The sequence below is a fragment of the Microcoleus sp. AT3-A2 genome (assembly GCF_036705685.1).
GTDB lineage: Bacteria > Cyanobacteriota > Cyanobacteriia > Cyanobacteriales > Microcoleaceae > Microcoleus.
The window spans coordinates 77,570-135,240 of sequence record NZ_JAUBVF010000003.1 but is presented as its reverse complement, the minus strand read 5'-3'; the positions used below and the strand labels follow the sequence as shown (position 1 = coordinate 135,240).

Annotated in this window: 48 protein-coding genes (1 of these 48 cut by a window edge); 29 read left to right on the top strand and 19 right to left on the bottom strand. The window is 44.5% G+C overall.

What is annotated here, in order from left to right; translation table 11 throughout:
* Together QUB37_RS03480 and proS are read right to left on the bottom strand one after the other, a co-directional pair.
* Positions 1-2,085, bottom strand: the 5' portion of a protein-coding gene (locus tag QUB37_RS03480; RefSeq protein ID WP_333159129.1) for an adenylate/guanylate cyclase domain-containing protein. The gene continues 888 nt to the left of window position 1, outside the view; 2,085 of the gene's 2,973 nt are visible here — the first part of the coding sequence; it begins with the start codon at positions 2,083-2,085; its stop codon lies beyond the left edge, outside the window.
* 212 nt (positions 2,086-2,297) lie between these two features.
* Positions 2,298-4,103, bottom strand: a complete 1,806-nt coding sequence (gene proS / locus QUB37_RS03475) for a proline--tRNA ligase (protein WP_333159127.1) — start codon at positions 4,101-4,103, stop codon at positions 2,298-2,300.
* Between proS and QUB37_RS03470 the strand changes: the two genes are divergently transcribed.
* The 3 genes from QUB37_RS03470 (at position 4,102) to QUB37_RS03455 (ending at position 9,143) form a co-directional block, all read left to right on the top strand.
* Entirely contained in the window at positions 4,102-4,494 is a 393-nt protein-coding gene (locus QUB37_RS03470; protein WP_333159126.1) for a hypothetical protein, read from the top strand. The genes proS and QUB37_RS03470 overlap by 2 nt on opposite strands.
* Before the next feature lie 514 nt (positions 4,495-5,008).
* Complete coding sequence (locus QUB37_RS03465; protein WP_333159123.1) at positions 5,009-8,140, top strand: MFS transporter; 3,132 nt, start codon at positions 5,009-5,011, stop codon at positions 8,138-8,140.
* Between the two features lie 523 nt (positions 8,141-8,663).
* Complete coding sequence (locus QUB37_RS03455; protein WP_333159120.1) at positions 8,664-9,143, top strand: orange carotenoid protein N-terminal domain-containing protein; 480 nt, start codon at positions 8,664-8,666, stop codon at positions 9,141-9,143.
* A gap of 225 nt (positions 9,144-9,368) precedes the next feature.
* On the opposite strand, the gene QUB37_RS03450 is transcribed toward QUB37_RS03455, so the two are convergent.
* The 3 genes from QUB37_RS03450 to QUB37_RS03440 all read right to left on the bottom strand — a co-directional run bounded on the left by QUB37_RS03450 (position 9,369) and on the right by QUB37_RS03440 (position 12,667).
* Entirely contained in the window at positions 9,369-10,043 is a 675-nt protein-coding gene (locus QUB37_RS03450) for an acetoacetate decarboxylase family protein (protein ID WP_333159118.1), read from the bottom strand.
* Positions 10,044-10,322: 279 nt separating this feature from the next.
* Complete coding sequence (locus QUB37_RS03445) at positions 10,323-11,804, bottom strand: S-layer homology domain-containing protein (RefSeq protein WP_333159116.1); 1,482 nt, start codon at positions 11,802-11,804, stop codon at positions 10,323-10,325.
* A 188-nt stretch (positions 11,805-11,992) separates the two neighbouring features.
* Positions 11,993-12,667: a polysaccharide deacetylase family protein gene (locus tag QUB37_RS03440; protein WP_333159114.1), complete on the bottom strand. Its 675-nt coding sequence runs from the start codon at positions 12,665-12,667 to the stop codon at positions 11,993-11,995.
* Positions 12,668-12,746: 79 nt separating this feature from the next.
* Between QUB37_RS03440 and QUB37_RS03435 the strand changes: the two genes are divergently transcribed.
* From QUB37_RS03435 to QUB37_RS03405, 7 genes are all read left to right on the top strand, one after another.
* Entirely contained in the window at positions 12,747-13,040 is a 294-nt protein-coding gene (locus QUB37_RS03435; protein WP_333133391.1) for a DUF433 domain-containing protein, read from the top strand.
* The gene (locus tag QUB37_RS03430) at positions 13,037-13,408 is read left to right on the top strand and encodes a DUF5615 family PIN-like protein (RefSeq protein ID WP_333159111.1); all 372 of its coding nucleotides are present in this window, start codon (positions 13,037-13,039) and stop codon (positions 13,406-13,408) included. The genes QUB37_RS03435 and QUB37_RS03430 overlap by 4 nt, the downstream gene beginning before the upstream one ends.
* A gap of 173 nt (positions 13,409-13,581) precedes the next feature.
* Positions 13,582-14,349, top strand: a complete 768-nt coding sequence (locus QUB37_RS03425; RefSeq protein ID WP_333159109.1) for a ChaB family protein — start codon at positions 13,582-13,584, stop codon at positions 14,347-14,349.
* A 345-nt stretch (positions 14,350-14,694) separates the two neighbouring features.
* A complete protein-coding gene (rd, locus tag QUB37_RS03420) occupies positions 14,695-14,853 on the top strand; it encodes a rubredoxin (RefSeq protein ID WP_333106888.1) in 159 nt (52 codons plus the stop codon).
* A gap of 24 nt (positions 14,854-14,877) precedes the next feature.
* Entirely contained in the window at positions 14,878-16,125 is a 1,248-nt protein-coding gene (locus tag QUB37_RS03415) for an NAD(P)/FAD-dependent oxidoreductase (protein ID WP_333159107.1), read from the top strand.
* 184 nt (positions 16,126-16,309) lie between these two features.
* Positions 16,310-16,987, top strand: a complete 678-nt coding sequence (locus tag QUB37_RS03410) for a hypothetical protein (RefSeq protein ID WP_333159106.1) — start codon at positions 16,310-16,312, stop codon at positions 16,985-16,987.
* 95 nt (positions 16,988-17,082) lie between these two features.
* Positions 17,083-17,856 carry a class II aldolase/adducin family protein gene (locus QUB37_RS03405; protein ID WP_333159317.1) on the top strand — a complete coding sequence of 258 codons (774 nt, stop codon included), beginning with the start codon at positions 17,083-17,085 and terminating at the stop codon, positions 17,854-17,856.
* A 112-nt stretch (positions 17,857-17,968) separates the two neighbouring features.
* On the opposite strand, the gene QUB37_RS03400 is transcribed toward QUB37_RS03405, so the two are convergent.
* The 4 genes from QUB37_RS03400 to QUB37_RS03385 form a co-directional block, all read right to left on the bottom strand.
* A complete protein-coding gene (locus QUB37_RS03400; RefSeq protein ID WP_333159104.1) occupies positions 17,969-18,871 on the bottom strand; it encodes an Rpn family recombination-promoting nuclease/putative transposase in 903 nt (300 codons plus the stop codon).
* A gap of 37 nt (positions 18,872-18,908) precedes the next feature.
* A complete protein-coding gene (locus tag QUB37_RS03395) occupies positions 18,909-19,655 on the bottom strand; it encodes a HEAT repeat domain-containing protein (RefSeq protein WP_333159102.1) in 747 nt (248 codons plus the stop codon).
* Positions 19,656-20,078: 423 nt separating this feature from the next.
* Positions 20,079-20,615: a GNAT family N-acetyltransferase gene (locus QUB37_RS03390; protein ID WP_333159100.1), complete on the bottom strand. Its 537-nt coding sequence runs from the start codon at positions 20,613-20,615 to the stop codon at positions 20,079-20,081.
* Positions 20,616-20,619: 4 nt separating this feature from the next.
* Positions 20,620-20,823 (bottom strand): hypothetical protein, encoded by a 204-nt coding sequence (locus QUB37_RS03385; RefSeq protein WP_333159098.1) that lies wholly within the window; start codon positions 20,821-20,823, stop codon positions 20,620-20,622.
* Positions 20,824-20,956: 133 nt separating this feature from the next.
* Here QUB37_RS03385 and QUB37_RS03380 point away from each other — a divergent pair, with 133 nt between their 5' ends.
* Both QUB37_RS03380 and QUB37_RS03375 read left to right on the top strand, forming a co-directional pair.
* On the top strand, positions 20,957-22,318 hold the full coding sequence (locus QUB37_RS03380; protein WP_333159096.1) for a calcium-binding protein: 1,362 nt from the start codon (positions 20,957-20,959) through the stop codon (positions 22,316-22,318).
* Between the two features lie 216 nt (positions 22,319-22,534).
* Positions 22,535-23,893: a lipase family protein gene (locus tag QUB37_RS03375; protein ID WP_333159094.1), complete on the top strand. Its 1,359-nt coding sequence runs from the start codon at positions 22,535-22,537 to the stop codon at positions 23,891-23,893.
* A 216-nt stretch (positions 23,894-24,109) separates the two neighbouring features.
* Here the strand turns inward: QUB37_RS03375 and QUB37_RS03370 are convergent, their stop codons facing one another.
* On the bottom strand, positions 24,110-25,474 hold the full coding sequence (locus QUB37_RS03370) for an MFS transporter (RefSeq protein WP_333159092.1): 1,365 nt from the start codon (positions 25,472-25,474) through the stop codon (positions 24,110-24,112).
* A gap of 134 nt (positions 25,475-25,608) precedes the next feature.
* The gene (locus QUB37_RS03365) at positions 25,609-27,672 is read right to left on the bottom strand and encodes an Eco57I restriction-modification methylase domain-containing protein (protein ID WP_333159090.1); all 2,064 of its coding nucleotides are present in this window, start codon (positions 27,670-27,672) and stop codon (positions 25,609-25,611) included.
* A gap of 222 nt (positions 27,673-27,894) precedes the next feature.
* On the opposite strand from QUB37_RS03365, the gene QUB37_RS03360 reads away from it, so the two are divergent.
* The 5 genes from QUB37_RS03360 to QUB37_RS03340 all read left to right on the top strand — a co-directional run bounded on the left by QUB37_RS03360 (position 27,895) and on the right by QUB37_RS03340 (position 32,660).
* Positions 27,895-29,262, top strand: coding sequence for an AAA family ATPase (locus QUB37_RS03360; RefSeq protein WP_333159088.1), 1,368 nt, complete (start codon positions 27,895-27,897; stop codon positions 29,260-29,262).
* Positions 29,255-30,037: a hypothetical protein gene (locus QUB37_RS03355; RefSeq protein ID WP_333159085.1), complete on the top strand. Its 783-nt coding sequence runs from the start codon at positions 29,255-29,257 to the stop codon at positions 30,035-30,037. The genes QUB37_RS03360 and QUB37_RS03355 overlap by 8 nt, the downstream gene beginning before the upstream one ends.
* A 4-nt stretch (positions 30,038-30,041) precedes the next feature.
* Positions 30,042-30,191 carry an alpha-E domain-containing protein gene (locus QUB37_RS03350; RefSeq protein ID WP_445299999.1) on the top strand — a complete coding sequence of 50 codons (150 nt, stop codon included), beginning with the start codon at positions 30,042-30,044 and terminating at the stop codon, positions 30,189-30,191.
* 200 nt (positions 30,192-30,391) lie between these two features.
* A complete protein-coding gene (locus tag QUB37_RS03345) occupies positions 30,392-31,891 on the top strand; it encodes a family 10 glycosylhydrolase (protein WP_333159083.1) in 1,500 nt (499 codons plus the stop codon).
* Positions 31,892-32,075: 184 nt separating this feature from the next.
* A complete protein-coding gene (locus tag QUB37_RS03340) occupies positions 32,076-32,660 on the top strand; it encodes a Uma2 family endonuclease (RefSeq protein ID WP_333159081.1) in 585 nt (194 codons plus the stop codon).
* 155 nt (positions 32,661-32,815) lie between these two features.
* Here the strand turns inward: QUB37_RS03340 and argF are convergent, their stop codons facing one another.
* Both argF and dusB read right to left on the bottom strand, forming a co-directional pair.
* Positions 32,816-33,736 (bottom strand): ornithine carbamoyltransferase, encoded by a 921-nt coding sequence (gene argF / locus QUB37_RS03335; protein ID WP_333159079.1) that lies wholly within the window; start codon positions 33,734-33,736, stop codon positions 32,816-32,818.
* 99 nt (positions 33,737-33,835) lie between these two features.
* The gene (dusB, locus tag QUB37_RS03330) at positions 33,836-34,846 is read right to left on the bottom strand and encodes a tRNA dihydrouridine synthase DusB (protein WP_333159077.1); all 1,011 of its coding nucleotides are present in this window, start codon (positions 34,844-34,846) and stop codon (positions 33,836-33,838) included.
* Between the two features lie 463 nt (positions 34,847-35,309).
* Between dusB and QUB37_RS03325 the strand changes: the two genes are divergently transcribed.
* The 3 genes from QUB37_RS03325 (at position 35,310) to QUB37_RS03315 (ending at position 39,163) form a co-directional block, all read left to right on the top strand.
* Positions 35,310-36,902 carry a glucose-6-phosphate isomerase gene (locus QUB37_RS03325; RefSeq protein ID WP_333159075.1) on the top strand — a complete coding sequence of 531 codons (1,593 nt, stop codon included), beginning with the start codon at positions 35,310-35,312 and terminating at the stop codon, positions 36,900-36,902.
* A 63-nt stretch (positions 36,903-36,965) separates the two neighbouring features.
* Positions 36,966-37,700, top strand: a complete 735-nt coding sequence (locus QUB37_RS03320) for a response regulator transcription factor (protein WP_333159073.1) — start codon at positions 36,966-36,968, stop codon at positions 37,698-37,700.
* Between the two features lie 62 nt (positions 37,701-37,762).
* Positions 37,763-39,163 carry a hypothetical protein gene (locus QUB37_RS03315; protein WP_333159071.1) on the top strand — a complete coding sequence of 467 codons (1,401 nt, stop codon included), beginning with the start codon at positions 37,763-37,765 and terminating at the stop codon, positions 39,161-39,163.
* 1 nt (position 39,164) lies between these two features.
* Here the strand turns inward: QUB37_RS03315 and QUB37_RS03310 are convergent, their stop codons facing one another.
* The 5 genes from QUB37_RS03310 to QUB37_RS03290 form a co-directional block, all read right to left on the bottom strand.
* Positions 39,165-39,665, bottom strand: coding sequence for a low molecular weight protein-tyrosine-phosphatase (locus QUB37_RS03310; protein ID WP_333159069.1), 501 nt, complete (start codon positions 39,663-39,665; stop codon positions 39,165-39,167).
* Between the two features lie 196 nt (positions 39,666-39,861).
* Complete coding sequence (locus QUB37_RS03305; protein ID WP_006634273.1) at positions 39,862-40,212, bottom strand: YbaB/EbfC family nucleoid-associated protein; 351 nt, start codon at positions 40,210-40,212, stop codon at positions 39,862-39,864.
* A gap of 62 nt (positions 40,213-40,274) precedes the next feature.
* Positions 40,275-41,231: a UDP-N-acetylmuramate dehydrogenase gene (gene murB / locus QUB37_RS03300; protein WP_333057143.1), complete on the bottom strand. Its 957-nt coding sequence runs from the start codon at positions 41,229-41,231 to the stop codon at positions 40,275-40,277.
* Between the two features lie 150 nt (positions 41,232-41,381).
* Entirely contained in the window at positions 41,382-42,938 is a 1,557-nt protein-coding gene (gene murC, locus QUB37_RS03295) for a UDP-N-acetylmuramate--L-alanine ligase (protein ID WP_333159067.1), read from the bottom strand.
* A 541-nt stretch (positions 42,939-43,479) separates the two neighbouring features.
* Positions 43,480-43,650 carry a hypothetical protein gene (locus tag QUB37_RS03290; RefSeq protein ID WP_333159065.1) on the bottom strand — a complete coding sequence of 57 codons (171 nt, stop codon included), beginning with the start codon at positions 43,648-43,650 and terminating at the stop codon, positions 43,480-43,482.
* 250 nt (positions 43,651-43,900) lie between these two features.
* On the opposite strand from QUB37_RS03290, the gene nadD reads away from it, so the two are divergent.
* From nadD to QUB37_RS03265, 5 genes are all read left to right on the top strand, one after another.
* Positions 43,901-44,617 (top strand): nicotinate (nicotinamide) nucleotide adenylyltransferase, encoded by a 717-nt coding sequence (gene nadD / locus QUB37_RS03285; RefSeq protein WP_333159062.1) that lies wholly within the window; start codon positions 43,901-43,903, stop codon positions 44,615-44,617.
* A gap of 191 nt (positions 44,618-44,808) precedes the next feature.
* Positions 44,809-45,828, top strand: a complete 1,020-nt coding sequence (locus QUB37_RS03280) for a type I glyceraldehyde-3-phosphate dehydrogenase (RefSeq protein ID WP_333159060.1) — start codon at positions 44,809-44,811, stop codon at positions 45,826-45,828.
* A 420-nt stretch (positions 45,829-46,248) separates the two neighbouring features.
* A complete protein-coding gene (locus QUB37_RS03275) occupies positions 46,249-47,202 on the top strand; it encodes a GDP-mannose 4,6-dehydratase (RefSeq protein WP_333159058.1) in 954 nt (317 codons plus the stop codon).
* A 464-nt stretch (positions 47,203-47,666) separates the two neighbouring features.
* Positions 47,667-48,662, top strand: a complete 996-nt coding sequence (locus QUB37_RS03270) for an STELLO glycosyltransferase family protein (protein ID WP_333159056.1) — start codon at positions 47,667-47,669, stop codon at positions 48,660-48,662.
* 84 nt (positions 48,663-48,746) lie between these two features.
* Positions 48,747-51,974, top strand: a complete 3,228-nt coding sequence (locus tag QUB37_RS03265; RefSeq protein WP_333159054.1) for a tetratricopeptide repeat protein — start codon at positions 48,747-48,749, stop codon at positions 51,972-51,974.
* 180 nt (positions 51,975-52,154) lie between these two features.
* Here QUB37_RS03265 and QUB37_RS03260 read toward each other — a convergent pair whose 3' ends face one another.
* On the bottom strand, positions 52,155-52,841 hold the full coding sequence (locus QUB37_RS03260; RefSeq protein ID WP_333159052.1) for a methyltransferase domain-containing protein: 687 nt from the start codon (positions 52,839-52,841) through the stop codon (positions 52,155-52,157).
* 333 nt (positions 52,842-53,174) lie between these two features.
* Between QUB37_RS03260 and QUB37_RS03255 the strand changes: the two genes are divergently transcribed.
* The 4 genes from QUB37_RS03255 to QUB37_RS03240 all read left to right on the top strand — a co-directional run.
* Positions 53,175-53,876 carry a methyltransferase domain-containing protein gene (locus QUB37_RS03255; RefSeq protein WP_333159050.1) on the top strand — a complete coding sequence of 234 codons (702 nt, stop codon included), beginning with the start codon at positions 53,175-53,177 and terminating at the stop codon, positions 53,874-53,876.
* 9 nt (positions 53,877-53,885) lie between these two features.
* Positions 53,886-54,599 carry a formyltransferase family protein gene (locus tag QUB37_RS03250; protein ID WP_333159048.1) on the top strand — a complete coding sequence of 238 codons (714 nt, stop codon included), beginning with the start codon at positions 53,886-53,888 and terminating at the stop codon, positions 54,597-54,599.
* On the top strand, positions 54,599-55,783 hold the full coding sequence (locus QUB37_RS03245) for a DegT/DnrJ/EryC1/StrS family aminotransferase (RefSeq protein ID WP_333159045.1): 1,185 nt from the start codon (positions 54,599-54,601) through the stop codon (positions 55,781-55,783). Before QUB37_RS03250 ends, QUB37_RS03245 begins: the two co-directional genes overlap by 1 nt.
* Before the next feature lie 157 nt (positions 55,784-55,940).
* Positions 55,941-57,671: glycosyltransferase (locus QUB37_RS03240; protein WP_333159044.1), on the top strand; the 1,731-nt coding region annotated here is incomplete at its 3' end.

Below are 57,671 nucleotides of genomic sequence, written 5' to 3'. Positions count from 1 at the left end.
CAATTCCTCGCGTGAACTGTAACCGTAAATGCGAAGCAAAGCAGGATTGGCGCTGAGATATTGCCCATCTGGGGTAGTTTGAAAAATGCCGACGATCGCATTTTCAAAAATGCTGCGGTATTTTTCTTCAGCTTGCCGCAGCGCTTCTTCAGCCCGCTGCCGTTCTCGCGCTTCCATTGCGAAAGTTACAGAGTCGGCTAGAGAAACAGCAAAACTTTGTTCTTCAATCGTCCAAAAGCGGGGCATTCCTACGTGTTCTAAACAGAAAACTCCTGCTGTTTCTCCGCCTATTTGAATCGGCGTATCTAGCATAGAAGTGATGCCCAAGGGAATTAGGTAAGATTCCGCAAATTCTTTAGTTCTAAAATCGTTTTGCGCGTCAAAGGCAGCAATTGCGCGTTCTTCTCGCAGTGCTTGAAAATAGACAGGATAGTCTGCTGCTGCTAATTCCAAACCGTGTGAGTGCTGGTTGAGAGTGCGATCGAACAAATCTCGGCACTCCATCTTGGATTTAGTGCGATCGTACAGCCAGACGCTCGATCGGGCAACTTCCAGAGTACGGCTAGCAGTTTCAGTTATTTCTTGAAGCGCCTTTGTTAAGTCGCCTTGATTCAGCGCTTTATTTTTGGCTAAATCAATTAATGCCGATTTCTGTTTCTGTAGCTGAATTTCGCTTTGTTTCAGGGCATTTGTCCGCTCTTCTACTCGGATTTCCAGCTTTTCATTCAGCTTTTGCAGCGCTATTTCAGCTTTTCGGCGATCGGTGATATCTGTCCCGATGCAGAGGATGCCCAAAAGTTTTCCCGCTGTATCAACCAACGGTTTATTTGCCCAAGATACCCAAACGCGATCGCCACTGCGCCGCATATTTTCATTTTCATAGCTGATAAAGCGATCGGGATTGTGTAAAATTTGACTATAAACCAACTCTAAGTTATTTCCTTCACAGTCCGTCGGTGGAATAATGGTTCCCAAGGCATTTTTTCCCAAAATTTCTTCTTCCTTGTAACCAAAGAATTTTTCGGCAAATTCGTTAAAAAAAGTAATATTGCCATCAGCGTCCAGTTTCAGAATAATACTGTTAGCATTTTCCACCAATTCTCGATATTTAATTTCGCTCTCCCGCAGAGAATGCTCTGCTGATGTGCGTTCAGCTACTGTCGCTGCCAATAGCAGCGAGGTAATCGTAATTACACCCATAAAAGCTTGCAAAAATAAGATAGCCTGATTAATATTGTCGGCTTTGGCTGTGAAGGGTCCCCCTTCATGAGAACTGCCCAAAATTGCGATGATTGAGACAATAAATGATGCTAGGACAGCGGCTCGCTGACCGAATTGAAGCGCAGCCCACATGATCAAAGGAAACGGCAAATATTCGAGGGGATAACGAGAAATAGAATCTTCATATTTCGACTCAAAAACTAGCCAGCTCACTCCGATTAATAATATTAACCATAATCCTCGCTCAATTAAATAATTTTTCTCTGTTTCTGTTTCTATTTTTAAATGATATGTGGTTCCTTGAGGACGAAGAAATATTAGAAGTAAGGGAGTGAAAATTAAAACTCCCATTGTGTCTCCTAACCACCAATTCCATCTAGCCGACCAATATTCACTCCACTCTATTTTGCCAGCTAAATATAGAGAAAACGCGCCAATAGTGCAACTGATTTGAGTAGAAATTAGACCGCCAAACAAGATTAAATTAATTACATCTTTCAAGCGCTCGATAGAGGGACGAAACCGGAACCAGCCCAGGACAGTTACGGCAAAAACCGCTTGCAGAATCGCCCCGGCGTTTCCTCCCCACCAAAGTGCAAATATCTGTTCACTTGGGTTAACCAAATTGAGCAAAAATGTACCCAAAACTATGGCAGGCCAGACTTTACTCCCAAACAATAAAAGTCCGGCTTGGGCAATTCCTGCGGGCGGCCACACCGAGGCAGCAAAGGGATTGACACCTTGAATTGAAATTGCTAGCCTCGCCCCCACGGCGTAAGCGACAGCAACAATAGTTACTTGAACTAAGTACCGCCCAATTCGGGATTGAGGGAATCGAAGAAACTGATTTAGGTTCAGATTCATATCGAGTGTTAAGTTTTAGGGAATTTCACATCAGAAGAAAGAGGGAAGTTCGGCAACGAGCAATGTACGGGATGTAACGGATGTAACAGATGTCAGGAAGAGGGAAGAGGGAAGAAGGAAGAGAAAGAGGGGAGCTAATGTAGGGTTTACACCGCGTACATTGCGAGCCTAAATGTAGGTGCGCGGTCGCGCACCTTACCAATTATAAAGGCTTAGTTGATGGCGGCTTCAATCCACTGTTTTAAAGTAGAATTTACTTCCTCAATGAGAATTTCCTGTGATTTGTGAGTTGCTCTTTCCACAACTTCAACTTTGCCTGATTTCAGCGAACGACCCGGAACAATCCGATAGGGAATGCCGATCAAATCAGCATCTTTGAATTTAACTCCGGCTCGTTCGTCGCGGTCATCTAGTAACGTTTCAATGCCAGATTGGTTGAGTTCTGCATATAGTTTTTCGGCGACTTCTACTTGTTGGGAGTCGGAAATATTGGGGATGCTAATGATGGCGTGATACGGGGCGATCGCCACTGGCCAAATTATCCCGTCTTTGTCGTAGGATTGTTCTACGGCCGATTGAGCTAGCCGCGACACGCCGACGCCGTAGCAGCCCATCACAAAGGGCATTTCTTCGCCTTGTTCGCTGGTGTAGGTGGCGCCCATTGCTTGGGAGTATTTGGTTCCTAATTGGAAGATGTGGCCGACTTCGATGCCTCTGGCACTTTGCAAGGTTTGTTCGGGGTTGTGCACTGCCCGATCGCCCTTTTTGGCTGTTCTGACACCCACAACCGTTGCTGGTAGGGGAAATTCTTTATCCCAATTAGCTCCGACAACGTGGTATCCTGATTCGTTTGAACCGGTGACAAAGTTTGTCAGGTCAACTGCAGTGCGATCGACCAAACGCAAAAACTTAGAGTTTACCTCCTTGCTGCCAGCGATATAATCATCAGCAAGATCGGGAGCCATATAACCGAGAGGTAAAGATTTAGCCGCCCATTTCCGCTGAGCTTCCGCATCGGGAACAGTCAAAAATAAAACAGTTTTAGCTTGATAATTGCCCGCTAACTTCGTCAACTCATTCAGCAACTTTACCTGATTCACATCTTGGTCGCCGCGAATGCTTACCAATACCAAGACTGTGATGCCATTGTCGTAAACAGCTTGGTAAAGCACATTTTTGACAACTTGCGTCGGAGAACATTTCAAAAATTTGCAAAGTTTATCAATTGTTTCAGTTCCCGGCGTTTCCCGCTTTTCAAAAGTTGCAAATGGCGACGGTTCCACATCAGCAGGCATCGATACAGCCTTTTCCACATTAGCTGCATACTGACCATCTTCAGTATAAAGAACTTCATCTTCTCCCGCTTCAGCCAGCACCATAAACTCTTGAGAACCAGAACCGCCAATGGCTCCAGAATCAGCATCTACTGCTCGGAATTGCAAGCCCGATCGGCGCAGCATATTGCTATAAGCTTGAGCCATATCCTGATAAGTTTTTTTCAAACTTTCTTCGTTTGTGTGGAAAGAATAGCCATCTTTCATAATGAATTCGCGACCCCGCATCAACCCAAAACGCGGGCGAATTTCATCGCGGAACTTAGTTTGGATTTGATAAAGATGTAAAGGCAATTGCCGATAGGAACGAATCATATCTTTAGCAATTGTAGTAATTACTTCTTCGTGAGTTGGGCCCAGTCCCAATTCTCGCTGCTGCCTGTCTGTCATGGCAAACATAATACCTTCAGCTTGAGTATAGGTATCCCAGCGGCCGGATTCCCGCCACAAATCCGCCGGTTGCAATTGCGGGAGGAGGCATTCTTGAGCGCCGGTAGCGTCCATTTCTTCGCGCACAATTTGAGATACTTTTTTGAGAACTCGCCACATTAAAGGTAGATAAGCGTAAATGCCGCTACCGATGCGCCGGATGTATCCGGCACGGAGTAATAGTTTGTGGCTAGGAATTTCTGCTTCTGCCGGGTCTTCGCGCAGGGTAACAAAAAGCATTTGAGAGAGTCGCATGGCTGATTTCCTTAAAATACCGGATGATTGTAATCTCAGATTAACTTCTGATATTATCAGAACTAAGCCTGATTTGATTAAATATATGAATAAAGTTTGGCAAAACTACGAAAAAGGTATGGCAGTATTTGATAATTGTCACTCTCCTACTGTGCAATCTCAGTGGCTTGCCTTAAAAGATGAAATAGGAGAATTTGTTCAAGAACCTAATTTAAGCGAAATTTGGGATATTGTTCATGCTGCTGGTCGATTGTTGTACAAACTAATCGGAATTCCATTCAATTTACTGGCCTATCCTACTGTTCGCAAACACAGTCAACGTTTCGAGGAGTACGGATGTATTCGCAGCATTCGCAACTGTGAGGGTAAATGCTGCGGCAAAAATCCGTAGGGTACGCTAGGGCGCACCCGATATCATGTTTGTTGAATTGCCTGCAATTAGATTTAGAAAACATCGATCGCACGCAAACGATAGTGCAGATCGAATGATCGCAATTACTAGCGCATTTTGAACCTAAAAATCAAACGGAATCCTCAACTAGGTAGCGCACTCTACGATATGTAGAGTGCAGCACATCACACTTTACTACTATTGAGAATTGGTGGGGAGCGCCCCCACATCCAACTTAAAACTTTTGGCGGACTCGGCTGCTATCAGTCTCAGAAAGACTGATTTCTGACTTTAGACGGATTTATTTTTTAGCTTCCACAAGCATAATAAGTAGTAAGGATGAGATCACTAGAGAACTGATTTACTACTCATCCCAATTTCACTAATAAGGCCTTCCGTAAGATAAAGCCCAACCAAAACAAACCATCATCTAAAGATTACAAAATCCCCTATAAAAAAGTTGGGGACAATTTTCGCTATGCCGAGTTAGGCATAAAAAGTTAGGAGGTAAATTATGTTTGAAAGCGAATTATTAATGTCGCTGTACAGTCCCAAATTCAATATTGCCCAAATGCCAGTAGAAATAGATGTGCCATTTGACCACCCCGATATCGGAGGGCTGATGTTTTTAAGCCCGCAGTTTTTCGTTGCATTAATCGCCGGAGTCATTATGGCTTTCGGGTTCCAATTCCTGTTAACAAATTTCTCGATCGCTGCCAAAATCTCAAATTGGGACGAGGCTTTACCCGACGATGACGATGATGAATCTGAAAGTTTGGGGACTAAAGTTCGTAAGACTGAAGGTCTAGTCGGGGGTTGGATTTTAGTCACAGTTAACTTGGCTTTATTTTTGGCTTGTTTTCTAGCAGTCAAACTAACTTCAATTGCCAGCGTAGACGGAGCGGCAATTATTGGTGTGGTCATTTGGTCGGCGTACTTTTTAACGCTGGTGTGGCTCGGTTCTAGCGCCGTCGGTTCTATGATCGGTTCCTTGATAAAAACTGCTTTTTCAGGCGTTCAAGGCGTCATGGGTACTGCTGGTGCAGCGATCGGTGGCAAGATGGCCAGCGACCAAATGGTCAACACTGTAGAGGCATCTGTTGCCGCTGTCCGCCGCGAGTTGAGTTCGGCTGTAGACCCGGAGAGCATTCGCGAAACACTGCAAGATTATGTGGGTTCTTTGCAGTTACCGAAACTAGATGTTAAGGAAATTCGCGGTCAATTTGAAAAGTTGCTGGGCGATGCAGATATCAAATCTTTTGCGGGAAGCGACGTGCTGAAGAATGTTAACCGCCAGACTTTTGTCGATTTAGTTAAGAGTCGCACCGACTTTTCTCAAGAGGAAATAAATCAAATTGCTGACCAACTCGAAGGCGTTTGGAAGCAAACTTTCGGCAAGCAGCAAGAGCATAAAGACCCGAATTTAGAGTTGGTTGATTTTCTCAAGTTTGCGGCTCCCGATTTGTTGAAGTCTGAGGAACTCAACGCCAAGCTGTCTCAAATTCTGGAAAGTAGGGAAAACAAATCAAAATCCGGCTCAGGCGGCATGAACCGAGCGATGCAGTTGGGTGTCGAAGCTCTTGTCGGCACTGTTTTGTCGCGGACTGATTTGTCGGATTTGGATGTTGAAAAAATCTCTGGCCAGTTACAACAACTGACAGCACAAGGGACTCAAAAAGCTAAATCTTTTGCTTCTCAGGTGGGCGATAAAGTGCCTGCGCTCCCTTTCAATACAGCTAAGGCTGATGTGGAAAACTACTTGATGAATGCCCAACCGTGGCATCTCAACCGGGAGACAATCAAGCAGGAATTTAGGGATGTGATTTACGACCCGGAAGCTTCTCCTGGGGCTGTCTTGCGCCAGTTAGAGCTATTTAATCCCGATTATTTTGTAGGGATTCTGGGCCGCCGCGAGGGGTTTGCTCCTGAACAGGTGACGGAAATTGCCGAACAGCTTGAAGGTGTCCGACAAGAAGTGTTGGAAATTGTGCAAGCTGCTGCTGGTGAAGAACAGTCTCAAGATTTGCGGAGCCGGATTGAGAATTATTTGCGATCGACCGGCAAGGAGGAATTGAATCCTGAAGGTATCGAGCGGGATTTCCAAGCGCTTTTGGAAGATCGGGATGCTGGTTTTGAGGCTTTGCGCGATCGCCTTTCGCAGTTTAACCGCGATACTTTGGTGCAGTTGCTGGGTCAGCGGGAAGATTTCAGTCCAGAGGAAGCCGATCAGTTAATCGGGCGGCTCGAAAGTTCGCGCGATCGGGTGATTTCTAAAGCTCAAGAATTGCAAGAGCAAGCGCAGTCGAAAGCGCAAGAATTACGGCAAAAGGTAGAAGAATATCTCCGCAATACTAATAAGGAAGAACTCAATCCTGAAGCGATCGAGCGCGAGTTTCAAACGCTGTTAAACGACCCGGAAGCCGGATTCCAAGCGCTGAGAGAACGCTTATCTCAATTCGACCGCGATACGCTGGTGCAGTTGCTGTCACAGCGCCAAGACCTTAGCGAAGAACAGATCAATCAGGCGATCGACCGGATTGAATCTGTGCGCGACAACATTATCCACGCGCCGCAAATAGTTGCAGATAGAGCGAAGCAACAGTACGAGGAAGTTACTGCAAAAATTGGCGAGTACCTACGGAATACAAACCTCGAAGAGCTCGATCCTGAAGGTATCAGTCGGGATTTGAGTAAATTGTTTGAAAATCCGAAAGAGGGTACTTTGGCACTTCGGGAAAGACTTTCTCAGGTCGATCGCGAAACTTTAGTCAAGTTGCTGTCGCAGCGGGAAGATTTGAGCGAAGAACAGATCAATCGGACGATCGATCGCGTGCAAGATTCGATTCGCAGCATCGTGAAATCGCCCCGTCGCTTGGCTTCTCGCGCTCAAAAAACAGTCCGGGATTTCCAAGGAAGTTTGGAAAATTACTTGCGGAATACGGACAAGGAAGAACTCAATCCTGAAAGCATCAAACGGGATTTGCAGTTGCTGTTTAGCGAGCCGGGAATGGGGATGCAAAGTTTGGGCGATCGCCTGAAGCACTTCGATCGATCGACTCTGGTAGCATTGCTGTCGCAGCGGGAAGACATCTCGTTCGATGAAGCTAACAGAATTGCCGACCAAATTGAATCTGTCCGCAACCAAATTGTCGAACAAGTTCAAATGGTTCAGGACAAGTTCCAGTCAACAATTGACGGTATTTTCGGGAAAATTCGGGATTACCTCAATTCGCTGGAGCGACCAGAGCTCAACTATGAGGGAATCAAGCGGGACTTACGCAAAGTGTTTGATGACCCGCAGGCAGGATTTGACGCGATTAAAGAGCGTTTAGGTGAGTTCGATCGCGATACTTTAGTTGCTCTGCTGAGTTCTCGTTCCGATATTTCCGAGACTGACGCTCACCGAATTGTTGACCAAATGGAAGGAGCACGGGACAGCGTTTTATTGCGCTCGGAACGCCTGCAATCTGAAGCCAAAAAACGCATCAAAGAACTCAAGAAAAAGACCAAGCAGCAAGCAGAAGATGCACGTGAAGCGGCAGCAGCCGCAGCTTGGTGGCTGTTCGGTACGGCTCTGACTTCTGTGGTTGTTTCCGCTTTGGCTGGAGCAATAGCAGTCAACGGGATTTCGGGTTTGTTTAGCTAGATTTTCAACGAGTTTGAAATAAAGTTCTCCTGATTCTAGGCTGGCCGTTTGCCAGCCTATTTCCTTTGGAATGATATCAAAGTTTTTTATAATTCAAAGTGAGCGGTACCTTTAGCAGCCCGGTTGACAAGTTCACCCTTGATTAGCTCAACTCGATCGTCCTCACCAAAGAACCCCTGTTCTGTCAAGCGATGATATTCCGGTATGGTGAAGCATTTTGCAGTTGCGATGACTTAACAGCCACCTCAATACAGGTATGTTGCGATTATAGGCGATCGTCGATCGGCTAAACAATGTTAATCATGAGCTCCGCTAACAGCAATATTGTCAAATTTTCCTCATCCTTTGGTTGGAAATTCTCCCACTTTTGGTGAATTTACTCCCCGAACTTATGTCCGAGATCATCTCTGTCTTAAGCAAGATTCTAGCATCACTATTTATTAGGTACTTTAACTTAAGTAGCAAACAAAAGTTTTCTCACAAATAAGAAAGCTGAGCAATACATATTATTTTGGAGGCTTGAATGACCTTTACTACTACCAGTGCTTACGACCAAGGAAAAGCAGATATTAAGAAGTTGAGTGTAGACGACCAATTAGGTTTGCTGTGGTTTGTTTACACCCAAATGGGCAAGTCAATAACGCCAGCGGCTCCCGGTGCTTCCGGTTCCGACATCGCTCAGGGTTTGTTCGAGCAAGTCAAGCCTCTGCCCCACCAAGAACAACTACAAGTAATGCGGGACATTGCCTCAAAAGCCAATACTGAAATCAGCCGGATGTACGGCTCGATGAGTCCTGAAACCAAGCTGGCTTTTTGGTATTTCCTAGCGGTAGGAATGGACGAAGGAACTATTATTCCTGTTCCTCCAGACTATCAACTTCCCGACGCAGGAAAAGCTTTATTAGGAAAGATTGAGGGCATGGATTTCCAGCAGCAAATTGATTTCCTTCGCGGTACAATTTTAGAAATGGGTGCTGAAGCCGCTCCGGGCGCTGGCATTTAAAAATAGGACTTACGAAAAAAAAACCGGTTTCTAGGAGAATATTGGGTGCAGCAACGAGGCATCTAAGAAGAAACCGGGTTTTTAGCCGTTTGATGCGTAAGTCCTCAAAAAGATTAGTAAGCAACTCAAACTAATACGCCGTGCCAGAAACCAAGCTTTTTCAAGAAACCCGGTTTCTGGCTGTTCTGTTTTTTTAGGTTTACGGCGAATACCCGCGCTTTACAGCTAATAACTGAATTCAAGGGATCTGTTTCCCACAACTTGCGGCGCAGCGACTGTTAAACGCATATCTTCGGAGCCAAAAGTTAGCAAGGGCTGGCCTAAGTTTAAACTGGCAAAAGGACTTTCTTCTGCCACTTCTAATTCGCCTTTAATCAAACCGATGCGAGACTGTAATACTCCTTTAAACAACAGCAAATTGCTGCTTTCAGTGCTAAAAACATTTCCGCTAAAAGGCAGCGGTAAAGCTAAAGTTTGCTTGCTGTAATTGAGACTGCACAGTTGACGGTTTCCTTGGCTAACTGTGACGCGGTAGCCTAGCGGTGCTGCCTTTACCGAATCGCTGCCTTCCCAACTAAATGTAGCTAATTCTTTAGGAAGTCCCCAAATTTCCCGCCCGCCGGCTACCGAGTTAGGATTGTCTACGTAAATATGGGAAATCCAAGCGCCCCATTTTCCTGTATAATTGGCGCTCGCGCTAACTACAATTAACTCATTGTACTCCATCACCGAACCCAACCCGTAGGAGGATATATAAATGCCACCTAGGGTTTTCCCCGGCAATAAAGAGACAATTTCTAACTCAGAGGGAACCAAGGGGCGCACTCGTGCCACATCTACCAATTGTAAAGTCTCAACAGCATAACCTTGCAGATTCCAAGGTGCAGATGGATATACCATTTTCAGTGATTGAATTTATGAGATTTTATATTTATTTTAGCTTGACCCTTCAAAAAGCCACAACTTTTGGTATTTCTTCACAAGTTGTTAGTAATTTACTTTATTTAAACAAATTAATATGTGAGGATAAATTTGATGAATAGTTGACGTGGGTTATCTGTTGTATCGGGGCGGGTTTAGTAATATTGTTAGTAGGAATTAGATATTATTCGTAAAACCCGCCCCTACAGATATTATCAGCGTTAATCCGCGTTCATCTGCGGTTAAAAACCTCCAAGTCTACTTACTAGCATAACCCGTACTTACCAAAAACTCCCGCAACTTCCCAAAGAATTGAGTGCGATCGCGCCCTTGATAAACCCTTTCCAACAACTGCCAACCTTCCGCCTCCTGACCCATGACATACTTGTTCGCCATGAAGGCCGCCAACACCCCTTTCACCTCCCCATCTTCACTCAGACGCTTGTTAGATTCCAGCCAAAGCTCAGCAGAATTCGTGTATACTTCCACCGGATACTGTTTGCTAACATCTTGCATTTTACCTTGGCGGTACTCCCAAATTTGCAGCGGGAAGCGAGAATCAGCGTAATTGGTAAAAGCCTCGGAAAATCTGCCGTCCTGACTTTTGAACTCTGGGATATCATTTTTGCCCAAATCGACAATTTCGTAACTCACATTGCCCCAGAAATGCTTGATATGAGTGTATTTGTTAGCTGCCGAGTCGTAGCGGTAAATAAACGAATAATTGCAGCAGCGGACGCCGCTTTTGATTGAGACTAAATCTGCCAGCACTTCCGGTTCCTTGTCGCCGTCTAAATCACGGATTCGCAGCGATAAAAAACGTCCTTCTGATATGTCTTCGCTGGTTTTCTTGTCGGGATTATCTACTAGAGAACGAGTCGGAATTAGCACTGGTTCTTCTAATAAACTTTTACCGTCGCGGATAATTCTGATGCGGAGATTTTTAGCATTTTCTGCTTCTTTTACGAAAGAAACTTCCGCCCGAACTTTCCCCGCTTCCGAGGTTTCTGTTGTTCTCGGCGGGCCGATATTCGCCGGAACTTGTGCAATATATTGCCCAGGAATTAAGGCAGTTTGACCGGGTTTGGCGATCGCCTGACAGAAAAAACTTGCGACTTCGGCGCGAGTAGCATTCCGAGTAGGTTCTAGCTGTTTAACAGCCGGATAATTCACCACAAGTTGTTTTTCTGTGGCAGCGGCGATCGCACTTCTGGCCAGTTCGGGAATGTCCGGCGCATCTTCAAAAGTCGCATCCAAAATCTCAGCCGCCGAGCCCGTAGGTGTATATTTCAAGCCGCTGGTTAAAGCTACCAAAACCTGCCAGCGGGTAACATTCAAAGTCGGGTTAAAAATACTGCCGCTGTAACCGGACATAAAACCCGTCTGATAAGCTTCTCGAATTGCTTTAAAACCCCAGTAATTTGTAGGAATATCTGCAAATTCGATCGGAGCTCGAACGGTTTTGGCATCGGGAAAAGCCATGCGAACCATCGCCGCAAACTCAGCACGGCTGACGGGGCGATTCGGGCGAAAAGTGCCGTCTTCGTAGTAGCCACTAATGATTTTTTTCTGTGCTAACTCCTCTATGCAAGCTTGCGCCCAATGGTCGTTAACATCCTTAAATTTGGCTTGAGCAAATGCCGGGGGTACATTCATACCCGGAAACACTAAATTTCCGATGATTATCCCCAGGGCTACCAGTAAACCGATGATAGCTTGCCATCTGTGCGATCGAATCATAGAACAGACTCCTCTACTTACAAATTGGCGATCGAAACCGAAGCAAATTTTATGGAATACCAGGTATTTTAACCTGTTTCTCTTAACATACTCATGACTTGCGCCTTCACAGCCGCGCAGTGATTCCGAGGATTGCAAAGCAATTTCAAACCTTGGCGATTACTGCGCTTGGGATTGCAGTGACACAATCAGGCAGAAACTTGTTCCCACAGTCGATCGACTGTCACGAATTTGTAACCTTTATACAAAAGCAATGGAATTATTTTATCCGCAGAAGCTGCCACATCTTCACCGCCGCAATAGCCGTCGTGCAGTACAATAATTGATCCGTTTTCTGTTTGCTGCACGATGCGACTAATAACTTTCCTCACCCCCGGCCGCACCCAATCTTCCGGGACAACACTCCACATAACAGGGCGGTATTCCCACTGTTGCAATAACTCTAATGTTCGTGGCGTAAAAATACCGTTGGGCGGGCGCACGTCCAGGATTAATTTTGGGTCTAAATCGCAAGCTTTGGCAATTGCTTTCTGCGTGTCTTCTAAACTTTGTTTGAGTTCGTGGGTTTTGAGTTTGGGAAACGATATATGCTGATAGCCGTGGAGACCGATCCAGTGTCCGCGATCGTACACTTCCTTAGCCGTTTCTGGATGCCTGTCAACGCAAAAACCTAGCCAGAAAAAACTAGCTTTGATGTCGTATTTATCTAAAATTTTTAACAGTTGAGGTGTGTGCTGACGGTGCGGCCCGTCGTCAAATGTGAGGGCAATTTCTCGGCTGTTGATATCTCCCGTCCACAAACATCTGGGAAAAGCAGATTTGAGAATGGGATGAACGACAGGAAACAGGGGTGCTAGTGGCATTGATTAACCTTGATAAATGCGATCTGGTAGAAATGAAGCTGCGTTACAATAGGATAAAGTTAACTCAATCGAGGTAAATATGACAACTGCCGTTGATATAGGAACGCTAATTGTCCGCACGCCCGGAACTTGCGGCGGCCTCCCCCGCATCGCAGGTACAAGAATGTCCGTTCGCAGCATAGCAATTGACTACAAAGCAGGAATGACTCCTGAAAAAATTGCTGAAGAATTTCCGCATTTGACGTTAGCACAAATTTATGCAGGCTTGGCCTATTATCACGCTAATAAAGATGAAGTTGAGGCGGAGATAGCAGCGTACTACGAAGAGTGCAAGTATTGGGAAGCTGAATACATGGCAGGTAAGTTATCGTGAGTCAAATTCGTCTCTATATTGATGAAGATTCTGGTAACCTTTCGTTGGTAGAATCTTTGCGTAATTCGGCTGTAGAGGTGATGACTACCTCAGAGGCGAACAAACTTAGCTCTTCAGATGAGGAGCAGCTAATCTGGGCAACTGAGCAAGGGCGCGTCATTTACAGTTCTAATATGGGAGATTTCTGCCGTTTGCACAGAACTTTTGCTGAACAAAAAATAACTCATTCAGGAATTATTGTTGTACCTAGACAAAGTTACTCAGTAGGCGCTCAGTGGCGGGGAATATTGAATTTGATGGCGGCTAAGTCAGCAGAGGAAATGATAAATCAACTCGAATATTTGGGTGCTTATATCAGAGCTGAATAACCGTCGGCAAGAGATGAGCGATCGCAACTTTAAAAAATCGTTAACTCTTTTGATAGAGCCTCAAACTATCTCCGATAAATCGACCTCTATCTCGCGGTCGATGCGATCGCCCTACAGCGTCCTCCTATACTGAAAACCAGCATAACTAATCGAGAAACGATGAAGGAGGAAAAATGACCGAGGAATATTTAGCCGAACGAACAGTTTCAGCCGTATTTAAGGAAGAAGAACAATTAGACAGTGTAATTCGGCGCTTGCTCGATCGCGGAGTTTCCCGCGATCACATCTCAGTAATGGGGAAAAACTTTCAGTCTAAAACTAAAATTGCCGGCTTTCTGACAAAAAAAGATGTGATTTTAGGTGGTCTGCGAAGCGGGGCGATTTTTGGTTCATTATTCGGTTCTTTTTTGGGTTTGCTAACTGGCGTCGGCGTCCTGTTTATTCCCTTTGTCGGTGCAGTAGTCTCGGCGGGCCCGCTGGGTGCTGTACTGTTGGGTGCAGCTAGCGGCGCGATCGCAGGTTCGGCCGGTGCGGGTCTAGTTTCCGCTTTAGTCACTTTGGGAATGCCGGAAGAGAAAGCAACTATCTATCAAACCCGCGTTGAAGCAGGCGAATTTCTCGTGATGGCAGAAGTTGCCGCCGATAGAGCGGGCGAATTTCAACTCTTGCTAGAAAGTGCCGGCGGCGAAGAGATAGCTATTAGTGAAATGACGCTGCCGCGCGCCGTCAAAGGTCGCTGCAATAGTCCGGCAGATTTATCTCCAGAAGTGCGATCGCACCTGTCGGAAGCAGCTCAAAAAACCTTTATGGAATCCTACAACGCCGCATTTGACGAAAGCAACGACTCGATACAAGCGGAACACACTGCTTGGGACACCATTCACCAGCAATACGAAGAAGATGAAAACGGCGTTTGGACTAAGCCTTTAGCGAAAGTCTAGCCTTCCAATCGCAGTAAACTAAAAAAAAATAAAATCCCGCCTCTAGAACTGCGGTTCTAGAGGCTTTGACGATTTTAGAGTTTAGAGTTTAGATTTTAGATTTTAGATTTAAAAATGCTGCAAAACTTAATTCGTAAAGACTTGGAAATTACCGAAAGTCTCTTTAGTTTTTGAAAGTGATATAGCAATCCTAAATCATTTGTGAATTTCTTACTCTCTCCCCTTGGTAAGAAGAGGGTTGGGGTGGGATAAAAAATTTACGACTCATTTAGGATTCCTATATTGCACTAGGTTGCGTTGTCAAGTACAATCTATAAGCTTACAATATAAAGTTGAGTTAAGCAAATGCAAAAATACGTTTGTACAGTTTGCAATTACGTCTACGATCCAGAAGTAGGCGACCCCGACGGAGGCATAGATCCCGGTACTGCCTTTGAAGATATCCCCGACGATTGGGTTTGTCCCACTTGCGGGGCAGCAAAATCCGATTTTGAACCAGAATAAGCGAGAAAAAATTTGTCCGATCGAATGCTCAAAATTACAGTCATTGGCGGCGGTGCTGCTGGTTTTTTTAGTGCAATTACCTGTGCCAAAACCTACCCGCAGGCCCGCGTCACTTTACTAGAAGCTGGCCGCCAACTCCTGGCCAAAGTTCGCATCTCTGGTGGCGGGCGCTGCAATGTGACTCACGCTTGTTTTGACCCCGGTGTTTTAGTGCAGAGTTACCCCAGAGGAGGGAAAGCTCTGCGCGGTGCTTTTACTCGGTTTCAACCACGCGATACTGTAGAATGGTTCGCCGGTCACGGTGTGAAGTTGAAAACAGAAGAAGACGGGCGAATGTTTCCGATTACAGACGATTCGGCGACAATTGTTAACTGTTTGATTCGGGCTGCTGAGGATGCAGGCGTAAAAATTCGCACTGGTGATGCAGTCGTTTCAGTAAAGAAATTAACGGCCAATACCGCAGAGGTCGAACAGGGGGACACCGCCCCTAGGTTTGAAATTGAGTTGAAGTCGGGGGAGAGTTTTAAGTGCGATCGCATTCTTCTCGCTACAGGCAGCAATCCGTCGGGTTATAAGTGGGCAAAAGAGTTAGGTAATACTGTAGAACTGCCCGTTCCTTCTCTATTTACTTTTAATATTTCTGACAGCAGAATCAAAGATTTAGCCGGAATTTCTGTTCCTAATGCTAAGGTGAAATTGCCGGGAGCTAAATTAGAACAAAGCGGGCCTTTGCTAATTACTCACTGGGGTTTAAGCGGGCCTGCTGTGCTCAAACTTTCGGCTTGGGGAGCGAGATTTTTGCACGATCGCCATTATAAAACCTCTGTGCTGATTAATTGGCTTCCCCAGTACAATGCGGAAGTTTTGCGGCAGCAACTGCTAGCAGTTAAGTCGCAGTTGTCCCATCGATTGATTGTTTCTAGCTGTCCGTTTCCGGTGCCGCGCCGCCTCTGGGAACGTTTGACAAGTTCGATCGGCATTGATGAGCAAAAACGCTGGGCCGACTTATCTAACAAAATCCTCGATCGCCTCCTGCAAGAACTCGTTCAAGGCGAATATCAGATTGCAGGAAAAGGCGCATTTAAAGAAGAGTTCGTCACCTGTGGCGGTGTCAACCTTAAAGAAGTTGATTTTAAGACAATGGAAAGCCGCCGCTGTCCCGGACTTTTCTTTGCGGGCGAAATCTTGGATATCGACGGCGTGACGGGCGGTTTCAACTTCCAAAGTGCCTGGACTACGGCGTGGTTGGCCGGGAACGCGATCGGCAAATGATACGATTTTAGATTTTAGATTGGGGAATATTTGTTCTGTAAAGGTTTGGGAGTTGCGATCGGGCGATCGGCTTGCCAATATTAAGTTTTGTGTTATTTTTGAATTAAGGCGCACCAAATGTGTGTCCACTTCAGCTTGTAGACACAATTCGCAGTTTTGCGTCCTTCAACATCGGGTGAGATACATGAAAAACTTGAATCTAAAAACCCTAAAGTTCGATCGCAACCTTGACAGCCATCTTGACTCACCTTTCATCGAAAAAAATGGCTTGCTGGAACTCAGCCCCAAATTTATCACTCCCGAATTTTTAACAACCTGGACGTTTGAAACACACCTGTACGACGAACAAGTTGCGATAGACCACTTTGTCATCACATTTCCTAGCCGCACCGAACTCGAAAAATACGCCGAATCTTTCCGCCATTGCGGTGCCAAAACAGTCGAAGGCCCAGACTTATTCCCGATCAACTTTTGTGCGGAAAACATTAATGTTCCCTCCGATTTGTGGCTGCATTTAATGACCTTATTAATGCCAGCGGGCGGCTTAGTAGTATTAGATGCGCCCCACGCAGCCGGCGACCAAAAAAACCGCTTTCAGCAAGAAAGAGGATTAGAAGCAGTTCACCACGTTGCGCTTCGAGTCGAAAACGTGCAGAATGCTGCTAAAATATGGCAAAATAAAAACTTTAAACCGCTATCAGAGCGTCCTCTAGACTACGGCTCATTAACCCAGTGGTTTCTGCAAAACCCCGCCGGACAAATTCTCGAATTAATAGAACGTCGCCCCGGTAACAACGCCACCTTTGACTGCAAAAACATCGCAGGTTTGCGCCTTAGTGAAGATAAATTCAGTAGTCAGTAGTCAGTAGTCAGTAGTTAACGGTTAACAGTCAACAGTCAACGGTTAACAGTCAACAATGCCCAATGCCCAATGCCCAATTCCCAATTCCCAAATCTATGGTTGCAATAAAAATCCCCAAAGTCACTTTTCAACCCCCAACGTTCAACTCTATTGAAGAAGAACGCCACCACCGCAAACAGCGTTTAGCCGCCGCATTCCGATTATTTGCCCGCTTCGGATTCAGCGAAGGAGTGGCCGGACATATCACCGTCCGCGACCCCGAACACCTAGACCATTTTTGGGTCAATTCTTTTGGAATGCACTTTAGTTTAATTCGAGTCAGCGACCTAATTTTAGTCAACCACAAAGGCGAAGTTGTTGAAGGAAATAAACCCGTAAACGAAGCAGCATTTGCCATTCATTCCCAAGTACACAGCGCCCGCCCCGACGTAATCGCAGCAGCCCACGCTCATTCTCCCTACGGCAAAAGTTGGTCGAGTTTGGGTCGCCTGCTTGACCCGCTGACGCAAGATGCTTGTTCTTTTTATGAAGACCAAGCTTTATTTGACGATTATACCGGAGTTGTTTTGGAAATCGAAGAAGCTAAACGCATCGCCAAAACTTTAGGTGAGAAAAAAGCTATTATCTTACAAAATCACGGACTGTTAACAGTAGGTCAAACAGTAGATGAAGCAGCTTGGTGGTTTATTGCAATGGAACGTTCTTGTCAAGCGCAGTTAATGGCCGAAGCTGCGGGAAAACCAATTCTCATCAAGCCAGAATGTGCGCGTTTAACACAGCAGCAAGTAGGGTCTCACCGCATGGGATGGTTTAGCTTTCAACCGCTTTATGACATGATAGTGCGCCGGGAACCCGACTTATTAGATTAGAAACTCGGCGGTTGAAACCGCTACTAAACAAACTCTCGTCTGCCGGCGCCGACTAAATAATAAAGGGGGTATTAAAGCCTGATTTAGTATCAGGAGTACAAAAGTTATAAATTCATGCTGAAGCCGATTCCAACCAAGCTATCAAATCCTCTTGACGGGTAAAATCTAACAAGATTTCTCCTAAATCCTCCAATAGTTGGGGAGATAGCTGCTGGATGCGAGTTTGAATTTCTGGTGGTATTTCACCAGTGCGCCGCGCGAGTAGACGCAGGATTAATGCTGTTTCCCCCTCAATTATGCCTTCTTTGCGACTTTTAATAATAGCACCGCGCTGGTCTTCAAAAAACATTTCCCGCTTTTCCAATTCCTCTAATTCCTTAAGGGTTAAATTAGTTCTGCTGGCGATGGAAAAAGCTGTTTGAATTTCGGGAATTGATGCAAATTTTTCCGGAATTTCATCGAATAGGGGAGCATTTTTGATAAAATAAACCCAGCTTTGAATTATGTTTTCGACTTGTTCTAGTTCTTTGTTAAACTTGGGCAGTTCGACAAATACTAATTCAATTTCTCTGTTATAATACTCGAAGTTTTCTTCGAGTTCTTTAAATACAAAATGGGTGAGAAACTTTTCGGTATTTTCAAACAGAATAAAATCTGTAATTCTTAAAGCAATCAGAGGATTTAATTTAGAGTATCCTTCCCTGGGTCTGAGTTGAGTTGCGTAGGTTTTGGCGGCATTGTACACTACCCGTTTAGTAAAAGCTTCTACATTTATTACCTGCATTTCGATAATCACAGTTTTGTTGCCTGTAATTTTGGCTTTAACATCCAGGTAAGTGTCTTTTAATCCAGTAACGCTTGGCGCGGCGTAAGGGTCAATAATTTCTAAGTCTTCAATGGTTGGCTGTGCGTCGTAGAGCATTGCATTGAGGAAGCTAATCAAAATTTCCTTGCTCTGGGGCGAACCAAAGATTTTTTTGAAACCAAAATCTGTTTTAGCACTGATGAAAGGCATAATTAATAGTGGGTAATTGGTAATGGGGGCGTTTAAATCATAAAAGTCCTTCCATTTCTAAATCTTCAATAATCTGCAATCCGCGCGGGTCGCCAACTCGCAAAAGTGAAGATTTAGCATCTTCCCGCACGCCCATATCTTCATCTTCTTCTAAAGCTTCAATCAAACCGTCGATCGCCCCAGCGTACACTATATTATTCGGCAATTCGCGGGCCAGTTGCCCGATCGCCCAAGCGCAGTTGCTCCGCACAGCAGATACAGCATCTCCCCGCAGCGCTTCAATCAACGGTGGAATCGCCGCAATCACCACAGAGTAACCAACTTTGGCCATTTGACCCAGAGAACTCGCCGCCCACAAACGCACCGCCGAAATATCAGTTTTCAGAGCATCAATTAAAGATGGCAAAGCGCGGTGGTCGTTGCAATTTCCCAGGGCCCAAACTACCCCTTTGCGAACGTAACCGTTCCAGTCGCGGTTGAGCTGAAGAATCAGCGGTTCCACAGCATCTGGGCTCGGATTTCGCCCCAACGCATAAGCCGCGCTCACCCGCACCAAGGGGCAACCGTCTCTCAATAAATTAATTAAATGCGAAATTGCTCGATCGTCCTGCAGTTCGCAAAAAGCCCGCGCCGCAATCATCCGGTGCTGAGGTTCCGGGGATTCCAGCAAAGGCAGCATTTCCTCGGGATCTGGCAGCGGGGGTTCGGAGTCATAAATTTGATCCAAAGGGCTTTCCAGTTCCGTGTCAGTATCAAGGGCGTTGGAGTAGTCGTTATTGTTCATAAAAAAACTTTACCGCACAGAGGATGCTCCTAAGCAACTCAGTCAGCAGTCAGCACTCAGCAGTCAATAATTGTAGGGTGCACGCGCAGTACCTTACTACTGAAATATTGCACCATTGTCAGCAACAGGCAAGATGCCTGTTCCACAAGAAAATTTGTCTGTTGTGGAACAGGCATCTTGCCTGTTCATAAAAGGCTAATTGAGAATGGTGCAACATATGACTTACTACAAACAAATTCCTCTGCTGTCACCTAAGTTTGTAGTGAGGACTGAAGTCCTCCTAATTTGGATGAATCAGGACTAAAATCCTTACTACAAACGAATATCTCTGCTGTTACTTAAGTTTGTAGTGAGGACAGAAGTCCTCATAATTGGGATGAATCAGGACTTTAGCCCTGATTCCAAACCAGTAGAATTTATATTTCAAAGGGATTTGAGCATCGAGAGGGAATGAGTTTGATAGCCTAATTTTTGATAGAGATTCACCGCAGGCTGATTGCTCAGAAATACTTGCAAACCAATTTGCCGATCGCCTCTTTCCCGCGCCCAATTTTCAGCATGAATAACTAAAGCTGCACCGACTCCTAGACGGCGATGTTCCGGTGCTACGTACAGCAAAAAAATGTGAGCGTAGCGTTCTCCGGTGGTTTGGTCGATCGCATTTCCCAACCACAAACATCCGACAACCGATTGGAGATTTTGCGCCTGAGATTGGGGGTTGAGATACTGCGAGGGAAGCACGGGCAAAATTTCTGCCTCTTCTTGGCTGTTTTTCTGGCACTCTACCCACCAAACCGGCGTCTGGTTAGAAAAATACTGCTCGACAGTTTGAGCCAAATGTCCCAATTCCCCATCCGGGTAAAGCTCTCGGTATGTCCGGTGCATAAACTTTACCAGTTTTGCTCGATCGAGTCCCGATCCTGATCGCAGCCAGTAACCCGGTATCAGTTGAGCAGACATCAGATCACCGGACACCGAAAGCGGAATAATTTAGCCCCAAGAAAATTGGATTCACTACTGCCGCTTGCTTTTGGGGGATCGCTTCCTCAATCGGTGCCGGGGCAGCCATGTCAGCCGGCAAAAAGATGCGAGCGCTGACTGCTACTAGAGCCAGGAAAAATACTAATATCGCTATTAATGGAGCAATGTATTGACGAATGATTGCCATAACCGCAAAAACTTGATTATTGAGTTGATATTATCAAGTGTACCATAGAAATCTTGTCAGCTATAATGGTTGATTGGACACTTAGCTCAAGCCTGAGCGATCGCAAATACCAACAAACACAATATATAATATTATGGCTGCCTCGCCTGCTGTTTATGAAGCTCTGGCTAAATCAATTGTTTTTTTGAATCAAAAGCCGAGCGAGCAAAATGAAGTTTCGAGTTTCCTGGATACTAATGGCTACTATATCGATCGCATATTCGACGACCCAGAAACAAACTTTTATGCGATCGGGTTCGGTTCATCCAATCCCGAAAACCCGCCCGCCCTCGTATTTAAAGGTACAGACTTCATCGACGGCGACGCTATCTTTTCCGACTCGCGGGACATTGGTTTACCTGAATTTGAAAAAAACAAAGATAATATCCAAAATTGGCTCACAGAAATCGGTCAAAATACTGGTAAAAACCCCAACAAATTATTGCCCGATGTCATCGGACACAGTTGGGGCGGAGCAGTCGCTCAAATTGTAGCAACCGAATACACAATTCTGACCGGCGATATCTTTACTTTCAACTCTCCGGGAGTATCAGCGAGTACATTCAACACTTTTCGGAGAAATCTCAGCAGGGCAGGCAACAAAAATGTCACTCACTACATTGTCAGCGGAGATGTAGTCAGCTTGTTTGGGGAAACATTTATTCCGGGGAAAGTATTTATCCAAAGTTTTACAGACCCGAGTATTAATCCCTTAACTGTTTTGGCAAAACATCGAACTGAAAATTTGTTAACTACTCCGCCCGTGGGTTTTTTGCAGAGGCAAATTTCCGTAGAACAATTAAACAGTCCCGAATTTACTTATAACAACGATTCAGATTTTAACGAGTTTATCGGTGCGATGAATTTTGCCCTGCCCAATGTGTCAGTAGCGATCAGAAGCAGAGGCGGTGCAGAGAGTGTGAGAACAGCATCAGAATTTTCTTTTGTGCAGTTGATCAGAGAAATGCAATACGGTTTAGCTCCCTTACAACCGAATTATTTATCAGGCGACGCTCGCAACAATATTGCTACGGGGGGCCCTGGAGAGGATACAGTTATCGGCAACGGCGGTAACGATACTCTCAGAGGCAATCGAGGTAATGACAGCATCATCGGTGGTGATGGCGACGATTTCTTGTACGGCGGCAGAGATAACGATTATTTCGAGGGTGGCGACGGAAATGATTTGATTTCCGGTGAGTTTGGCAACGATTTTTTAATTGGTGGCGCGGGGCGCGATCGCTTTGTATTGGAATCAGGTGGCGGAGCCGATGTGATTTTAGATTTTCAAGATGGTGAAGATTTAATTACACTGTCGCGGGGTCTAACTTTTCCTCAAGTTACAGTAACCCAAGGTGTTGACGGAGCTTTAATTAGTATCCCGATTACTGGGGAAATTCTTGCAACTCTCAGAGGCGTAGTTGCCAGCGATATTACTCGGGTAGATTTTGTATAGCTTTAGGGCGAAAAAAATTGGTATTTTTGGTGGCGCGAAACAGGCATTGGTTTTGTAGCGAGATGGTTTTTTTGTATAAAAAAACTTCTCCTCAATTTTTCCTTAAAAAGCCACTAAAAATGACCAATTAATATGGTCAATAAACTAAGTTTATAGTAAACTGAGTTAAGTAGCTTAAAAACTAATTCCCCATCAAACGACAGGAAATAAAAAAATATGCCTTCCTCCCCCGCCGCTTACGAAACTATAGCCAAGCAAATTGTTTACATAGATAACAACCCCCAGTCTCAAACTTTAGTTCAAACGGGTTTGAGCGCTGCGGGCTACCAAATCGATCGCACTTTTGACGATCCCGGAACTGGATTTCACGCGATCGGCTTAATTTCCACCACTCCAGACAAACCGCCCGTTTTAGTATTTCGTGGCACCGACTCGCCCGTAGACGATATTGCCAACGCAGACCCGCGCGGCACCGGTTTCAACCAATTTGAATCCAACAAACAAGCATTAGGAAATTGGTTGACAGAAATCAGTCAAGATACAGCCAAAAACCCCAGCCGCTTGTCACCAGACCTTCTCGGACACAGCTTGGGGGGCGCCATAACCCAACTAGCCGCCACCGAATTTACATCTACTATCGGAGATGTTGTCACCTTCAATTCTCCCGGAGTTGCTCAGAGTACAGTCAATACATTCAAGCAGAAAGTCGGTCCAGGAAAAAATGTAACTCACTACATAGTTGAGGGCGATTTTGTTAGTTTGGGAGGAGAAGCTTTTCTCCCCGGAAAAGTAGTTCTTCAAACATTTACTAACCCGCTTATCAACCCGCTACTTGTCTTGGAAAAGCACACCCAAGGCGGTTTGTTAAGTTCTCCTCCTCCCGGCTTGACTCAGACCGAAATCTCTGTAGACCAGTTGAACCGCCCTGATTTCACTTTCACAGATTCAGATTATTTAGAACTGTTAGCTGGCTTAGACTTTGCACTGCCTGCCTTGGGAACATCGCTGGAATCGCGCAGCAGTTTAGAGCAATTAAGAACTGCTCCGGGAAGCTCCTTTTTAGCAAACGTTGTGGCAATGCAAACTGCTCTTGCTCCATCCCAAATTAATAATTTAGTAGGCGACGATGGCAACAATACAGCATCAGGTTTTGCAGAGGACGATATTATCACTGGCAATGGGGGAAGTGACACTCTCAGCGGCAACAAAGGCAACGATATTATCAGCGGTGGAAGCGGCAACGACTTGCTATTAGGCGGCAAAGGGGATGACAATTTGAGCGGTGGAGAAGGAGACGATACACTCATTGGCGCAATGGGTGCGGATCTCTTAATTGGTGGCGCTGGACGCGACGTATTGGTGTTAGGAGCAGGTGCCGGTACAGATACACTTGTAGACTTTCAAAAGGGTCAAGATTTAATCGGTTTGAGCGGAGGTTTGACCTTCAACCAAGTGAGAGTTACTGCAGGCGATTTTATAACGACGATTGAACTGGCCCGTAATGGCGAAGTTCTTGCCAGTATTCCGGGCATTCCAAGTAGTCCGCTAACAGCTAGTGATTTTATTGCGATTTAGTTCGCGGCTGGCAATACAGATATTCGGTAGGGACACAACAATGTTGTGTCCTTATTTTATCTTATGAACGCAAGCACACAGAATTTATACTCATTCCCTGATTAAAAACATAAATATTCCTGCAGGGGCGGGTTCACCGCAATCTCGAAAAAGTAGTGGAGACACTGGTAAACCCGCCCCACCCGGCTCTGATAATTATAGCGATGGGACTTGATATTAATCGAAATCGTCCAGTCCAGGCCTGGGCATGGATGCCAATTTTTTCTCATCGTCTAGGGGCAGAAAGAAAATCGTCAGCATACCGGGAATCACAGCCAGCGCGCTCATCAAAAAATAATTTTGATAGCCGAGACTCGCCTGCAAGTAGCCGCTAAAAACACCCGGAATCAGCACTCCTGCGGCCATAAAAGCCGTTGTAATTGCATAGTGAGATGCTTCGTATTCAGGGCGGACAGTCCGCATCAAGAACACTGTATAGGCAGCTACGCCAAGTCCGTAAGTAAATTGCTCGATCGAATTTACAGCATAAGCCCATTCAATCCCCGGTTGATTGATTGCCAACAGCCAATACAGCACGTTAGTCGAATTTTGCAGAATTGCCGTCGGCCACATCCATTTTTTCAATCCTTGTTTGGCAATCAAATAGCCGCCCAGCAACCCTCCAATTAACAGAAACATTACCCCTAAAGTACCGGATAATAAGCCCATATCCGACGTAGAAACTGCTAATCCTCCTTTCTCAACTTTATCCATCAAAAATGGCGGAGCCATTTTAAACGTCAAGGCATCGCCCAAGCGAAAAATCAAGACGTAAGCCACAATCCAACCTATTTTATCTTGCTGAAAATAGGTTTTGAATGCTTCGATAAAGCTGGTTGTTCGTTGGGGGGTGTCGGATTCCAGATCGTAATTGCGAGGATAGGGAAGATACCACCGCTGAAAGAGATATATCAGCACAAACATAATCGCACAAATGCCAAAGGCTGTCGCCCATCCGTAGTTAAGCGCAGACACGCTAAAATCCGAACCTAAAAATGACAGTGGAATGTTTTGATATATTTTGGTGTCGCCTGTATTTCCGGTGACTAAATGCTGTTCTGCCAGTTTCCCCGCTAAGAATACCAATAAACCGCTACCGGCAATGACAGCACCTCTATAAGCCGTGTTGCGAACCCCGACAAATAGTGCTTGTTGGTCTTTATTTAGAGTGTTTAAATAAAATCCGTCAATGGCGATGTCGTGAGTAGCTGACACAAATGCGATCGCCGTAAAGATAACAAGCGATATAATAATCGGTGCCGGCGTTAATACGCCAAAAGCCAGGAAAGCAAACAGAAAAGCACAAATGATTTCGGTTGTTAAAATCCATTTGCGTTTCGTGGAATACAAATCAACAACGGGCCCCCACAAACCTTTTAAAACCCAAGGAAAAGACAAAAGACTTGTCAATCCGATCAATTCGTTGCTGGTTCCCATACCTTTCAAAAAAATCACCGACATTAAATTAACGACGGTGTAAGGGAGACCTTGAGCGAAGTATAATACTGATACCCACAATCCAGCGTTATGCTTTTTTTCCATTGCAGAGATATTTTACCTAGTTACTTATTTGATTTACTGAGTGCGATCGACAATTCCGGTCAATTCAACCCCTGGCCTCACAGTATATGCCATTCCGATGCCAGCGGCAGCCATATAAATAGTGCATTTTAGCATCATTCATACTCAAAACTATTTTTATTTTTTGAATTAGCCTGCAATAATTTTTCTCCGTTAAAATGAACGAGGTAAGCGCGAACATTCTTTTCCCAGTCAGAAGTGTCATAAGTTCGCAGCAATTCCAAAGCTGTTTCTTCTATCTGATATACAGTTTTTGGACTATTCACCGGACGTTCGGGACTGTCAGGATTAACAACAATTAAACCTGCATCTAGAAACTGATGCACCGTCTGGCGACGCACAGTTTCCCGCGTATTTGGTGCATATTTTTTACCGTACTCCTGATCCATAAATTCCATAATTGGTGTGATTCCCCGAAGTGGAGATTTTGCCAATTCCCAAGCATCCTTTGGCTTGAGGTCAAGCAAAGCCAGAAGGGTTAAGGCGGAACGTTCGTTAAGCTGACCTTTTGGAAAACCCAGCGCTGCAAGTATTTCTAGAGATTCATCAATACGGTTCTTGATTGTGATGGGGCTATTTTCTAACGGATTTGTCGCGTTAAGCAGTTGTCTCTCGACAAGTTTATCAATCTCCCGCTGTGTAGGAAATATTTCTGTTATTTGAGCGCCAAGTAAAAGTAATTGCTCTAGATTAGGATACTTCAAATTCCGTAAATCCGTAGCATTAACTTGAGTGTGTCCGTTGAACAGTCGGAAAAACGCATCTACCAAACTCGAATTTAAATAAACGGCCAATCCCCGCGCCAGGGTGAGGTCTAATCCGCGTCCCTGTTGGTGAAAGTAATTCAAATGGTTCTCAAAACCCACGCTAGAACTATTAATTTTATTGGCATCCCAGACAACTGCAACAATTCGCTTTTTCTCTTCCTTTGAGGAGAAGCGCTTGCTCAAAACATAATGTTCGTTAGGTACGAGGAGTGCAGCAGTTTTTTCCGTGACAGCTAAAGCTTGATGCTTTCTCGTTGCTGTGGGATATTCAACACCGCCAGCCGAGAAATGTGCGGGATAAATCAGCGGAACTGTACCGTTCTCAGGTTTTAGCCGCAAGTCAGAGCGAACACGAAAATCTACAACTTTTCCGGTGGAAACTGTTAAGCCTAATCCCTCTAGGGTGCAAGTAAATTGAGCCATTTGCTCGACTACTTTCTGGCTGACAGAATCCGGTAGAATCCGAATAAATTGCTCGGAATCTTGGGGATTAATTAAGGCGGTATAGGGCAGTTGGTGAGACAAAACCAGGTCGTCGCCCGCGCTGCTGCTTGAGGTAATTAGTACAGTCTCTGGCTGTTCTATTTGTTTGGTGGCGCGCACAATAATAGTTTCTTGCAGCACCGCATCATCGCGAAATGCCAACTGTCGGGATTCAAAGATATGTACTTGGCGTAAAGCCATCATTTGAAGGAATACTTTGCGGAAATCTCGAAAGTATAAACCGTTGCAAAAGCTGCGGGGAGTAATCGATACTAATTCACCGTTTGGTTTGAGCAGGTGAGCGGCAGCAACTGTGAAGCCAGCGTAGAGATTGCTGGTTTCTAGTCCTATAGAACGCAGCAAGGTTCGGGCTTGGGATTTAGCGTCTATCTTGGCATAGGGAGGATTGATAATTGCATGGGTAAATTCCCGTTTTACTGGTTGTGTAAATAGATTGGGCTGCAATATATCGGCGCTATCTTGAATAAAATCTATTTCGCGAATCTCACAGGTAAAAGATATCCCAAAACGCTGACATTCTATACTGCACAATTCTAAAGTTTGCTTGAGGTATTCAATCAAAATAAGGTCAATTTCATAAGCTGTAATGTGCAGGCTGTGCGGTTTGTTTGGGCGCTGGCAAAGCTCGCAAACAACGGCTGCTAACAGGGAACCAATACCAGCCCCGGCATCTAAAAGCGATATATCGGGACAGTTAAATTCAAACATTCCTGCCATCAAACTTGCGACTGAGGAAGGTGTTAAAAATTGTCCCTTTTCTCCTCTCTGGCTTTGCTGCAACTTTCGGGTTGCTTCTTGGCGCCAGCCATCTACTCGATCGAGTAAATTGCTTGCTGTTGAGTAGCTGTTACCCGGAAGGGCTAGGGTTTGAAAGTGCGGTACTATCATTTGTTCAAAAAGTGCGTTAGCGAAGCCCTCGAAGAGGATCGCCAGTTCAGTGTATTTTCGCCTAAAATTGCACCGATGTGCGAAAATGTCAAGCGCACTATAAAATATATAACTTATCCAAAAGTATATTGACTGTTCATATAGCTAGAGCGGGAGGTAGTTAACGATGGCACAAACTGAAACCAAGCGTTATGATTTTACTTAAGTATCTAGGTCTAAGTTATGACAACTATCAACTGGAATGAAGTTTTAGATAGTATTTCAGAGAATGCAGAAGAGCCAGAAGTCGAAGATCGATTTGTCAAACGCCTTCTAAATGCACTTGGATTCAGCTCGGATGAGTGGGTACAACAGTTTAAAACAGGGAAGGGTCCTGCTGATTTTGCTGCTCGCAAGAATCACGATGAGGATAAATTTTCAGTTGCTAAGAGTAACCCATACTTAATCATTGAAGTTAAAGGGAGAGTATCAGGAAATGCAATCATGAACTTAGCAGAAGGTACTCCGATGTACAAAAAAGCTAAAGAACAGATAACAGGTTATCTTCTTGCTCCTAAGTGCCAAACATCTCAATGGGGTATGATCACTAACTCAACAGATATCCAGCTATTCCGTAAACATGGTAAAATCGTATTGCCTGCTACTGACTGCATGAGGATAACCAAAGATAATATTATTAAAATTATTACTAAAATTAAGAACTTGCTGGAAAACCCACCCAAAGCTTTAACAATTTGCATCTATAATGATAAGGGAGGGGTGGGAAAAACTACAACTACAATCAACTTGGCTGCGATTCTTCGACAAGAGCATAAAAAAGTGCTTGTTGTTGACTTCGATCCACAACAAGGAGATTTAACCGATTCATTAGGCTTACAGGAGGGAAAAGTCAAACTATCTGATTGCCTGATTAAGACAGCACTTAATGTTAAAGAAACTCTTCAAGCATTTAATGTGAAGAATAAAGCAGGTCTATTAGTTAAGGTGTTTGATGTCATCCCATCTGATTCAGGATTATCGAAGTTCATGGCTCCTGATTATGAATCAAAAATTGAGAAAGGTTCAGCAAGGCTGCGAGATTTGCTTGATATTTTTGTTCGTAATTATGATTACATCTTAATTGATGCACCTACGAACTGGACTTTTTTTAGTAAAAGCTGTGTGAGAGCTTCCGATGTAATCCTCATGCCAACAGAACACAATAACTTTTCATCTTTAAAAAATGCTGCTAAAGTTATTAAAGAATTCTTGCCTGAAGTTAAGAAGCTTAGGCAGGACGGTGGCCCCATTGCCTTGCCCATATTTTTCAATAGACATAAAGAAACAGAGGCTTCAATCAAAAGAGCCAATGCAGAAATTGAAGCAATTCTTACAGTTAAGAAAGGAGACACTTATATTAAAGATCCTAATTTATTACCCTACTATTGGCCTAAATATACAAAAGCGGTGAGCGATAAAAGTATATTTACAGTTCCAGAATATGAAGTTGTTTCAACTGCTGCTTTTTCTCGAAAGCCAGCAGTTTTTCTACACAAAAAGGCGGCTGAGTATTACTTAAAATTAGCTAGGGAGTATTTCTTGTATGAATAATTCAGAAAACATCGGTAAGTTAATGCACTTGGAGTTAGCTAAAATTGAATCAGCAGAATCCTGCTGTGAGTCAGAGTTTGTTATTGCCGGAGCAGCCGAAGCCATCTTACAATCGGGTAATCGCAATTGGATTCCGATTATCGTCAAAGAAACAGGCGATTATCAGTATGAAGTTGTGAGCAATAACTTTGTCTATACTGTTGCTAAAAAAGCTCAATTAGAGCGAGCCTGGTGTATTGTCATTGACCCAAAAACATCAAATATTGAACAAGCGAAGATTCTAGCGCGAGAAGCAAATCCTACAGTCAATCTGAGCACAGCATCAAAAGATACTATTATAGCTGTACTTAAATACTTAGTTAAAGAGCATAATTGGAAGAATGTAAAACCAGTTGAGACGGCCAATAAAATTGTAGATTCTAACCGCGAGCAATGGTCAGATTTCACCCCCCTGACTAAGTTACAATGTGGTTTGACTAAGGCCAGATTAGATTTTATTGCTAAAGTATTTACTATATCACCGCCACCGCCGCCGCCTCCTCCTCCTCAAGCAGTCAGCCTGAAACGTGCATCAAGAGATGAGATTTTCGATCGTCTCAATTACTTATCCACTAATAAAATAGGAGGCTTTGAAAATATCGATCCTGAAAAAACAGCCGATGCTATCTTCACCGCGAATAAAGGCAAGTGGAAAACCCTCAGTCCAATTTCCAAACTTGAATGCGGCATTGATACAGCCAAAATGAAAATCATTAAAACCGTATTTAGCCTGTAAAACTATGTTAAGTGGTGTAGCGGATTCAATTTACTGGCTCAACCGCTATATTGAAATATCGGAAAATATCGCCCATTTTGCCGAGATCAATTTTAATCTCATCCTCGACTCTCCCAGCGGTATTACTCAACTATTTACCGATCTGCCCACTTAATGTACCATTGTGCGAAAATGTCAAGCGGACGCTCAAACCAAAAGTCCGTAAAGGACTGTTAAACGCTCTCTCACACAATTCTGATGCGAAATACCAAAACATTCTTTTTGTCAAGCTTGTTCCTGATTGGCTTAACAATTAGTTTTCTGCTGACTCCTGGTTGGTTATCAAACTGGTTCCCAAACCGCGCTAACGCAACTATGCCCCCGCAAACCCAAACCGCCGAATTTCGCGCCTTCTGGGTGGACGCTTTCAACCCCGGCTTCAAAACCCCTCAAGAAGTCACAAAATTGATCGCAGACGCGCAGCGGGCTAATGCCAACGCGATCGTCGCCCAAGTCCGCCGCCGTGGCGATGCTTTTTACACGAGTGCGATCGAACCCCGCACCCTCGATCCCAACGTTCCGGCCGGTTTCGATCCACTGCAAGATGTGATTGACAAAGCCCACGCCGCAGGCATTGAAGTATACGCTTGGATGGTGACGCTGCCAGTGGTTTCGGGCAGCAAACTTCCCGCCGGTCACGTTTGGCAACAACACGGGCCTTCTGCCCCAGGAAACGACAATTGGGCAATGCTGACTTACGGGGGGGAATCACCCGGTTTCCTCGATCCCGGCCATCCAGACGCCGTAGATTATACTGTTTCCGTCTATTTGGACTTGCTCAAGCGCTACGATGTGGACGGTGTACAGTTGGATTACGTGCGCTACGGTGGGCCTACTTGGGGCTACAATCCGACTGCGATCGCCCGTTTCAATCAGCAAACAGGTCGATCGGGCAAACCCGCACCCACCGATCCCGCGTGGATGCAGTGGCGGCGCGATCAGGTGACAAATTTAGTGCGGAAGCTTTATGTAGAAAGCCTTGCGATTAAACCGCGTGTTAAAATTACCGCCGCCACGATCGCCTGGGGAGACGGCCCGAAAAACGATGCAGGGTGGTATCAAACGCAGCCTTACAAAGAAGTATTGCAAGATTGGCGCGCTTGGCTGGAAGAAGGGATCGTAGACATGGCGATGCCGATGACTTACCAGCGCGAGTACAAACCATCGCAAAAAGTCGCTTATGACCACTGGATCGAGTACGCCAAAGACCACCAGTACAACCGCCAAATTGCGATCGGCCCCGGCAATTACCTCAACTACATTGAAGACACTCTAGGCCAGATTCGTCGCGCCGAACAGCCGTCTGCGAAAGGAAATCACGTCGCAGGTACGGTGCTCTATTCCTACGCTAGCAGCAACGTGTACACGAATGTGGAACTGCGATCGGGCGGTAGCGGTGATTTGCCCCGCCAGCCTTGGAAATACGTTCCCCAAAGCAACGATTTGTTTTACACCGCGCTTTCTGTGCCGAGTCAATACGTTGATGCTGCGACGGGCAAAACCTATGAAACTCAGCCTGTGTGGGCCACAGCAGCAGCCGTTCCCGATATGCCTTGGAAGTCGCGGCCGACTACAGGTGCGATCGCCGGAAATTTGCAGCGGTGCGCTCAAACTTGCGACGGTGCAAGCTTGACATTGCAGTCGATCGATGCTGCTGGCAAGGTGCGTCAACTGCGCGCCGATGGTAAAGGATGGTTTGGGGCGATCGAGCTTTCTCCAGGAACTTATCAGTTGAAAGTTGACGGTAGTCAAATTCAACAAACAGTTAATGTTGTCGCCGGTGACGTAACAAAAATCAATCTCGGAGCATCTTAACTGGTCTACTCGTTACCAGGCAGAGCCTGGTAACGCATATCCGGAGGCTTGCCTCCAATTTCCATAAAAGCTTCCGAGGCAGAGCCTCTAGATCTCGGTTTCCAGGCAGAGCCTGGGAACCAGTTAATATCATAAGCTAAAATAAAATCATCCCACATCAAATTATAAATTTATCAATCGAAATATGCTAACAACAGAAGCTGCTTTCACGCTCCGTAAATGGACAGTTAAAGAGTATCACAAACTAGGAGAGATGGGATTTTTTCACCCAGAGGAACGAGTCGAATTACTTTCAGGAAATATCATCAAAATGAGTGCAAAAGGAACTGCTCACACTTCAGCCACGAGACGTACTGCCAGCGTGCTGAGCGATCTTCTGGGAAATCAGGCTGCTGTTTATACCCAAGATCCGATCGCCCTTGATGACAATTCCGAACCCGAACCAGATATCGCCGTAGTCAGAATCGATTCTTTTGACTATGCGACTCACCATCCGACTCCCTCAGAGGTATATCTAATTATCGAAGTGGCAGACAGCAGCTTAACTTTCGATCGCGAAGTTAAAGCCAAAGCTTACGCGCGATCGGGAATTGCCGATTATTGGGTGCTAAATGTGAATGAGCGACAACTCCACGTTTTTCGAGAACCTACTGAAAATGGGTATCAAAGCGAAGTAATTCTTGGGGAAACTGCGAGCATTTCACCGCTGGAATTTCCTGCTTTCAATATCGCAATTCAGGCAATGTTGCCCCCTCTGGTATCAAATTGAAAACTGTTGTATCAATTGTCTTGATTTGTGAATTATGTTTTTTTTATTAACCGCAGAGGGCGCAGAGGGCGCAGAGAAAGAGAATAGAAGAGATAGAGATAATGGCTTTTCTCTTATTCTTCAGTCGGGCGATTCTTCTCTTCCCTTCTCTATTCCTAATCGCTTTCTAGAATGCTTGCGAGCAAAGCTTGCTGAGCGTGCATCCGATTTTCTGCCTGATCCCAAACGCGGGATTGACTGCCTTCAATCACTGCATCGGTAATCTCTTCATCCCGGTGTGCGGGCAAACAGTGCAATACAATTGCATTCTTATCTGCTAACTTCAGCAATTGTTCATTTACCTGATAGGGTTCAAACAAAGGAATCCTGATTTTTGCTTCCTCTTCCTGTCCCATACTCGCCCAAACATCAGTATAAATCACTTGAGCATTCTTCACAGCAGCTTCTGCGTCCGCCGTCACAGTAACTTCTGTTTTTCCATTAGCAATATTCTTAGCTTTTTTCACTATCTCAGCATTCGGCTGGAAATCTTGAGGGCAAGCAATTCTTACATTCATTCCCGTCATTGCACAGCCCAACATCAGCGAATTTGCCATATTATTGCCATCGCCAAAATAAGTCAAAGTAACCCCTTCCAACTTACCAAAACACTCTTTTACTGTCATTAAATCCGCCAGCACTTGACATGGGTGTTCGTCATCTGTCAGCGCATTAATCACAGGAATTTTCGCATAATTGGCAAAAGTTGCTAAGTCCTTTTGCTCGAAAGTCCGAATCGCCAAAATGTCTAAATATCTGTCTAAAACCCTGGCTGTATCTACCAAAGGTTCGCCGCGGCTGACTTGTGTAACGTTGGGATTGAGGTCAATCACTTGCCCTCCCAATTTATACATTGCCACCGTAAAACTTACCCGCGTTCGCGTTGAAGCTTTGGAAAATAACAAGCCGAGAACTTTATTGCGTTTCAGCTTGACCATTCCCGATTTTAAACTGGTTGCTAGATCCAGCAAATAATTTAATTCGTCAATGCTTAAATCTGCCAGACTTAATAAATCTCGCCCTTTTAAGGAATCCATGCTTTCCCCCACACACAAATTTTTAACTTTGTCTTAAATCTTAGCCCGCAGAGACTGGTTTTGTTTCTGTAATCCCTAGTTGGCCTCTGCGGGTAAGGTTTATGCGGGCAATTGCTCGATCGCGCGATCGATCGAATCGCAACCTTGTTCAACCGTTTCTACCACAGCCAACACGCCCCGCAATTCCCCAGCGCCGGGGAAACCCTTAGCATACCAGGTTAAGTGCTTGCGCGCTTGGCAGACACCGCTTTCACCTTTATATTCCCACAAAGCCCGCAAATGTTCCTTAGCACATTCGAGGCGTTCAATTGGTGTCGGAGCTATCTTTTCCACACCAGTTTTCAAGAAATAATCAACTTCTCCCACCAAAAAAGGATAGCCCAAAGTTCCCCGCGAACACATCACTCCATCAGCGCCGGTTTCTTCCAGACATCGCATCGCTGCTTCCACAGAAAAAATATCCCCGTTAGCAATAACTGGAATCGATAAAACTTCTTTCACGCGGCGAATCCACTCCCATTTGGCCGGGCCGGTGTAACCTTGCGATCGAGTCCGGCCGTGCACGGTAATCATTTTTGCTCCCGCATCTTCCATCCGCTTCGCAAATTCCAAAATATTAATTTCTTTATCAGTCCAACCAATCCTAGTTTTAACTGTGACAGGAACATCTACTGCTTCCACAACAGCCCGCACAATTGCCTCGGCCGTTTCCGGGTCTCGCAGCAGGGAAGAACCGCCGCCGTTTTTAGTAATTTTGTTAACCGGACACCCCATATTAATATCAACAGTATCCGCTCCTTCTGCCACTGCTTTCTGCGCCGCTTCTGCCAAGAAATCCGGCCGGCAGTCAAACAATTGAATGCTAATCGGACGCTCGTTTGGGTCAACTTCCATAATTCTCGGCAGTTGCTTCACGTAGTGCAAACCCGTAGCGTTCACCATTTCCGTGTACATCATCGAATCCGGCGCGTAGCGGCGCACCAGGCGGCGAAATACCAAATCGGTAACGCCGGATAAGGGTGATTGCAGGACGCGGCTTTTAACTTCAAAATCCCCGATTTTGAGGGGAGTTGCTAACCGTTCTTTTAATTCGGAAGATAGAGTAAGCATAGTCGATCGCACTTTTATTCTAATATCTGTATATTATACTACACTTCAGACTGTTGACCGTTGTTAACTATCTTTTTAGCAGATTATTGAGTGACAGTTAAAAGTATATTTAACCTCACCGCAATGCCTATTTTACAGAGCCCGATCGCCCAAATTTGAATATTGTGAAACCAGGGGCCAAACGCCAACGCCGACCACAGTTAAATTTCTGTGGCGCTTCGATCTATCTATGGGGTGTGACCATTAATGAGGGATCTACCTACTAAGAGTGTTGCCCAAGTCATATTTTTATTGTTTGATTCTGCCGAATGCTCTGCCTGCCTTTGGCTCCGGCTGCCTTCAGACGACTAATACTTAAATTTATTGGGATTCTGCAAAAGCCGTACATCAGATCGTTTTAAACTACAATTGGTGGATTCCTGACGACGCCGATCGAACATTAAAAAAATTGTAGAGAATTCCTATGGACGCCGCAGCACTCTGGCAACGCTATCAAGACTGGCTTTACTATCACGAGGGATTGGGACTTTACCTCGATATCAGCCGCATGGGATTCGACGACGCTTTCGCAGCAGCACTGAAGCCCAAATTTGACAAAGCTTTCAAAGACATGGCAGCTTTGGAAGCAGGTGCGATCGCCAATCCCGACGAAAACCGCATGGTGGGCCACTACTGGCTGCGAAACCCCGATTTAGCTCCCACTCCAGAATTAAAACAAGAAATAGTCGAAGGGATAGCACAAGTAGAAACATTTGTCAAAAAAGTTCAAAACCGCGATATTAAACCGCCCTTTGCTCCGCAATTTACCGACATAATTTCGATCGGCATCGGCGGTTCGGCCCTGGGCCCCCAATTTGTCGCCGAAGCTTTATCCCCAGACATTCCGCCCCTAGCAATTCATTTTATCGACAACACAGATCCGGCTGGGATCGATCGAATTCTCAAAAAAATTAAAGACAAACTCGCCAGCACCCTAGTAATTACAATCTCCAAATCCGGCGGCACCCCCGAACCCCGCAACGGCATGATTGAAGTTCAAAAAGCCTTCGCCGCTCAAAAACTCGACTTCGCCAAACAGGCAGTTGCCATCACCGGAACAGACAGCAAATTAGACAAATTAGCCAAATCCGAAGGCTGGATTGACAGCTTCCCGATGGCCGACTGGGTGGGAGGACGCACTTCCGAACTCTCAGCAGTAGGACTTTTGCCAGCAGCTTTGCAAGGCATCGACATTCTGGCGATGCTCGACGGCGCTAAAGTCATGGACGAAGCTACCAGAATTCCCGACATTAAAAATAATCCCGCCGCCCTTTTAGCCATGAGTTGGTATTTTGCCTGCAACGGACGGGGCGAAAAAGATATGGTAGTTTTGCCGTATAAAGATTCACTACTATTGTTCAGCCGCTACTTGCAGCAATTAGTCATGGAGTCGATCGGCAAACAGGAAGATTTAGACGGCAATACAGTTCATCAAGGAATCGCAGTTTACGGCAACAAAGGCAGCACCGACCAACACGCTTACGTCCAGCAACTGCGTGACGGGGTGCCGAATTTCTTCCTAACATTTATCGAAGTTTTGCAAGACAGGCAAGGCATTTCCCCAGAAGTAGAAACCGGCGTCACTTCAGGAGATTATTTGTCTGGTTTGTTGCAGGGAACTCGACAAGCTTTGTACGAAAATCACCGAGATTCCATTACTGTCACAATTCCCCAAGTCAACCCTCGGACAGTAGGAGCATTAATCGCCCTCTACGAAAGAGCTGTAGGTTTTTACGGTTCCTTGGTAAATGTCAATGCCTATCACCAGCCAGGGGTTGAAGCAGGCAAAAAAGCAGCCGCTGCTGTATTGGACTTGCAGCAACGGGTACTGCAAGTGATCAAAGACGCCCAAAAACCTCTTTCTGTCGCAGAAATAGCCAAAAAAGCAGGAAAGCCAGAGCAAATCGAGACAATTTACAAAACTCTGCGGCATTTGGCAGCCAACGGGCGCGGCGTAGCTTTGGAGGGCAAATTAGGACAACCGGCTACTTTAACTGCAAGTTATCAAGAGAATTAAACAGTAGAATTAAACATTAAAAGTGAAATTAGTCACTTTTAATGTTTAATTTTTAATTCCCCCATGCCATTAACGATTCTGGTTGCTGACGACGATTTCGCGACTCGCTTGTCAATTACCGATTATCTAGAAATTACCGGATACTCTGTAATCGCTGCTGAGAACGGCAAAGAAGCTTTAGGCTTGGTAGATGAATTTCAGCCCCACTTGATTGTTACCGACATTACAATGCCCGAGATGGATGGCTACGAATTTGTGCGGCGAGTTCGGACTCGTCCCGCTTTCCGCTTGCTGCCGGTGATTTTTTTGACGGAACGCACGAGCACGCAAGAACGGATTCGCGGCTATCAGATGGGGTGCGACAATTATCTGGCTAAACCTTTTGAACTCCAGGAATTGGGGGCGGTTATTCGCTCTTTGCTTGATCGCTACGCTCTAATCGCTCAGGCTCCCTCTCGTTCCCCCGAACCCGAATCAACGCCAACAGAGGCACGCAGCAGAACTAATGGCCAGCCAGAAGCAGATTTTTTAACTCAAAAGTCAAACACAGGCGATTCCCTACGGGATAGCTCCGCTTCACGCGCCTCTCCCAGCCAAAATGCTCCGAGTTTGACGCAGCGAGAGCGACAAGTGCTAGATTTGCTGACAGAAGGTCTTTCTAATATTCAAATAGGCTCCACACTCCACCTCAGCCCTCGAACGATCGAAAAGCACGTCAGCAGCTTGTTCAGAAAAACTGACAGCAACAACCGAGCAGAACTTGTTCGCTTTGCGATGGAACACCATTTAGTCAGATAACCGCCAACGCTCTGGGCAAGAAAATTACCTGCACTTACTTACCACACTCAATAAATAGCATCATGGTCAACAATTACTTAAAAAATCAGAAAATTTTATATGCAGCAGCATTAGCAGCTTCCATAATTTTCTGTATTGCGATGACATCAATGGGAATCACCAAGTATTACAGCGTTTTACAGGGTGGAAACAACTATAACGATTTCCCTACCAGCGGTTTCAGCCTCATCCGAGTTCTAATTAACGGTTCCTACTTGATAGCAACAGTTACATATATTATCTGGTTAATTCAAAAAAAACAGACAAGTTCCAGCTTTCTAGACATTTGCAAGTATGCAATCCCCTTTCTGGCACTTGCGCTCATAGCTTATCCCCAAAGCAGTGACATTTATATGTACTTGCATTACGGAGCGATGAGCTTACATAAAATTAATCCTTATCTGAATAATCCCGATACCTTAATTTCTAAGGTATCTCCCTTTCTCCACTGGGGACAAACTTCTACCTACGGCCCGGTTTCTTTATTCTTTTTTGCCCTATCAGCACTTGGTGTACCAATGAGTCCTTTACTAGCAGTTTATCTTTTTAAAATAATCTGCGTGTTGGTACACACACTCAATGCCTACTTAATTTGGCGCTTGCTAACAAATTCTGAGAAGCGTAACCTCATAACACTGGCTTATTTAGTCAATCCCATGCTATTGAATGAGCAAATAGCTAATGCTCACCTTGACGTTCTTCTTGCCAATACATTGATCGTTTTAATAGGATGTATTTATTACCAACGTTATGTTTTTGCAATTTTGGCAATTTGGGTAGGTTTTTTAATAAAAACCTTACCTATAATTTGGCTACCCTTAGTTGTTGCTTTCCTCTACAAGCAGCGTCGGTGGAAAGATTTAGCAGCATCAGTCTTGCTTTCTTTATTAATTATCGCGGTGATCACTTATACATTTATGCCAACCGTTTCAGCTTGGAGAAGTCTTTTAAATCCAGGAACCGCCGGGGCGACGGCTCGATCGTTCCACCATGCAATCAATTTATTTATGAATTTTTTGCCCAATGTAAGTGTTGAAACTAGGAAAAGTATTCTATTATTAGTCAAATATTTTGCGTATTTAAGCTGGATTGTTTACTATGCAGGGACGTTAATTAAATCATTATTCCGCAAAAAAGATTGGGAAATTAATTTAGTATCAGATATTGGATGGACGACTCTCACTTTGTTTTTGTTCGCTACACCTTGGCTAATGCCTTGGTATCCATCTATTTTGTTGCCAATTGCTGCTTTGAGTATCAATTCTTCCCATTTTGTATGGACAAGTTTAACTTTTTCTTTGTCACCCAGTATCATTTTGGGAGGGGGAGCGGGGACAACTGTGATATCCCTAGTTACGAGTTTTGTTAGCGTTGTCCCCCCTACAGCATTGCTAATATTCGGGCGGAAAAAGACACTTTTTTAATTTAAATTGATTGCTGACCGCCAACTGTTAATTTTTCTTGACTGACAACGTACTCTAACAAACCCGCTTGAGCGTCCAGCAGCAAATCAATTACTCGATCAAATCCCTCCGGGCCACCGTAGTAAGGATCTGGCACTTCTTTAAGGTCGTATTTCTGGCAAAAATCGCACATCAGCCGCACTTTATCTTTATACTTTTCAGCCACATCCAGGGCAAGAATATTACGATAATTTTCTCTATCCATGGCCAGAATCAAATCAAACTTTTCAAAATCGTTTTTGGAAAATTGGCGGGCTTCGCCTAGCAATTCAATGTCTCGCTTCCTCGCCGCCAATGCCATCCGCCTGTCAGGGGGGCTGCCAATGTGATAGCTAGCAGTTCCGGCAGAATCGCAGGTGATACGATCGCTCAAACCAGCTTCTTTAATTAAGTGATTCATAATGTTTTCTGCTGAGGGCGATCGGCAGATATTTCCGAGGCAGACAAACAATAATTTAGTCATTAGTCATTAGTTATTAGTTATTAGTTATTAGTCAGTCAACAGTCAACTGTGCTAATTTGTAGGGTACGTCGCTTTTAGAGTCAATCTGCAAGTTCCATCGAACATGGAGCAGCGACGCACCTTACTAGAGCGGTTTCCAGAAAGTTTAATCAATCAGTCAACAGTCAACAGTCAACAATTGACTGATGACTCATGATTAACCGAAACCGGGGAGATTTAGTCCACCGGTGAGTTCTTCCATTTTCTCCCGCATCGTCATCGTAGACTTAGCGTAAGCATCCTGCATCGCCACCGTGACGAGTTCAGAAACCACATCAGCACCTTCACCGAGGGCATCCGGTGAGATTTCCACGCGGCGGGGTTCTTGGTTGCCGCTGAGAAAAACCTTGACCAAGCCGCCGCCGGCAGTTCCCTCAATTTCCATTACATCCAACTCTTCTTGGAGCTTTTTAGCTCCTTCTTGAACCTGCTGAGCTTTTTTGAAAGCTTCAGTCAGTTCTTTCATTTTTCCCAGGCCGAAGCCAAATCCTTGTCCTGATTTTGTCATAACTACTTTGTGATGGTGTGTGGGCTGGCAGTCTGCCGTTTCCGTATTACTTCAATGATGCCTTAGAAGGGAAACTCTCCCAGTATTCTAACTTCTGGCTCCAACAACAGCGACCACCGCTGCTCGACTTGCTGTTGAACGTGGCGGATCACTTGAAAAATATCATTGGCCGTTGCCGACCCGCAGTTAAGAATAAAATTAGCATGGCGCTGAGCTACTTGTGCGCCGCCGATCTGATATCCCTTCAGTCCCGCTTGTTCGATGAACCAACCGGCCGTCTTGGGGCCAGGGTTACGGAAGACTGAGCCACAGCTCGGTAAGTGGTAAGGTTGAGTTGTCCGCCGCTGGCTGAAATGGTCATTAGTTTCTGCCATTACTTGCGATCGGTCAAATCCCGGCTGTAACTGGAAAGTCGCTTCTGTTACTAGCCGATCGCCCCCTTGCAACACCGAAGTCCGGTAGCGGTACTCCAACTCTTGGGGAGTCAGAATTTCCACCTTGCCGCCGGGGGATAGGACGCGGGCATTGACTAGAATATCAGCAGTACAGCCTCTGTGAGCGCCTGCATTCATCACCACAGCCCCTCCCACCGTACCCGGTATGCCGACTGCCCATTCTAGACCTTTCCAGCCCCGTTTAGCCGCCAACCAAGCGAGGCGGGGAATTGACTCTCCCGCCCCCGCTGTCACTTGACCTGTTTCTGGATTAAAATTCACCTGTTTCAGGTAGCGAGTGCCGACGACCAAACCGGACAAACCCCGATCGCTCACCAACAAATTAGAACCCGCACCCAGCAGAGTCACCGGCACTCCTTCATCGTGTGCCCAGGCAAAACTCGCTTGCAAAGCCTCCATACTGCGGGGAGCCACGTACCACTCGGCGGGCCCGCCGACTCGGAACGAAGTCAGGCCCGCCAGCGAAACTTGGGAGTTAATCTTGCAATCAGTTCCCCGCAAAGAAATAGGAGAATACACTCGCCGATTGTCCTTAACAGAGGAGTCATTCGAGATAGTCACCATCTTGAAAATCCTTAAAAATACCTTCGCTCGAAGACGTGGTTGAAAATTCGTTTAGCTAACTTATGTCGCCCCTTTGAGCGAGCCGTCCGACAGAAGTTTCGGCACAACGTGCCACGCCATAATGTCGATCGACTCTACTCTGTTCGCGAGCTAATCGGGGCGATCGGCTTGTTGATAAAAAGCCATAACCTCTGGAATAATCTGATTCAGATTACCAGCGCCCAAAAACAGAGCCAAATCCCCCGGTTGCAGATTTTTGGTTAAAAACTTAGTGACTGACTCTAGGGAAGGCGCAAACTCAACCTCTCGGCCTTCTTTAGCAATCAAATCAGCAACCTGCTGCCCACTAATCTCTCCTAAATTTGGTTCCCCAGCACTATAAATATCGCAAGCCACAACCAAATCAGCATCCCCAAAAGATTGAGCAAATTCTGGCAAAAATGTCAGAGTCCGGCTGTAACGGTGGGGTTGAAAAATTGCAACCACTCTTCGGGATTTGGGATTTTTTTCGCTACCTTCGATACGCAAGCGAGCGGCCGCCAAGGTGACACGAATTTCGCTAGGATGGTGAGCGTAGTCGTCCACAAACAGGATGTCATTGTGAAAACCCCGCACCTCAAAACGGCGACGAGCTCCTTCAAAGCCAGCAATCGCTTTGGCAATCGCCGAAAACTCTAACCCCAACAATCGGCCCACTGCTACCGCAGCTAGTGCATTGCTGAGATTGTGTGTGCCTAGCAACTTCAACTCCATTTCTCCCAGGAAAGCTCCTCGCTCCCAAATCCGAGCCTTGGTGCTTTGTGCCCCGTACTCCACGCCCGAAGCTGTGTAGTCAGCACCGCTGTCAGGCTGCAAGCTGTAGCTGACATGAGGCTGAAGGCAGTCTTTAACGATTTGATCGTCAATGCAGCCCACCAAGGTTTGACAGTTTTCGGCAAACACCTTAAATGTGTCTATTACCTGGTCAAGGGTATCGTAATGGTCTGGATGATCCAGTTCCACGTTCGTCACTATGCCAATTTTGGCTACCAGCTTGACGAGAGAACCGTCGGATTCATCAGCCTCGGCAACTAAGTAGGGGCCTTCCCCCAAACGGGCATTGCCTTCCCAAGCATTTACCTCGCCTCCTACCACGATCGTCGGGTCTAGACCCGCAGCCATCAGCATGAAGCCGATTAAGCTGCTAGTAGTAGTTTTGCCATGAGTCCCGGCTACGGCTATGCTTTGGTAATCTTGAATTAACGCTGCCAAGACATCCGATCGATGAAAAATCGGACAGCCCAAATCTAAAGCAGCTCGATATTCGGCATTGGCTGGGTGAATAGCCGTCGAACATACTACTTGAGGCAATCCCAGAATTGCTTGGGCGCTTGAACCGTTGCCATTCAATTGGAGAGCTTCGGCTGTCGCGACAGAAGTCCCTACCGTACCCCCGACTATCGAGGATACTGCCCTTTCCTGTTGCCCGCAGTCGGGACTGCTACCGTTAAGGGCCGTTTGAAATAGTTCAAAATTGCTGGCGTCTTGACTCCAAAAAATATGAGCTCCCATTCCTTGCAAGCGCTCGGTTATGTGACTCGATTTAATGTCGGAGCCGTACACAGGCAACTTGCGTTTAGCTAGAATGTAGGCAAGGGCTGACATCCCAATCCCACCAATGCCGATGAAATGAAATGGTCTACCGCTAAAATCAACAGAACTCGGCATCTTTGCTCCTCACACACCACACCACGCCAATAACACGCGATATCATATCAAGAATTGTTTTTTCAGGATACAGTTCGCTAGAGATTTTGTACAAAATTCTCTGCGCGTCCCTAGATTTGAGGGACTTGTAGAGATGTTTGTCTTGTATCCTATATGACTTAGTACCGAGTAGTTTTCCGGAACAGTCACAGCTCGAAAATTGCAGGTAACAGAAAACGGGGTCTGGGGTCGGGGCCAATAGACTAATTTTGGGTGGTTGCATACTCCTGCATTCTTTCTATTTCTATCCGCCTGCTGTGCTGGGATACGGCAGCAAAAGCCCCACAACCTTTCTACCAAGATTGAGGGTAAAACCCATAAGGATTTACAAACACTACCACGAACAACAAAATTTCGCTCCTTTTATAGTCATTTATCTACTCGTACGCTCATTTTTTCTTGAAAGTCAGAGATTGACACGATCGCAGCTATAGTATATATTCTTATTTTATTGTATATATACAAGGTATGCAGTTAGTCGAAATAGTCGCAAAGCCATAGATCAAAGCAAATCATTGGTTTGATAGAGAAGCCGATCGACGTTCTTGGCAGCCCTTAAAATTTTTACCACGGCGCTAAGTATATCTACCCTCAAAACTTTTTCGGTCGCCCACAAACGAATGCTCAGGTGGTCGATCGCGCCCTCAAAACAAGTTGGGATTAATATTTGCAAGGTTAATCATCCAGTCCCGAACCCACTCCGACGCTCAGAACGGGGTTTTTTAAGTATTATTGAAGGTTTGAACGAATTAAGGGGGTTGAAAAAATCGGTTTCAGCGTTCAGGACGATCGTCGAAACTAGGGTCGTCCAGGGGTTTGTCCCCGATGTGAAGCGAGGGTTTTCTAATAAACGAGCTTATGGTTAAAAGTGTATAAACATAAAATTGGCGCGATGTCTGTATTAATCCTGATTTTGGGGAAATATGGGGAAAATAGCGATTTTGGGGGGGACTTTTGACCCGGTTCACTGGGGTCATGTGTTGGTAGCCGAGACGGCTGCAAGTCAATTTGGTCTCGATCGAGTCATTTGGGTACCGGATCGCTCTCCTCCTCACAAAGAACGCCCGGATTTGGCAAGTTTTGAGCAGCGGCGGGAAATGCTAGCTTTGGCGATCGCCGATCGCCCAGACTTCGTAATTTCGCCACGGTCGGTCAATCCCAGAGGCAGTTGTTTTGCGATCGACACCCTGCTGTATTTGCAAAAATTGTATCCCGGCGATCATCGCTGGTACTGGATTATTGGTAGTGACGCACTCCTTAGTCTTCCCAAATGGCACCGGTGCGCCGAAATTGCCGGGTTGTGCGACTGGTTGGTGGCCCCACGTCCGAGTCAGGGAGATCGAGAGACAGCAGAAAGCGGGGAGATTGGGGGACTGTCCGAGTGGGGATATTGTCCGGGTGGAAAACCCCTCGATTGCGGGGGGGACAGGATGCAGGTTCAGACAAATGCTGTTGGCCGGCGAGTTGCCGAACAAATGGCTCTTCTGGATGTGGAAATTCGCTGGGAGGTGCTTTCGATGGCGGCGATCGAGATTTCGTCGAGCCACATCCGCCGCTGCTGCGCCGAAAGGATCGACCTCCGCTACTTAGTCCCGGAAGTTGTCGGGACTTATATTGCAGCCCATCAGCTTTACCAGTAACCAGCGGCAGAAAGCCTAATGCCTTCTGCCTTGCAATTTCAGCCTTCTAGAAAAGTTCAAGCTTTTTTGATCGACACAAAAAGTTATAAAGGATCAACCTTTGCGATATGATCTTGTCTCATAAGTCAATTCTTAAATTTTTCCAAAATTTAAGCCTGAGCTAGGGGCTGCCATCATTAGGAGGTACTAAAGTGATTCGAGTCGCGATCAATGGTTTTGGACGTATCGGGCGCAGTTTTGCGCGCTGCTGGTTGGGCAGAGAAAACAGCCAGCTAGAGTTGGTAGCTATTAATGACACTTCCGATCCCAGAAGTAATGCTCACTTACTCAGATACGATTCCATGATGGGAACGTTGAAGAATGTGGACATCAGTGCGGATGAAAATTCCATTACCCTAAATGGGAAGACAGTTAAATGTGTGAGCGATCGCAACCCGCTAAACTTGCCTTGGAAAGATTGGGGTATTGATCTGATTATTGAATCGACCGGTGTCTTCGTTGACCAAGCTGGTGCATCGAAGCATATCACTGCCGGCGCTAAAAAAGTGCTAATTACCGCTCCCGGCAAGGGTTCTGAAGTTGGCACTTATGTGATGGGAGTCAACCACCACAACTACAAGCACAGTGACTACACAGTCATCAGCAATGCTAGCTGTACTACCAACTGTCTGGCTCCTGTACTGAAAGTGCTGCACGAAAATTTTGGCATCGTCAAAGGCATGATGACCACTACCCACAGCTATACTGGCGACCAGCGCTTGCTGGATGCCAGCCACCGCGATTTGCGGCGGGCCCGGGCTGCAGCAATGAATATTGTGCCGACTTCTACCGGAGCAGCCCAAGCTGTGGCTTTGGTGATTCCAGAATTGAAGGGCAAGTTAAATGGTATTGCCATGCGCGTGCCGACTCCCAATGTGTCCGTAGTGGATTTTGTGGCTCAGGTAGAGAAAAAGACTTTTACCGAGCAAGTAAATCAAGTGTTCAAAGAAGCTGCCTCTAGCTCCATGAAAGGGATTTTGGAGTACAACGATTTGCCTTTAGTTTCATCCGACTATCGCGGAAGTGATGCTTCTTCGATTCTGGATTCCAGCTTGACGCTGGTGATGGATGGCGACATGGTGAAGGTTTTGGCTTGGTACGACAATGAGTGGGGCTACAGTCAGCGGGTGGTTGACTTGGCTGAATTGGTCGCCGAACGTTGGGAAGCCTAGTACCCGAAGGCAGAAGGTATTAGTCATTCGGCAGAAGGTAAAAAATGCTGATATTTTTTACTTTTGAGTCGATTTCTAGCTGACTGATTATTTCTGTTTTGGAGCGGTACAGACTTTTGGCAGTCGATAGTTGGCGAGTAGAAAATGAAATATAGTAGGGGCATGGCAGTGCCGTGTCCCTACGATATGCTTATGCTACTACTGCCAGCTATCGAGCGAACTTTTTGCAATAATACTTCGATCGGGCTTTTGGGTCTGCTTGATGATAAATTTGTTGTTTGTTTGTAGTAACCGCTTAAACTTGCTGTGGTAAGTTTTCGGAAAATCCCAAATATTAAAAAAATAAAAATTCCGACTATAAAAGTTAAACAACTGGAAAAATAGCAACAGCTACGGTGTAGTTTTGCAAAAAAATCTGATATGAAAAAAGCGCTAATTTGTGGTGTATCAGGTCAAGACGGAACTTATTTAGCTAAACTTTTGCTCGATCGAGGTTATGAAGTTTGTGGCACCTCCAGGGACGCCCAAATGTCTAGTTTCGGAAACCTGGCCCGTTTGGGCATCCGAGACAGAGTAAAACTAGAATCCATGTCTCTCAACGATTTTCGCAGCGTTTTGCAAGTGCTTGCTAAAATAGAGCCAGATGAGGTGTACAATCTAGCAGGTCAAAGTTCCGTCGGTCTGTCTTTTGAACAACCCGTAGAAACCCTCGAAAGCATTGCCACAGGCACATTGAATCTCTTAGAAGCAATTCGGTTTACAGGCGGAAAAATCAAACTTTACAACGCCAGTTCTAGCGAATGTTTTGGGGATACTGGAGGCAGTGCAGCGGATGAAAATACGCCCTTTCGCCCCAGAAGTCCCTACGCCGTGGCAAAAGCAACGGCATTTTGGGAAGTAGCTAATTATCGGGAAGCGTACAATTTGTTTGCGTGTTCTGGTATTTTGTTCAATCACGAGTCGCCGCTGCGACCGGAGAGGTTCGTCACCCAAAAAATTGTATCTGTTGTGTGCCGAATTGCTGCGGGTAGTTCCGAAAAACTGCATTTGGGAAATATTTCAGTGCAGCGGGACTGGGGTTGGGCGCCGGAATATGTGGAGGCGATGTATTTGATGTTGCAGCAGGAAGAACCGGACGATTATGTAATTGCAACGGGTGTAAGCTATCCTTTGGAGGAGTTTGTGCAGACAGCGTTTGTTGCTGCGGGTTTGGATTGGCGGGAACATTTGGTAACGGATGCGAGTCTCTACAGACCGACGGAGATTGCAGTTGGGAATGGAAATCCGGGTAAGGCAAAAGAAAAATTGGGCTGGGAGGCGAAGTATAAGATGCCCGATGTGGTGCGGATGATGGTGGAGGCAAGGATGGTTTGAGGGAAAAGTATGGGGTGAAAATATCGAGGCAGGATATCGAACAGCTAATGATTGGTATAAAGCAAATCGCCTCAGTAAAAAAAAAATCGAGGCGAGTGGATAGCTTATAATCATCAAGGTGTGATTAGTCGCGAGGGCGATTATCGAAAGATGAAGGACGGGATTCCGGCTGATACACCTAAATTTGGTTAGGCGTTTGATCGTATATATGAAAGCGAATTTGTTGAGGTTGTTATGTTATATCCTGTCAGTTTGATATAAAATTAAACCAGGCTGGGGATAGCATTCTTTTTAAGTAGTGAAAAGTTACTGCACAAGAAAGGTACAATTTGTTTGCCTTTGCTGGTATTTTGTGATAAAGTTCAGGCCGGAAGCAGACTATAAGATACAGCAGGTGGTGCGGATGATAGTCTAGGCGAGGATGGGTAATGTTTGATTTCTATAAAATTTTTGAGGTTTAATCCGTGAAATCATTAGTTATAACAACAATTCATAAACCAACTGCTGCTCTGTTTAAATACAGAGATGTTTTGCTAGATTTAGGGTGGAAAATTATTGTAGTTGGGGATAAAAAAACTCCTAGAGATTTTGACTTGCCGGGGGCGGAATACTTTAATGTAGAGCAACAATGCGAAGACTTTGGCGAGCTAGCTTCTCTGATTCCTATGAATCATTACTCCCGCAAGAATTTAGGATACTTGTATGCTATGCGTATGGGTACAGAAGCGATCGCGGAAACAGACGACGACAATATTCCCTATGATGACAAGTATCCCAATTTCCTCCCTTCCCTGGTTAAGACTCCAGCGGTAAACGTTAAAGGTGCTGTTAATGTCTATTCTTACTTTACCAGTAAAAAAATATGGCCCAGAGGCTTGCCACTTGACAAAGTTAATAGTTTTGTGGATGAGAAGCTGGCAACAGAAAAAGAGGTTACTTGTTACGTCCAGCAAGGACTAGCAGACTTAGACCCCGATGTAGACGCTATTTATCGTTTGACGGTTGGTGATGAAAATATCAAGTTTGAACCGCATAAGAAGTTGTCACTGTCGCCCGGGTGTTATAGTCCTTTCAATACGCAGAATACTTTATTTTACAAGCAAGCTTTTCCTCTGATGCTGCTGCCTATTGGTGTGAGCAGTCGTGTTACCGATATCTGGAAAAGCTATATTGCTCAGAGACTTTTATGGTGCATAGACTCCAGTGTTCTATTTCTCTCACCTTCAGTGTACCAGTTGAGAAATGAACACAACCTGATGAAAGATTTTAGTGAGGAAATTCCTTTGTATACTCAGGTTCACAATTTAATTGACTTACTGGAAAATTTTACAAGTGATACTAGCGATGCTTGCGAGTTAATGAAAGAGATGTATTTTTACCTCAATAAGAATAACTTTTTAGGCGAGATAGAGGTTCGTCTGTGTGAGCTGTGGATTGAGGAAGTCAAAAAATATTGGTAGCAAATTTTTCTCAAGCATAGTAACTGTAATAAATTGATAATTTATTACGTGGAATAGTAAAAGCGCAATAAATATTTAGGAGCAATGATGAAGAACCAAAATTTTGAGTCTTACTACGAATTAGGAGAGAATTTGGCAAAGGAGGGTGACTTGGATGGGGCAATTGCTTGTTATCACAGAGTTATTGCCCTAAATCCAGACTCGCCATCAAAATGCTTTTTAGATAATTTGGAAGCGATAAATTTTCTGCGAATTAATGCCAAAGAATTAGGTATTTTACCCGGAAACAACGTTGAGGAAACCAGTGAAGGGTATGTAAGCTTGGAGGGCAATCAAGGCTTTGTGTTTTACGGGCCGTATATAGACATTCCCGATGGGTTGTACCGCGTTAGGGTTGGATTCAGTTTCCCAGAGAACAGTTTAGAGATGACTGAGAAACAAGACTGCGATCGCAGTTTCAAATTTGATGTGGTCTCTCCTTGTCCTTATGTTTTGTATGAAGCCAAGGTTGATAGCCATCAAACCTCTCTTGAATTTTACTTGGACTTTATTGAAGGTCACAGAACAGAATTTCGTTTCTTTTCCACCGGATCAGCATTTTCAGTAAGCTGTATTGAAATGACTCTTGTCTATCAACCAAAACCTCACACCGATGCTGCTTTTTTATACTACTTTCATTTGGGTTGCCTCCTGCAATTAAAAAATCAACGGGAGAAGGCAAATCAGGCGTACAGTCGTGCTTTTGAATATTCGCCAATAGGAACACTAATTGATGGTTTAATAACTGACCAATATGCTTTAAATCTTCCACCAGTAGCTGAAGAAGCTTACTTGAGTTTAGGTGTGCTTTTAGAACAGCAAGAGAGGTGGGAAGAAGCGATCGCTTGCTACCGCAAGGTTTTGGAAATTACTCCCAACCACGCCAGTGCGAGCTATAAATTATCAATTATTTTAGCAGCGCAAGGTCAGTTAGATGAAGCTATAGCCTGTTTCCAAAAAGCCCAGAAGCAACCCAGCGAGGCAGAAATTTATGAAAAGATTTGGAATGGTTTGAATCAACTGACTCCTTTCCACGGGACAGATATAGATATTCAAGCTGAAATTAGACTCGAAGATGCCTGCACATACTTCAGTCAGACAAGCAAATATACCGTCATGAAAATGGTATCTTTAACTGACTTGAATGAATCACAAAAGACGATTCTTGAAGATGCGAATTTTTCCTTAGCCCACTTGGAATTAATCAAACAAGACTCTCTAGCTTTAGAAAAGATCTATATAAATCACTTTCAAGAATTTAAAGGTATAAACCTCGCCCAAAAAACCATTAAACAGTCCAATTTTACATGGGATGTAATTAAACCGACTAACGATTTTCAGCAAAGCATAGTAGAAACAGGTTATATTTATTCAGTTTGCCCGTTTACAGGTAGGGTACTTAGGAGTAATCGTTCATTTTATCTCCAACATGATCCTAGTGTACCGATATTAATTTATCAGTTTCAAAGCACAGAAATATTTTACCTGATTGTGGGAACTTGGAGCGGTTGCAAGATAGGTATTTATTTCCCAAGATTAGATATAGTAATCAACTTGTCTAATGAATGGAGTATCTGGCTGAGTTCTGAAAAAATTATTAATGAATTTAAGGCTCATGCTGTTAGTTATTGGCGGTCATTCCAATCTTACGTATCAAATGAAGAAACAAAAGAAGTGGTCGCTGTTGTAGGGAATGTCTCCAACTTAGGTCACTATTTCTGGAATCAAATCAGCGGACTTTATTATCTATATGAAAATGATCTCTTGCACAAAATCGATAAATTTTTAATAGGAGCTAATGAATACTTTGAACTCGCTTCGCTTTTCCCTGAAATTCCGCCCGAAAAGATTGTTCGCTTATCCGAAAACAACAGTTTTTTTAGATCTATATTAGACAATAACTATTTCGCTGTCCAAGTAACGGACTCCTTGATTAAGGAGGATTTAGCTGCCAGAATTCAGACCGCTGCTGTCAATAAGTGCAGTCAGTCATTTTTGCAAACTGTAGAAGCAGCTAAGAAACATTTTCCGCTGCTATGGATTAATCTTCGCAGCCATAATAAGGCTTGGATATCCCAAGTAGAAGGATATGCAAATATCATCACAAAAATATTTGACGATTATCCAGATATGGCAGTTGTCTTTGATGGTTTTTCCACAGAGAAACCCTATATGGAGCAAATACAGGCTCTAATTTCTCCTAATGTTAAGGTATACAATGCGCTTGAATGTCCTCTCCACGAAACAATTGTCTGGGCTGGTACGGTAGATACATACATAGCTGTTATTGGTTCTGGATTAACGTTGGTAACTTGGATCGCTAACAAGCCTGGAGTAGCCCACTCGGATCGTGGACATTATTCGCAGTTGATTTTTTGGTTTGAGGTGCGTGAAAACTCTGTAGATCCAGTATTAGTGCCTGTTGATTCTATTATTGATGTCACTACTGGGGGGGGATGGGAAAATTATGATTGTGATTGGAAAGTAATTTATGATGAGGTTATTAAAATAGTGAAAGATTTGGACAAATCGCAGGAACAGCCACAGCTAATTGAGAACGAGTTAATCCAAAATGACTTAATTCAATCACAACTTGAACCAGTCACCAATCAGCAGGAATATCTAAGATTAGATCTAGGCTGCGGTGGCAACAAAAAACCGGGAACAATTGGATTAGATTACTGTTATGTTCCGGGCGTTGTTGACCACGTACTTAATATACAGACTGATATATTGCCCTTCCCCGATCGCAGTGTTGAATACGTTCACTCATCACATACCTTAGAACATTTGACTGACCCGATACATCTATTCCAAGAAGTTAGTCGTGTTTGCATTGACGGTGCTAAATTAGAGTTCTGGACACCCTATGTTTGGCATAACTCAGCATTTATTTACGGACATACAAATTACTACCAAGAGGATAACTATATGCACCTTTGCGTTTGGTTTGCAAACTTGTGGTCGGTGTCGCTTGGTGCTAGGTGGTATCTCAAGGAAATTGTATATGTTGTTCCCCCCCATATATTAATCGAACTGTACAACCAGAAGATTCAGCTTGAATTTGCAATTCGATATTATAAAGGTATTGTCCAAGAGTTTGCTGCTATTATCGAAGTTCGCCATGAGGACAAAGAGCAAACGATTTATCCTCAACGCAGCTTTGCTACTAGCCGCCAGGGTCAGCGGTACTTGCTGCCGTCAGTTTCTGAAATAGTTGAACAACAAGAACTCCTCGAAGCAATCAATTGGTTTTCCGCTCCCTCAAGTTGAAAGTTGAGGCTGACAGTTAATTGCACCCCCCATTGCAATTATTTTCGGGATGAGTCAGGATATATTGTGGGAACGAGTTCTATTTTTTATGCTGGTTTTGGCATTGCCTTGCTTTTGAAACAGCAGTTGTCAATTAGTTATTGACAATTGCTGCTCATCCAAAACAAGTTCATATTACTATTATTTTCCTTTAACAGTTTTTCGGAGAATCATAATCATTTCCCCAGAGTTTTCTTGGAATAGTTCTATTTCAAAACTCGAAGATAGGTTTTGTTGACAGTATGCGAGCATTTCAGGGAAAGTCTCTGATGTCCAGACGTGAAAATGAATGCTGTAATCTATGTCAAGTAGAAGCTGCATCCGCGCAGCCACCTGTTCTTCAGGAGTTTTGTCAACTAGCCTGACATATTCCTCGTAATGACCTAGCTTAGACCATTCCGGCCCTTCTTTGTAGTCCCGAATTAGGTGGTCGAGGGAAGTGAGGGGTCGATCGATGTCAAATGTATAGCGTTTGTCTGGTACGCCCATATACACAAGTCCTCCCGGTTTAATAACTCTCAAAAAGTTTTCCAGGGCGCCGATCGGATTTTGACAGTGTTCTATCATGTGATTGGCGATCGCAAAATCCCAAGAGTTGTCAGCTATGGATGACAGAGTTTCACCATTATCTACAATGTCCGCTTCTACTAGATTAACCGTCGCTAACTCTGGGTACTGCTTCCTTAAATCGCTTACAGACATTCTATCAACGTAATGAACCTTCACGCTGTCTGGAACTTGCAAAGGAGCATGAAGGGCTCCTACTTCTATTCCCTCGCCTTTTAGGTATTGAAAAGCAATGTCTTTCCGTACTTGTTGAAAATCCATAGTGAATTTCTCTCCTTAAAAATTTGCTCAATCTCGATATAGTTTAATTTGGGCTTTGGGTCAAGGGCACGGGGGTTGGGTGCGATCGACCTTTCTAGTTTACCCGATCGCGCGTGTTGCTGGCTCGATTGAGTTAGAACGTCTTCGTTTGTTTTTGGGGTAATATCTATTGTTAAGCTCGATGGCTTAGGGCTTGGGGGCGATCGCCCATCTATAATAACTGGTGCGTGCGGGAACATCCTCAGAGGGCTGAAGTCTGATATCCTTGGCAAGGCAACGGCTTGAGTGCATTGGGGGCGATCGGGCAAAACTTACCCTATGTAGTAGAATGGGGTGCAAAAGCGCTATCAGGGGTTGGCTACCACGACTATGGATCAAAAAAAGTTACAAGATATTCAAGAGGATTTGGAGAGATCGCGATCTTATTTACAACAAGTAAAATCAGGATTACAATTTATTCATAAAATAAATCAAATTTTTCCAGATATATTGATTGGGTATAAACTACACATAGGATGTGGTCAAGTTAAACTGGTCGGATGGATAAATATAGATGAGAGCCTTCATCCTGGCATTACTGACCTACAATTAGACATTACCAAAGGACTGCCTTATGATGATGATTCTTGTAGTTTAATTCACCACGAACACTTTTTAGAGCATCTATCAGCAGAAGCAGGTTTAAGCTTTCTTAAAGAATGTTACCGGTTGCTTAAATCAGGAGGTGTAATGCGGATAGCGATGCCATCCTTGGATCTGATAATTGAAAAGTGTTACTTAGGCAACTGGAAAGATCAAGATTGGTTAAAATGGTCGGAGTATCAATTTATTAAAACGCGCGCCGAGATGCTTAATATTTATTTTCGGTGGTGGGGACATCAGTGGTTGTACGATCGAGAGGAATTACATCGCAGGTTGCAGGAAGCAGGCTTTACTATAATTAGAGATGTTGAGTGGGGAAATAGCGACATACCCGAATTGAGGAACCTAGAAACTCGTAAAGACTCTTTACTCATCTGTGAGGCAGAAAAATAATTAACTGTTATGACAAAAGTTGACTTGTATTTAGGAGGCGATTTAGGTATATGGACATTACAAAATGTATCAACTGAATTTATCGCCCGAGTATTTACCACAGATGAGGCGATCGCCAATATAGCCGTTAGTTATAATCTAGGAGTAGAAACATCTAATCCTAATTTAATGGATTTTCAGCCATCAGAAATAGGATTTTCTGTACACTATCCTGTGATCTTTAAATCAGAAATTATCTCCAAATATTCAAAAATTTACAATCTTCACCCAGGTTATTTACCTTGGGGACGAGGATATTATCCTATATTTTGGGCTTTATGGGAAGAAACCCCCGCAGGTGCAACTTTACATGAAATTAATACAGGTATAGATGAAGGCCCAATAGTTGCTCAAACTCAGGTTGAATATTTTCCTATTGACACAGGAGGTAGTTTGTTTGAAAGAGTTAGAAAAGCTGAAAAAGATTTATTTTTAGAAAATTACCAAAAAATTGTTAATGGTGAAGATATTCCTGCTTATCCTCAGTCAGAAGGGGGTAGCTATCATACAAAAAAAGAGTTTTTCAATTTCAAACAAAACGCTAACTGGGAATCGATGAACGGTCGAGATTTGATTAAGCTAATTCGTTGTTTAACTTTTCCTCGATACACGGGACTAGAAATTAATCTAGGTAGCAAAAAGTTTGAATTACATTTAGAATTATTATCAAGGGCCAGAAATTAATGCAATTAGAAGACTTAGCCATATTTGGCGGTAAGCCAGCATTTAACGAGCCACTCCATGTGGGAAGGCCCAACATCGGCGATCGCGCCTCCCTGCTCAAACGCATCAATGATATGCTAGACAGGAGATGGCTAACCAACAACGGCCCTTATGTGCAAGAATTAGAAGAGCGAATCAGTAGCTTGCTAGGGGTAAAGCACTGTATCGCTACCTGTAACGGGACAGTAGCGCTAGAACTTGCCATTAGAGCAGCAGGGCTTTCTGGTGAGGTGATTGTACCTTCCTTCACGTTCATCGCGACACCTCACGCCCTACAATGGCAAGAAATCACGCCCGTTTTTTGCGATGTACACCGTCGCACCCACACCCTCAACCCTTGGCGCGTAGAGGAAATGGTTACGCCACGCACCAGTGGTATTATAGGAGTTCATGTATGGGGGCAACCTTGTGATGTAGAAGCCTTAACCGACATTGCTCAGAAACACAACCTCAAGTTGATGTTTGACGCTTCCCATGCTTTTGGTTGCTCATACAAAGGACAGATGATTGGTAACTTTGGTGAGGCGGAAGTCTTCAGTTTCCATGCTACCAAATTTTTCAATACTTTCGAGGGCGGCGCGATCGTCACCAATAACGACGAACTAGCTGTTAAAATACGTTTGATGAAAAACTTTGGTTTTGCTGGTTATGATAATGTTGTTTACATCGGCACTAATGGTAAAATGAGCGAAGTCTCGGCTGCAATGGGATTAACATCCCTGGAGAGTCTTGATGACTTTATCTCTATCAATTATGCCAATTACCAGCAGTATCAGCATGAACTAGCTGGCATTCCTGGCATTTCCTTGTTTACTTACGGAGAAAGAGAAAGATGTAATTATCAATACATTGTACTAGAGGTTGATGAGTCTGTGACTCAAGTTACTCGTGACCAACTAATAAATATTCTCTTTGCGGAGAATGTGCTTGCTCGTCGCTACTTCTATCCTGGCTGCCATCGTATGGAACCTTATCGCTCTTACTTTCCCCATGCAGGATTATTACTGCCAGAAACAGATAAACTGGTGCAACGGGTGTTGCTGCTGCCTACAGGTATCGCAGTGGGGTTAGGGGAAATTAGCCAAATTTGTGATATGCTCCGGTTAGTCGTTGCACGGGGTGAACAAGTTAGAGGAAAATTATAAAATTCGCCTCTTTCTCGATTAGTTAAATTAGGAGAGCTAAGTATCTGAACGTATTGATAATAATCAATGCTGTTAAATTAGTCTCATTTTAATTTAGAAGAAAATATCCCTCTAAATTATCGGTATACAATTTTATAATTTTAAAGGTAGAGAACTTATGCCAAAAGTATCAGTTGTGATGGCTTCCTATAACCATGAGAAGTATGTAGCAGAAACAATTAAAAGTGTTTTAAGTCAGACATATCAAGACTTTGAATTTATAATTACTGATGATGGTTCGCCAGATGGAACTGTAGAGGTTATCAAAAAGTTTGCCGATTCGCGAATTAAACTATTTTGTTTTTCAAAGAATCATGGCGCTTGTACGGCGATGAATAATTGTATAAAAGAGGCAAAAGGTGAATACATAGCAGTAATCAACTCTGATGATGCGTGGATGCCTGATAAACTGGAAAAACAGGTTAAATTTTTAGAGGAACATCCAGAAAAAGGGGCTGTTTTTAGCTATGCCGAAATTATAGATGAAGAAGGGAAAAACATTCCGGAAGAAAGCCCTTCTTACACCAAAGTATTTATACAACCTAATAGAACTAGATTTGAGTGGTTAAGCCATTTCTTTTTTAAGGGAAACTGCTTGTGTCATCCCACTATTTTAATTCGCAAGCATTGTTATGATGAAATCGGCTTGTATGACGAGCGATTTGCTCAGTTGCCAGATTTTGATTTTTGGATACGGCTCTGTACTAGATATGAGATTTATATTATATCACAAAAAACAATAAAGTTTCGTATTCTTCAAGAACAAAAAAATGTTAGTTCTCGCACTCCTCAAAATATGAGCAGGCATTTTTTGGAATATGTCCAGATATTAAGGAACTATTTAAATCCTGAAATTTTAGATAATTTAGTCAAAATTTTTGACATTACAACCCATGTAGAAAAAATTGGAATTGCCATAAAGCTCGGTGAAGTAGAAAGGGAAATAGCACCATTCTTTATAGCTATGTTAGCCCAACAAGCTATATATCCAGCTCATAAATATTTCAGTTTTGATATCTTGTATCACTTTTATGCGAATAAAGAGTTGGCTAACAAATTGAAGGAACAATATTGTTTTGACTTTAATAGCTTGACTAATTTGGCGAAACAACAAGATATTTTTGGGATAGTAGCATTAGATCAAAGCAACCTAGAATTGCAAAATTTACGAGGTGAACTACAAGAGACAAAAAACGAATTAAATCAGTGTCAGACTCAAAAGAATGAACTTAATACTGTTTACTTAGAACTTCAAATAGTCTTAGAGCAGTCTGAAAGTCAATTGCATCAGACTCAGACGCAGTTAGAGCAGTCTGAAAGTCAATTGCATCAGACTCAGACTCAGTTAGAGCAGTCTGAAAGTCAATTGCATCAGACTCAGACGCAGTTAGAGCAGTCTGAAAGTCAATTGCATCAGACTCAGACGCAGTTAGAGCAGTCTGAAAGTCAATTACATCAGATTCAGGCGCAGTTAGAGGAATCGGAAAGTCAATTGCATCAGATTCAGACGCAGTTAGAGGAATCTGAAAGTCAATTGCATCAGATTCAGACGCAGTTAGATCAGTCTGAAAGTCAATTGCATCAGAGTAGAGGGGAGTTGAAGCGAGTACAGTCTCAACTATACCAAGCTCAGGTGGAGTTGGATCAATCCCAGGCTCAATTGCACCAAACAGACACAGTATTGCAACAATCCCAGGCTCAATTGCACCAAACAGAGGCAGTATTGCAACAATCACAGGCTCAATTAGCCCAAACTCACCAGCAATGGGAGGAATCACAGGCTCAATTAGCCCAAACTCACCAGCAATGGGAGGAATCACAGGCTCAATTAGCCCAAACTCACCAGCAA

What these genes read in the sequence shown, in the direction of transcription:
- QUB37_RS03470 (WP_333159126.1), top strand. Translation starts at nt 4,102, where the DNA reads ATGGCTGATTTCCTTAAAATACCGGATGATTGTAATCTCAGATTAACT.
- proS (WP_333159127.1), bottom strand. Translation starts at nt 4,103, where the DNA reads ATGCGACTCTCTCAAATGCTTTTTGTTACCCTGCGCGAAGACCCGGCA.
- QUB37_RS03465 (WP_333159123.1), top strand. Translation starts at nt 5,009, where the DNA reads ATGTTTGAAAGCGAATTATTAATGTCGCTGTACAGTCCCAAATTCAAT.
- QUB37_RS03455 (WP_333159120.1), top strand. Translation starts at nt 8,664, where the DNA reads ATGACCTTTACTACTACCAGTGCTTACGACCAAGGAAAAGCAGATATT.
- QUB37_RS03450 (WP_333159118.1), bottom strand. Translation starts at nt 10,043, where the DNA reads ATGGTATATCCATCTGCACCTTGGAATCTGCAAGGTTATGCTGTTGAG.
- QUB37_RS03445 (WP_333159116.1), bottom strand. Translation starts at nt 11,804, where the DNA reads ATGATTCGATCGCACAGATGGCAAGCTATCATCGGTTTACTGGTAGCC.
- QUB37_RS03440 (WP_333159114.1), bottom strand. Translation starts at nt 12,667, where the DNA reads ATGCCACTAGCACCCCTGTTTCCTGTCGTTCATCCCATTCTCAAATCT.
- QUB37_RS03435 (WP_333133391.1), top strand. Translation starts at nt 12,747, where the DNA reads ATGACAACTGCCGTTGATATAGGAACGCTAATTGTCCGCACGCCCGGA.
- QUB37_RS03425 (WP_333159109.1), top strand. Translation starts at nt 13,582, where the DNA reads ATGACCGAGGAATATTTAGCCGAACGAACAGTTTCAGCCGTATTTAAG.
- rd (WP_333106888.1), top strand. Translation starts at nt 14,695, where the DNA reads ATGCAAAAATACGTTTGTACAGTTTGCAATTACGTCTACGATCCAGAA.
- QUB37_RS03415 (WP_333159107.1), top strand. Translation starts at nt 14,878, where the DNA reads ATGCTCAAAATTACAGTCATTGGCGGCGGTGCTGCTGGTTTTTTTAGT.
- QUB37_RS03410 (WP_333159106.1), top strand. Translation starts at nt 16,310, where the DNA reads ATGAAAAACTTGAATCTAAAAACCCTAAAGTTCGATCGCAACCTTGAC.
- QUB37_RS03405 (WP_333159317.1), top strand. Translation starts at nt 17,083, where the DNA reads ATGGTTGCAATAAAAATCCCCAAAGTCACTTTTCAACCCCCAACGTTC.
- QUB37_RS03400 (WP_333159104.1), bottom strand. Translation starts at nt 18,871, where the DNA reads ATGCCTTTCATCAGTGCTAAAACAGATTTTGGTTTCAAAAAAATCTTT.
- QUB37_RS03395 (WP_333159102.1), bottom strand. Translation starts at nt 19,655, where the DNA reads ATGAACAATAACGACTACTCCAACGCCCTTGATACTGACACGGAACTG.
- QUB37_RS03390 (WP_333159100.1), bottom strand. Translation starts at nt 20,615, where the DNA reads ATGTCTGCTCAACTGATACCGGGTTACTGGCTGCGATCAGGATCGGGA.
- QUB37_RS03385 (WP_333159098.1), bottom strand. Translation starts at nt 20,823, where the DNA reads ATGGCAATCATTCGTCAATACATTGCTCCATTAATAGCGATATTAGTA.
- QUB37_RS03380 (WP_333159096.1), top strand. Translation starts at nt 20,957, where the DNA reads ATGGCTGCCTCGCCTGCTGTTTATGAAGCTCTGGCTAAATCAATTGTT.
- QUB37_RS03375 (WP_333159094.1), top strand. Translation starts at nt 22,535, where the DNA reads ATGCCTTCCTCCCCCGCCGCTTACGAAACTATAGCCAAGCAAATTGTT.
- QUB37_RS03370 (WP_333159092.1), bottom strand. Translation starts at nt 25,474, where the DNA reads ATGGAAAAAAAGCATAACGCTGGATTGTGGGTATCAGTATTATACTTC.
- QUB37_RS03365 (WP_333159090.1), bottom strand. Translation starts at nt 27,672, where the DNA reads ATGATAGTACCGCACTTTCAAACCCTAGCCCTTCCGGGTAACAGCTAC.
- QUB37_RS03360 (WP_333159088.1), top strand. Translation starts at nt 27,895, where the DNA reads ATGACAACTATCAACTGGAATGAAGTTTTAGATAGTATTTCAGAGAAT.
- QUB37_RS03355 (WP_333159085.1), top strand. Translation starts at nt 29,255, where the DNA reads ATGAATAATTCAGAAAACATCGGTAAGTTAATGCACTTGGAGTTAGCT.
- QUB37_RS03350 (WP_445299999.1), top strand. Translation starts at nt 30,042, where the DNA reads ATGTTAAGTGGTGTAGCGGATTCAATTTACTGGCTCAACCGCTATATT.
- QUB37_RS03345 (WP_333159083.1), top strand. Translation starts at nt 30,392, where the DNA reads ATGCCCCCGCAAACCCAAACCGCCGAATTTCGCGCCTTCTGGGTGGAC.
- QUB37_RS03340 (WP_333159081.1), top strand. Translation starts at nt 32,076, where the DNA reads ATGCTAACAACAGAAGCTGCTTTCACGCTCCGTAAATGGACAGTTAAA.
- argF (WP_333159079.1), bottom strand. Translation starts at nt 33,736, where the DNA reads ATGGATTCCTTAAAAGGGCGAGATTTATTAAGTCTGGCAGATTTAAGC.
- dusB (WP_333159077.1), bottom strand. Translation starts at nt 34,846, where the DNA reads ATGCTTACTCTATCTTCCGAATTAAAAGAACGGTTAGCAACTCCCCTC.
- QUB37_RS03325 (WP_333159075.1), top strand. Translation starts at nt 35,310, where the DNA reads ATGGACGCCGCAGCACTCTGGCAACGCTATCAAGACTGGCTTTACTAT.
- QUB37_RS03320 (WP_333159073.1), top strand. Translation starts at nt 36,966, where the DNA reads ATGCCATTAACGATTCTGGTTGCTGACGACGATTTCGCGACTCGCTTG.
- QUB37_RS03315 (WP_333159071.1), top strand. Translation starts at nt 37,763, where the DNA reads ATGGTCAACAATTACTTAAAAAATCAGAAAATTTTATATGCAGCAGCA.
- QUB37_RS03310 (WP_333159069.1), bottom strand. Translation starts at nt 39,665, where the DNA reads ATGACTAAATTATTGTTTGTCTGCCTCGGAAATATCTGCCGATCGCCC.
- QUB37_RS03305 (WP_006634273.1), bottom strand. Translation starts at nt 40,212, where the DNA reads ATGACAAAATCAGGACAAGGATTTGGCTTCGGCCTGGGAAAAATGAAA.
- murB (WP_333057143.1), bottom strand. Translation starts at nt 41,231, where the DNA reads ATGGTGACTATCTCGAATGACTCCTCTGTTAAGGACAATCGGCGAGTG.
- murC (WP_333159067.1), bottom strand. Translation starts at nt 42,938, where the DNA reads ATGCCGAGTTCTGTTGATTTTAGCGGTAGACCATTTCATTTCATCGGC.
- nadD (WP_333159062.1), top strand. Translation starts at nt 43,901, where the DNA reads ATGGGGAAAATAGCGATTTTGGGGGGGACTTTTGACCCGGTTCACTGG.
- QUB37_RS03275 (WP_333159058.1), top strand. Translation starts at nt 46,249, where the DNA reads ATGAAAAAAGCGCTAATTTGTGGTGTATCAGGTCAAGACGGAACTTAT.
- QUB37_RS03265 (WP_333159054.1), top strand. Translation starts at nt 48,747, where the DNA reads ATGATGAAGAACCAAAATTTTGAGTCTTACTACGAATTAGGAGAGAAT.
- QUB37_RS03260 (WP_333159052.1), bottom strand. Translation starts at nt 52,841, where the DNA reads ATGGATTTTCAACAAGTACGGAAAGACATTGCTTTTCAATACCTAAAA.
- QUB37_RS03250 (WP_333159048.1), top strand. Translation starts at nt 53,886, where the DNA reads ATGACAAAAGTTGACTTGTATTTAGGAGGCGATTTAGGTATATGGACA.
- QUB37_RS03245 (WP_333159045.1), top strand. Translation starts at nt 54,599, where the DNA reads ATGCAATTAGAAGACTTAGCCATATTTGGCGGTAAGCCAGCATTTAAC.